At 38.4% G+C, this 57,671-nt stretch carries 50 protein-coding genes (1 of these 50 running past the window's edge); 24 read left to right on the top strand and 26 right to left on the bottom strand.

Annotated elements, in window-relative coordinates; all coding sequences use genetic code 11:
* Positions 1-1,842 carry the 5' portion of a methylmalonyl-CoA mutase family protein gene (locus AC3E9U_RS12290; protein WP_488747211.1) on the bottom strand. It extends 1,584 nt beyond the left edge of the window, so only the first 1,842 of its 3,426 coding nucleotides appear in the window; the start codon lies at positions 1,840-1,842; its stop codon lies off the left edge, out of view.
* A gap of 186 nt (positions 1,843-2,028) precedes the next feature.
* Between AC3E9U_RS12290 and AC3E9U_RS12285 the strand changes: the two genes are divergently transcribed.
* A complete protein-coding gene (locus AC3E9U_RS12285; RefSeq protein ID WP_488747210.1) occupies positions 2,029-3,507 on the top strand; it encodes a M61 family metallopeptidase in 1,479 nt (492 codons plus the stop codon).
* 139 nt (positions 3,508-3,646) lie between these two features.
* Here AC3E9U_RS12285 and AC3E9U_RS12280 read toward each other — a convergent pair whose 3' ends face one another.
* Positions 3,647-5,167: an anti-phage protein gene (locus AC3E9U_RS12280; protein ID WP_488747209.1), complete on the bottom strand. Its 1,521-nt coding sequence runs from the start codon at positions 5,165-5,167 to the stop codon at positions 3,647-3,649.
* A gap of 309 nt (positions 5,168-5,476) precedes the next feature.
* Here AC3E9U_RS12280 and AC3E9U_RS12275 point away from each other — a divergent pair, with 309 nt between their 5' ends.
* Positions 5,477-6,028: a hypothetical protein gene (locus AC3E9U_RS12275; protein ID WP_488747208.1), complete on the top strand. Its 552-nt coding sequence runs from the start codon at positions 5,477-5,479 to the stop codon at positions 6,026-6,028.
* On the opposite strand, the gene AC3E9U_RS12270 is transcribed toward AC3E9U_RS12275, so the two are convergent.
* Together AC3E9U_RS12270 and katG are read right to left on the bottom strand one after the other, a co-directional pair.
* Positions 6,025-6,681, bottom strand: a complete 657-nt coding sequence (locus AC3E9U_RS12270) for a VOC family protein (protein ID WP_488747207.1) — start codon at positions 6,679-6,681, stop codon at positions 6,025-6,027. The two genes, AC3E9U_RS12275 and AC3E9U_RS12270, sit on opposite strands and share 4 nt — an antisense overlap.
* A gap of 12 nt (positions 6,682-6,693) precedes the next feature.
* Positions 6,694-8,895 (bottom strand): catalase/peroxidase HPI, encoded by a 2,202-nt coding sequence (katG, locus tag AC3E9U_RS12265; RefSeq protein ID WP_488747206.1) that lies wholly within the window; start codon positions 8,893-8,895, stop codon positions 6,694-6,696.
* 230 nt (positions 8,896-9,125) lie between these two features.
* On the opposite strand from katG, the gene AC3E9U_RS12260 reads away from it, so the two are divergent.
* On the top strand, positions 9,126-9,857 hold the full coding sequence (locus AC3E9U_RS12260; RefSeq protein WP_488747205.1) for a DUF4197 domain-containing protein: 732 nt from the start codon (positions 9,126-9,128) through the stop codon (positions 9,855-9,857).
* Between the two features lie 152 nt (positions 9,858-10,009).
* Here AC3E9U_RS12260 and AC3E9U_RS12255 read toward each other — a convergent pair whose 3' ends face one another.
* From AC3E9U_RS12255 to prfA, 4 genes are all read right to left on the bottom strand, one after another.
* Positions 10,010-10,828: an ABC transporter substrate-binding protein gene (locus tag AC3E9U_RS12255; protein ID WP_488747204.1), complete on the bottom strand. Its 819-nt coding sequence runs from the start codon at positions 10,826-10,828 to the stop codon at positions 10,010-10,012.
* 23 nt (positions 10,829-10,851) lie between these two features.
* Positions 10,852-11,241, bottom strand: coding sequence for a DoxX family protein (locus AC3E9U_RS12250; protein ID WP_488747203.1), 390 nt, complete (start codon positions 11,239-11,241; stop codon positions 10,852-10,854).
* A 35-nt stretch (positions 11,242-11,276) separates the two neighbouring features.
* Positions 11,277-12,089 (bottom strand): orotidine-5'-phosphate decarboxylase, encoded by an 813-nt coding sequence (pyrF, locus tag AC3E9U_RS12245; RefSeq protein ID WP_488747202.1) that lies wholly within the window; start codon positions 12,087-12,089, stop codon positions 11,277-11,279.
* A 265-nt stretch (positions 12,090-12,354) separates the two neighbouring features.
* Positions 12,355-13,428 carry a peptide chain release factor 1 gene (prfA, locus tag AC3E9U_RS12240; protein ID WP_488747201.1) on the bottom strand — a complete coding sequence of 358 codons (1,074 nt, stop codon included), beginning with the start codon at positions 13,426-13,428 and terminating at the stop codon, positions 12,355-12,357.
* A gap of 134 nt (positions 13,429-13,562) precedes the next feature.
* On the opposite strand from prfA, the gene AC3E9U_RS12235 reads away from it, so the two are divergent.
* The 3 genes from AC3E9U_RS12235 (at position 13,563) to AC3E9U_RS12225 (ending at position 17,627) form a co-directional block, all read left to right on the top strand.
* Complete coding sequence (locus AC3E9U_RS12235) at positions 13,563-14,075, top strand: DUF6265 family protein (RefSeq protein WP_488747200.1); 513 nt, start codon at positions 13,563-13,565, stop codon at positions 14,073-14,075.
* 179 nt (positions 14,076-14,254) lie between these two features.
* Positions 14,255-16,420 carry a TonB-dependent siderophore receptor gene (locus AC3E9U_RS12230; RefSeq protein WP_488747199.1) on the top strand — a complete coding sequence of 722 codons (2,166 nt, stop codon included), beginning with the start codon at positions 14,255-14,257 and terminating at the stop codon, positions 16,418-16,420.
* Positions 16,421-16,493: 73 nt separating this feature from the next.
* Positions 16,494-17,627: a PepSY-associated TM helix domain-containing protein gene (locus AC3E9U_RS12225; RefSeq protein ID WP_488747198.1), complete on the top strand. Its 1,134-nt coding sequence runs from the start codon at positions 16,494-16,496 to the stop codon at positions 17,625-17,627.
* 21 nt (positions 17,628-17,648) lie between these two features.
* On the opposite strand, the gene AC3E9U_RS12220 is transcribed toward AC3E9U_RS12225, so the two are convergent.
* The 4 genes from AC3E9U_RS12220 to AC3E9U_RS12205 form a co-directional block, all read right to left on the bottom strand.
* A complete protein-coding gene (locus AC3E9U_RS12220; RefSeq protein WP_488747197.1) occupies positions 17,649-19,988 on the bottom strand; it encodes a hypothetical protein in 2,340 nt (779 codons plus the stop codon).
* A complete protein-coding gene (locus AC3E9U_RS12215) occupies positions 19,948-20,973 on the bottom strand; it encodes a hypothetical protein (RefSeq protein ID WP_488747196.1) in 1,026 nt (341 codons plus the stop codon). The genes AC3E9U_RS12220 and AC3E9U_RS12215 overlap by 41 nt, the downstream gene beginning before the upstream one ends.
* 122 nt (positions 20,974-21,095) lie before the next feature.
* On the bottom strand, positions 21,096-22,559 hold the full coding sequence (locus AC3E9U_RS12210; RefSeq protein ID WP_488747195.1) for an aminoacyl-histidine dipeptidase: 1,464 nt from the start codon (positions 22,557-22,559) through the stop codon (positions 21,096-21,098).
* An 82-nt stretch (positions 22,560-22,641) separates the two neighbouring features.
* Entirely contained in the window at positions 22,642-22,938 is a 297-nt protein-coding gene (locus AC3E9U_RS12205) for a (2Fe-2S) ferredoxin domain-containing protein (RefSeq protein WP_488747194.1), read from the bottom strand.
* A gap of 229 nt (positions 22,939-23,167) precedes the next feature.
* On the opposite strand from AC3E9U_RS12205, the gene AC3E9U_RS12200 reads away from it, so the two are divergent.
* Complete coding sequence (locus AC3E9U_RS12200; RefSeq protein WP_488747193.1) at positions 23,168-24,229, top strand: DUF3810 domain-containing protein; 1,062 nt, start codon at positions 23,168-23,170, stop codon at positions 24,227-24,229.
* A gap of 9 nt (positions 24,230-24,238) precedes the next feature.
* Here the strand turns inward: AC3E9U_RS12200 and AC3E9U_RS12195 are convergent, their stop codons facing one another.
* Both AC3E9U_RS12195 and AC3E9U_RS12190 read right to left on the bottom strand, forming a co-directional pair.
* The gene (locus AC3E9U_RS12195) at positions 24,239-25,000 is read right to left on the bottom strand and encodes an alpha/beta fold hydrolase (RefSeq protein WP_488747192.1); all 762 of its coding nucleotides are present in this window, start codon (positions 24,998-25,000) and stop codon (positions 24,239-24,241) included.
* A gap of 48 nt (positions 25,001-25,048) precedes the next feature.
* Positions 25,049-26,353 (bottom strand): NAD(P)/FAD-dependent oxidoreductase, encoded by a 1,305-nt coding sequence (locus tag AC3E9U_RS12190; RefSeq protein ID WP_488747191.1) that lies wholly within the window; start codon positions 26,351-26,353, stop codon positions 25,049-25,051.
* A gap of 58 nt (positions 26,354-26,411) precedes the next feature.
* Here AC3E9U_RS12190 and AC3E9U_RS12185 point away from each other — a divergent pair, with 58 nt between their 5' ends.
* Genes AC3E9U_RS12185 through AC3E9U_RS12175 form a run of 3 tightly spaced genes read left to right on the top strand, consistent with a single transcriptional unit; the run spans position 26,412 to position 27,781 of the window.
* Positions 26,412-26,612, top strand: a complete 201-nt coding sequence (locus tag AC3E9U_RS12185) for a hypothetical protein (protein WP_488747190.1) — start codon at positions 26,412-26,414, stop codon at positions 26,610-26,612.
* Between the two features lie 56 nt (positions 26,613-26,668).
* The gene (locus AC3E9U_RS12180) at positions 26,669-27,163 is read left to right on the top strand and encodes an RNA polymerase sigma factor (RefSeq protein WP_023573989.1); all 495 of its coding nucleotides are present in this window, start codon (positions 26,669-26,671) and stop codon (positions 27,161-27,163) included.
* 12 nt (positions 27,164-27,175) lie between these two features.
* On the top strand, positions 27,176-27,781 hold the full coding sequence (locus tag AC3E9U_RS12175) for a DUF8845 family protein (RefSeq protein ID WP_488747189.1): 606 nt from the start codon (positions 27,176-27,178) through the stop codon (positions 27,779-27,781).
* A gap of 46 nt (positions 27,782-27,827) precedes the next feature.
* Here the strand turns inward: AC3E9U_RS12175 and AC3E9U_RS12170 are convergent, their stop codons facing one another.
* From AC3E9U_RS12170 to AC3E9U_RS12145, 6 genes are all read right to left on the bottom strand, one after another.
* Positions 27,828-28,463, bottom strand: a complete 636-nt coding sequence (locus tag AC3E9U_RS12170) for a DEAD/DEAH box helicase (protein WP_488747188.1) — start codon at positions 28,461-28,463, stop codon at positions 27,828-27,830.
* A gap of 80 nt (positions 28,464-28,543) precedes the next feature.
* Complete coding sequence (locus AC3E9U_RS12165) at positions 28,544-29,707, bottom strand: sigma-54-dependent transcriptional regulator (RefSeq protein ID WP_488747187.1); 1,164 nt, start codon at positions 29,705-29,707, stop codon at positions 28,544-28,546.
* Between the two features lie 83 nt (positions 29,708-29,790).
* A complete protein-coding gene (locus AC3E9U_RS12160; RefSeq protein WP_488747186.1) occupies positions 29,791-31,095 on the bottom strand; it encodes an ABC transporter permease in 1,305 nt (434 codons plus the stop codon).
* Between the two features lie 45 nt (positions 31,096-31,140).
* On the bottom strand, positions 31,141-32,064 hold the full coding sequence (locus AC3E9U_RS12155; protein ID WP_488747185.1) for an ABC transporter ATP-binding protein: 924 nt from the start codon (positions 32,062-32,064) through the stop codon (positions 31,141-31,143).
* A gap of 163 nt (positions 32,065-32,227) precedes the next feature.
* Complete coding sequence (dnaJ, locus tag AC3E9U_RS12150; protein WP_488747184.1) at positions 32,228-33,355, bottom strand: molecular chaperone DnaJ; 1,128 nt, start codon at positions 33,353-33,355, stop codon at positions 32,228-32,230.
* A 28-nt stretch (positions 33,356-33,383) separates the two neighbouring features.
* On the bottom strand, positions 33,384-33,944 hold the full coding sequence (locus AC3E9U_RS12145; RefSeq protein WP_488747183.1) for a nucleotide exchange factor GrpE: 561 nt from the start codon (positions 33,942-33,944) through the stop codon (positions 33,384-33,386).
* Between the two features lie 185 nt (positions 33,945-34,129).
* On the opposite strand from AC3E9U_RS12145, the gene AC3E9U_RS12140 reads away from it, so the two are divergent.
* A complete protein-coding gene (locus AC3E9U_RS12140) occupies positions 34,130-34,789 on the top strand; it encodes a YceI family protein (protein ID WP_488747182.1) in 660 nt (219 codons plus the stop codon).
* Positions 34,790-34,844: 55 nt separating this feature from the next.
* Here AC3E9U_RS12140 and AC3E9U_RS12135 read toward each other — a convergent pair whose 3' ends face one another.
* Positions 34,845-35,750, bottom strand: coding sequence for a TIGR01777 family oxidoreductase (locus AC3E9U_RS12135; protein ID WP_488747181.1), 906 nt, complete (start codon positions 35,748-35,750; stop codon positions 34,845-34,847).
* A gap of 81 nt (positions 35,751-35,831) precedes the next feature.
* The gene (locus AC3E9U_RS12130; protein WP_488747180.1) at positions 35,832-36,284 is read right to left on the bottom strand and encodes a DUF4442 domain-containing protein; all 453 of its coding nucleotides are present in this window, start codon (positions 36,282-36,284) and stop codon (positions 35,832-35,834) included.
* A gap of 223 nt (positions 36,285-36,507) precedes the next feature.
* Here AC3E9U_RS12130 and AC3E9U_RS12125 point away from each other — a divergent pair, with 223 nt between their 5' ends.
* From AC3E9U_RS12125 to AC3E9U_RS12090, 8 genes are all read left to right on the top strand, one after another.
* The gene (locus AC3E9U_RS12125) at positions 36,508-36,951 is read left to right on the top strand and encodes a hypothetical protein (protein ID WP_488747179.1); all 444 of its coding nucleotides are present in this window, start codon (positions 36,508-36,510) and stop codon (positions 36,949-36,951) included.
* 267 nt (positions 36,952-37,218) lie between these two features.
* Positions 37,219-37,671 (top strand): DUF4870 domain-containing protein, encoded by a 453-nt coding sequence (locus AC3E9U_RS12120; protein WP_488747178.1) that lies wholly within the window; start codon positions 37,219-37,221, stop codon positions 37,669-37,671.
* Positions 37,672-37,775: 104 nt separating this feature from the next.
* On the top strand, positions 37,776-38,105 hold the full coding sequence (locus AC3E9U_RS12115) for a PadR family transcriptional regulator (RefSeq protein ID WP_465094564.1): 330 nt from the start codon (positions 37,776-37,778) through the stop codon (positions 38,103-38,105).
* Between the two features lie 5 nt (positions 38,106-38,110).
* Positions 38,111-39,838 carry a PspC domain-containing protein gene (locus tag AC3E9U_RS12110; RefSeq protein WP_488747177.1) on the top strand — a complete coding sequence of 576 codons (1,728 nt, stop codon included), beginning with the start codon at positions 38,111-38,113 and terminating at the stop codon, positions 39,836-39,838.
* Between the two features lie 7 nt (positions 39,839-39,845).
* A complete protein-coding gene (locus tag AC3E9U_RS12105) occupies positions 39,846-40,913 on the top strand; it encodes a M23 family metallopeptidase (RefSeq protein WP_488747176.1) in 1,068 nt (355 codons plus the stop codon).
* Positions 40,914-40,953: 40 nt separating this feature from the next.
* Positions 40,954-41,694: a head GIN domain-containing protein gene (locus AC3E9U_RS12100; protein ID WP_488747175.1), complete on the top strand. Its 741-nt coding sequence runs from the start codon at positions 40,954-40,956 to the stop codon at positions 41,692-41,694.
* 141 nt (positions 41,695-41,835) lie between these two features.
* Positions 41,836-44,079 (top strand): M1 family metallopeptidase, encoded by a 2,244-nt coding sequence (locus tag AC3E9U_RS12095; RefSeq protein WP_488747174.1) that lies wholly within the window; start codon positions 41,836-41,838, stop codon positions 44,077-44,079.
* An 87-nt stretch (positions 44,080-44,166) separates the two neighbouring features.
* Entirely contained in the window at positions 44,167-45,003 is an 837-nt protein-coding gene (locus tag AC3E9U_RS12090) for a GIN domain-containing protein (RefSeq protein ID WP_488747173.1), read from the top strand.
* 52 nt (positions 45,004-45,055) lie between these two features.
* Here the strand turns inward: AC3E9U_RS12090 and AC3E9U_RS12085 are convergent, their stop codons facing one another.
* Both AC3E9U_RS12085 and AC3E9U_RS12080 read right to left on the bottom strand, forming a co-directional pair.
* A complete protein-coding gene (locus AC3E9U_RS12085) occupies positions 45,056-45,871 on the bottom strand; it encodes a lysophospholipid acyltransferase family protein (RefSeq protein ID WP_488747172.1) in 816 nt (271 codons plus the stop codon).
* Positions 45,872-45,922: 51 nt separating this feature from the next.
* Positions 45,923-46,564: an NUDIX hydrolase gene (locus AC3E9U_RS12080; protein WP_488747171.1), complete on the bottom strand. Its 642-nt coding sequence runs from the start codon at positions 46,562-46,564 to the stop codon at positions 45,923-45,925.
* A 78-nt stretch (positions 46,565-46,642) separates the two neighbouring features.
* Between AC3E9U_RS12080 and AC3E9U_RS12075 the strand changes: the two genes are divergently transcribed.
* The 4 genes from AC3E9U_RS12075 to AC3E9U_RS12060 are packed head-to-tail and all read left to right on the top strand — an operon-like array spanning position 46,643 to position 54,257.
* Positions 46,643-47,086, top strand: a complete 444-nt coding sequence (locus AC3E9U_RS12075) for a DUF4268 domain-containing protein (protein WP_488747170.1) — start codon at positions 46,643-46,645, stop codon at positions 47,084-47,086.
* A gap of 25 nt (positions 47,087-47,111) precedes the next feature.
* Positions 47,112-50,381, top strand: coding sequence for a tetratricopeptide repeat protein (locus AC3E9U_RS12070; RefSeq protein ID WP_488747169.1), 3,270 nt, complete (start codon positions 47,112-47,114; stop codon positions 50,379-50,381).
* Complete coding sequence (locus tag AC3E9U_RS12065; RefSeq protein ID WP_488747168.1) at positions 50,356-52,287, top strand: DUF3858 domain-containing protein; 1,932 nt, start codon at positions 50,356-50,358, stop codon at positions 52,285-52,287. Before AC3E9U_RS12070 ends, AC3E9U_RS12065 begins: the two co-directional genes overlap by 26 nt.
* Complete coding sequence (locus AC3E9U_RS12060; protein WP_488747167.1) at positions 52,284-54,257, top strand: DUF3857 domain-containing protein; 1,974 nt, start codon at positions 52,284-52,286, stop codon at positions 54,255-54,257. Before AC3E9U_RS12065 ends, AC3E9U_RS12060 begins: the two co-directional genes overlap by 4 nt.
* 27 nt (positions 54,258-54,284) lie before the next feature.
* Here the strand turns inward: AC3E9U_RS12060 and AC3E9U_RS12055 are convergent, their stop codons facing one another.
* Positions 54,285-55,532: a glycosyltransferase gene (locus tag AC3E9U_RS12055; RefSeq protein WP_488747166.1), complete on the bottom strand. Its 1,248-nt coding sequence runs from the start codon at positions 55,530-55,532 to the stop codon at positions 54,285-54,287.
* Between the two features lie 69 nt (positions 55,533-55,601).
* Between AC3E9U_RS12055 and AC3E9U_RS12050 the strand changes: the two genes are divergently transcribed.
* A complete protein-coding gene (locus AC3E9U_RS12050) occupies positions 55,602-56,183 on the top strand; it encodes a MiaE family protein (RefSeq protein WP_488747165.1) in 582 nt (193 codons plus the stop codon).
* Positions 56,184-56,344: 161 nt separating this feature from the next.
* On the opposite strand, the gene AC3E9U_RS12045 is transcribed toward AC3E9U_RS12050, so the two are convergent.
* Positions 56,345-57,247: an SDR family NAD(P)-dependent oxidoreductase gene (locus AC3E9U_RS12045; protein ID WP_488747164.1), complete on the bottom strand. Its 903-nt coding sequence runs from the start codon at positions 57,245-57,247 to the stop codon at positions 56,345-56,347.
* Between the last annotated feature and the right edge of the window lie 424 nt (positions 57,248-57,671).

Raw genomic sequence — 57,671 nt, 5'->3', positions numbered from 1 at the left:
ACGACGGTTGGTTCTTTCCGGACCACCTTCTCCTGCGAACATACGCGTTGGATCTTCACCTTCACGTTTGAACGGATACAATCCTGATGCAAACGGGAATTCTCCCGGAACATTTTCCTGTAAGTTCCATTGTAAGATATCGCCCCAAGCCTGGTATTTTGGTAATGCCACTTTCGGGATTTGAGTATGAGATAATGATTCAGTATGCGTTTGGATTTTGATTTCCTTGTCACGCACCATGAAACTGTATACCGGATTTTTGTATTTGTTTACTTTTTCATCCCAAGTCAAAATGATTTCCCAGTTGTATGGGTCTAAATTCATTTTCACACGGTCAAACTCTTTTGTCAGTAATGACAGGAACTCTTGTTTCTCAGGTAAGTGATTTAAAGAGTCTTCAATAATACCTGATTTGTCAATTTTAGGCGCTCTTCCCGAAACCGTTTCCATGGTTTTGAAGATCCCGTATAATTTCTGAGCCACATCTACTTGCGATAATGCAGTCTCATCATATTTTCTGTTGTTTTCTGAAATTTCAGATAAGTAACGTGTTCTGTGTGGCGGAATCACGAAGATCTTCTCACTCATCTCACGGGTAATCTGGAAAGTAGAATGCAAATCAATTCCTGTCTTATCCACAATTTTATCCATGATGGATTTGTAAAGGGTATTCATCCCCGGATCGTTGAACTGCGAAGCAATTGTTCCAAACACAGGCATTTTTTCTGCATCAACGTCCCATAAATGGTGGTTACGCTGGTATTGTTTTTTCACATCGCGGATTGCATCCAAAGCACCACGCTTGTCGAATTTATTCAACGCCACTAAATCAGCGAAATCCAACATATCGATTTTTTCCAACTGAGTTGCAGCACCAAATTCCGGAGTCATTACATATAACGAAACATCGGAATGCTCTAAAATTTCCGTATCCGACTGTCCGATTCCTGAAGTTTCTAATATAATCAAATCGTATTTTGCCGCTTTCAACACCTCAATAGCTTCCTGAACGTATTTCGACAATGCTAAATTAGACTGACGTGTTGCCAACGAACGCATGTAAACTCTTGGGTTATTGATGGCGTTCATACGGATTCTGTCTCCTAATAAAGCACCACCCGTTTTACGTTTTGACGGGTCAACGGAAATCAATCCGATGGTTTTTTCCGGGAAGTCAATTAAGAAACGACGAACTAACTCATCTACTAATGACGATTTACCAGCTCCTCCTGTTCCTGTAATTCCCAAAACAGGTGTCTTGCTTTCTTTATTTTTTTCATAAATGGCATCCATTGCAGGTTTTGCCACTTCCGGGAAATTTTCAGCCGAAGAAATCACTCGCGCAATAGCAGTTGGATTTTTATCTTCAAGATGATTTACTTCTCCGTTTAATTTATCCCCTACAGGAAAATCAGCACGTTTTACCAAATCATTGATCATTCCCTGCAAACCTAACTCACGACCATCATCCGGAGAATAAATTCTTTCGATACCATATTCGTGCAATTCGGAAATTTCAGATGGAAGGATTACTCCTCCTCCACCTCCGAAGATTTTAATATGACCCGCTCCTTTTTCTTTAAGCAAGTCATACATGTATTTGAAATATTCGTTATGTCCTCCCTGATAAGAAGTCATAGCAATCGCATTAGCGTCCTCCTGAATAGCAGTATTCACTACTTCTTCCACACTTCTGTCATGTCCTAAGTGAATTACTTCAACACCAGTTGCCTGAATGATTCGACGCATGATGTTGATCGCTGCATCATGTCCGTCAAACAACGAAGCTGCAGTTACAATTCTGACTTTATTTACCGGTTGGTATGGTTGTACTTGTTCCATTTTGGTTAAAAAATTTTGCGGGTGCAATTTACGCATTTATTAAAAAAGTAACGGCTTAAAATTTAAATTCTTCGACACAAAAAATGCGCATTTCGTGTAACAAAACCACTGCTCCGTCGTCTTGTGATTTTGCTGCTTATTTTCGACAGCAGAATCATCATCATCATCATCAATCAAAAAACAATTATGAAAAAGTACCTCATCCTGCTTTGCGCACTTGCCTTTTCCTTGCAATCCGAAGCACAAAACAACGCCGCCAATTACCAGTTGGACTTCACAGACCAGCAACAAAACCTTCTTCACGTAAAAGCAAAACTGGACTTAACCCAAGCCAAAAACCGCTTCTTCATGATTACCCACGGATCTGAAAAAAATCCTGAAGGTGAAGCCAAGTTTTTAAAAAACCTAACCGCTAAAAACGAGAAAGGCCAAGTACTGACCATAAAATATTTAGGAGAAGAAACCTGGGAAATACAATCTTCCGTTTATGGAAAATGTACGCTGGAATATGATATTTTATTGCAACACGATTCTGAAAACTGGGATCACTGCGGCGGAATGGACGAAGTGGCTTACCGTGTTCCCGAGGGATTATTCTTTACCGGCTATTCTTTGTTTCTGGCTCCCGAGGTTCCTTCATTAGCGGATATAAAAAATGTGACGGTAGATTTTACACTGCCTAAAAACTGGAAAGCTTCAACACCCTGGAAAAAAAACACGAAAGCAAATAGTTTCACCGTAAATGAAGACATTCGGTTTTTACTGAACAACTGCATGTTCGTCGGGACACACTATGAAAAAGAAATCAAATTGGGCGATTTCGAACTTCTTTTTGCATTAGGGAATTCGATGAAAGAAAACGAAGATCAGTTTATCCAGTTGATGAAACCCATCATCGAGGCAACAACTAATGTCTTTAAAGGTTCTCCCAAGAAAAAATACCTGATTGTCGTTAACGAAAACAGTCGGTTGACTGACGGAAGTGCTTTCCGAACCAGTTTCAGCCAAATCATCAAAGGAAAAGTGAATAAAAACAGCCGCACCAATTGGGGGCATATCATGGCGCACGAAACAATTCATCTATGGAACGGGCATACTTTAATCCCGAAAGAACAGGAAGAATGGATAAAAGAAGGATTTACCGATTACCTAACCAATATTCTGTTAACCCGAACCAAGATTATTGACGAAGCCACTTTCTACAAACGTTTTGAAAATGTAATCACAAAATACAATTTCAGCAGGGATTATCTGCAGAACAAATTAAGTATTCGTGAAGCCGGAAACAACAAAGACCAAAACCGGTATTTAGTTTATGGAGGCGGAGAATTGGTTGGACTGGGATTAGATATTGAAATCCGAAAAGCCACCGGAAACCAAAAAAGCCTTGATGATTTTTTTGCTGTTTTATATGATGAATTTGCAAAAAACAACAAGACCTATGAACTAAGTGACGTAATTGCCGTTACCAACAAACTCACCAATAAAGATCTTCAGTGGTTTTTTGATGACTATGTGACCGGGGTAAAGCGAATCCCAGTTACCGATTATTTAGCCGCGATGGGATTACAAGTTGACGGTTATCTTGAAGAAGTATATATTTCCCCGATTGAAAATCCTAGTGCCGAACAATTGCAGTTTAAAAAAGGCATTCTTGGTTTATAAATTTAAAAGTCCTCTTCGGAGGATTTTTTTATGGATTGAAGTTTATTTATAAAACAAAAAACTACAACTTTTACGGTTGTAGTTTTTTTATTCTTTTGGGCATGGATTGCAAATCCGCGCTATCGGAGTATACTTGCAATTAAAATGGACGCTTACAACTCCAACATTCTAATTCAGTATCTTGACTTATATAAGATTTATCTAACAAAATATCTGAATCACAATGACCGCAAACTGACCAATTATCCTTTAGCCATCCTGAAAGTATTTTCTTTGAATTTATTAGTCGATTTGCTCTAGGATCAGCAACATAGTAAACATTTGTTGGTCTGGTTGAAGAACTTTTATCACCTCCGATCATAAAAATGAAACCTTTATCTATCCAGGATGTAACTCTCGGTCTAACGGCATTGTTAGAAACTTTGTAAATATTGTTAGCTAAATGACTTATCGAAAATATTTCTCGATCAAGTTTTTTCACTTCACTTACAGCGTCTTGACCATAAATTTCCTCACATATTTTTTCCGAAATTTTCAAAGACGCTCTATCTAACACTCGGTTATCTAATTTTGAAACATTTGAATTTATTAAAGTTTGTTCCGCAACCAATTCTTGACAGATTCGGATAACATTTCTTGGCGATCTCCATGCCAATATTGTAACAGCATCATCTGCTGATGTTTCGTTTGGATTTTGAAAAATTGATTCTAGATTTGAAATTTTATTTCCCGAGAAAGCAATCAATCTTTTAGATAACATTTCAACAAGTCTTTCCCTAGACCACACCAAAGAATTAATTGATATTCTATCGGGTCTTCCGGATTCTAAGAGATATTCATAAACTTTATCCCAAAGGAAATATTTAAATGCATAGCCCTTAATCCCATGTGTTTCTAAATCTTTTATAAGAGGCTCAATCAATTTGAAAGCTGCTTGTGAACTATTTGTAGTTAAATGAGTTTCATCAACCTTATCAATTAAAATATAAATGGATTTGAATGAAAGTTTTTGTGCCAATTCGTAAATCAATTCCATTTGATATTTATAGGATTGACTTAGCTTTTTTTCCTCTTGTTTTAATTCAGGTAAATCTAACTCAGGTAAGTCATATTTTTTTAAAACAAAACTCAAAAGCGAATCTAAAACTCCCACATTTTCATTCCAAAATTTTTTGATTTTCTCCGTAACGGATTTGATATCATTTAATACTTCACTAACTTTTGCACCTGAAACTTCTCCCAAGTAATTGTGACAAAGTATACTTAAATTTTTCTTTTCGTCAGTTGAGAAATTATTTATGGTATCCGGATATTCCGCAATCCAAAGAACTAAGTTCAAAAGCGTTTTTTGAATAATATTTTTTAAATGGTAATTTAAAGTTATATCATCTAAATTTTGTGAATTACCTAGTTCAAATCTATCATATGTTATGCACAAAACGGGCTTGTCCCTACTCCAAATTTCTATCATTCGTCTTTGTGCAGTCTTACCACTTCCGCGAGGCGCTAAAACGATATGCGATTTTGGAGAATTGTAGTCTCCTTGTATTGCGTCATAGTAAGGGGGCGGAACAAAATAACTCTCTAAATTTTCTTCTTCATCTGCGTTAGTATAAGCAAATGGATCTTTTGTAAAACCTAAATTTTGATAAATACTCATTTAATCTTAGTGTTTAATAGTTTACGAATATAATCAATTGCAGACAATTTGAAAATAGATGCTATACATTAATTAGTATCTCTAACTACTCATTTTTAAAAAGCATTTGATACGCCACATCTATTTTCCGCTAATCTACAAAAAGTAAGAAAATAAACCAATTTAGAGAGCTTATAATTTGGCGCTATCAATGTGTGACAAAAAAATCAATCCGAAAATTTTGTCACGGATTTCGTGACAAAATTTTTATTTTAAAAAAATTGTCACCATATTTGTGACAAATAAATCTTACAAACAAACTTGTCACAAATGAAACGCTCATCCACAATAAAAAGCTTATTTGGTTTAACGCAGGAGGAAATGGGAATGCTGTTAGGTATCACCAGGGTGCAATGGGCTATGTTTGAAATAGGACAACGTAGTCTCCCACTTGCTGCAATACAACGATTAAATCCTTTGTTATCCAATGTAAAGAAAGGCGAATCGGTTTCCAAGGAAAGCGCAACAATTGTTGAAACAGAGAAAAAGAAAGTACAGGAATGGTTAAAGCAGGAATATAAAACGCTACAATACAAGCAACACCTCTTGGAGCGCAAAATCAGCGCAATGGAAAAAACCCGAACGGAATGTTTTGCAGCATTAGAAACAGTACACTATTTAGAATCCAACCCAGAAACGGAACTCATTCCCGATTTGGCAAGAATGATAAAAACAAGAGCTGTAAACATGCTGAACAAAAACACTTTACATCGTTTACAGGAAATGCAACTGAAAAAGAAAAGTCTGGAAATCTTAAAAAACAGTCTGGAACAAAAAATGAAAGCAAACGAAAACGTCAATGCAAGCAATTCTTCCCTTTAAGGATTAAACACCATTTCATATTGTTTCCCGTTACTCTCAAAAAGAACTTTTGACCAAAACGGATGTGCTCTGTGCATCGTAGGAAACCAATTCCTGTTTTCTCCGGAGACAATGAACAAACCGAAATTATCTCCCAAAACGGAGAAGTTTTCCTTTCGCGGCTGCATTATAAAATAATCGGTTTCGTATTTCTGATTGACAGCGTCGCAGAATTTAAAAACATCCTCCACCACAAAACCAATTTCACTCATTTTAAGAAACGAATTACTGTTGAAATTCTCATCCGAGATATTTTTCAAATCATACCGAACAATGCATTCCAGAATATTTCCGTTGCTATCAAAGAAGTAAAAGGATTTTGCATGCCAATTGGAAAAGTCGATAATTTCATTGGTTTCAAACGGAATCACCTCTGCTCTTTCCCGAATCCATTCCAAGGCCTCAAGCAATCTGTTCTCCGGAATATCGAAGGCGAAATGATAAACGGGTTTTTGAATTTCATCCGACAAATGAAAGCACAACTTTGAGCTTCCTATTTGAAAAAAAAGAAGCTCATCCGTTTTCACAATGACTTCGAAACCTAGCTTTTTCTTATAAAAGAATTCGGTTTCCGAAAGCGAGTTGGTCAACAGATGAACTTCCGATATTTTCATGATTCAATAGTGCTATTTAGCCAAATCAAAACGGTCAAGGTTCATGACTTTATTCCATGCCGAAACAAAATCTTTTACAAATTTCTCTTGAGCGTCTGAACTAGCATATACTTCAGCCAATGATCTCAATTCGGAATTAGAACCAAAGATAAGATCGGCACGGGTTCCTGTCCATTTTACACCGGAACCATTTGCTCCCCCAAACAATTCCTCCTGTTCATCAACGGCTTTCCATGTTGTACCCATGTCGAGCAAATTCACGAAGAAATCGTTGGTAAGTATTTCCGGGCGATTGGTAAACACCCCATTTTTGGAATTATCAAAGTTGGTATTCAACACACGTAAACCACCTACAAGAACCGTCATTTCTGGAGCGGTAAGGGTAAGCAATTGTGCTCTATCTATCAACATTGCTTCCGTTGGAATTGAAAACTTGGATTTGGCATAATTACGGAATCCATCAGCTTTCGGTTCCAATACGGCGAAGGAGGCCACATCGGTTTTATCCTGTGACGCATCCATACGACCGGGAGCAAAAGGAACAGTTATGTTATGACCTGCATTTTTCGCCGCTTTCTCAACTCCGGCACAGCCTGCCAACACAATAAGATCTGCAAGTGATACTTTTTTACCACCTGATTGTGCAGCATTAAAATCTTTTTGGATGCCTTCAAGTGCATTCAGAACTTTTGATAATTGTGTCGGATTGTTTACGGCCCAGGATTTCTGAGGCTCTAAACGGATACGGGCGCCATTAGCACCACCTCGTTTGTCGGAACCACGGAAAGTAGATGCCGAAGCCCAGGCTGTACTCACCAATTGGGAAACCGAAAGACCGGAATCCAATATTTTAGCTTTCAATGACGCAATATCATTTTCATTGATTAACTCATGATCCACCGCCGGAATCGGATCCTGCCAAAGCAATTCTTCTTTTGGAACTTCGGGCCCAAGATAACGGGCAATCGGTCCCATATCACGGTGTGTTAACTTATACCATGCACGGGCAAAGGCATCAGCCAACTGGTCTGGATTTTCATAAAAACGTCTTGAAATTTTTTCATAAATGGGATCAAAACGTAATGTAAGGTCTGTGGTAAGCATAGTTGGCATATGCATTTTGGAAGGATCATGCGCATCCGGGATTGTCTTCGCTCCGCCTTTTGCCACCCATTGAAATGCTCCTGCCGGGCTTTTGGTCAGTTCCCACTCATTATTAAAGAGATTATCGAAGAAGTGATTGCTCCATTTGGTTGGCGTTTGTGTCCAGGTCACTTCTGGTCCTCCCGTGATGGCATCTCCTGCTTTACCGGTTCCGTGTTTACTGGCCCAACCCATTCCCTGCAGTTCGATACCTGCTCCTTCGGGTTCTGCTCCTACCAAAGCCGCATCTCCTGCACCATGCGCTTTACCGAATGTATGTCCGCCAGCAATAAGTGCAACGGTTTCTTCATCATTCATGGCCATGCGGGCAAATGTTTCGCGAATATCGGTAGCTGCAGCAAGCGGGTCCGGATTCCCGTTTGGCCCTTGCGGATTTACATAGATTAACCCCATTTGCACAGCCGCAAGCGGATTTTCAAGATCGCGTACTCCCGAATAGCGTTTATCATCCAGCCATTCCGTTTCAGAACCCCAGTAAACATTTTCTTCGGGTTCCCAGACATCTTCACGTCCGCCCGCAAAACCAAAGGTTTTAAATCCCATGGATTCCAAAGCGACATTTCCGGCAAGAATCATAAGATCCGCCCAGGATATTTTACGACCGTATTTTTGTTTGATTGGCCAAAGCAGTCTGCGCGCCTTGTCAAGATTGGCATTGTCCGGCCAGCTGTTTAAAGGTGCGAAACGCTGTTGCCCGGCTCCCGCTCCTCCTCGGCCATCCCCAATTCTATAAGTACCGGCACTATGCCATGCCATGCGGATAAATAAAGGTCCGTAATGCCCGAAATCGGCGGGCCACCATTCCTGTGAATCGGTCATAAGGTCGTTAAGGTCTTTCTTGACCGCTGCCAGATCCAGGCTATTGAATTCTGCTGCATAATTAAATGCCTCACCCATCGGATTTGAAAGCGATGAATTTTGGCGCAGCATGTTTACTTTTAACTGATTGGGCCACCAATCCTTGTTTTTTGTCCCGATTCCACCCATGTTCTCATTTTGGGTTGTGGCAGAAAACGGACATTTACCTTGGCTATTCGAATTGTTTTCCATTTTTTTATAATGTTATTAGTGATTGATTACTATTTTCATTAACAGAAGTATTATCAAATCAAATTTCTGGGGCCCAGCATTTTATAACTGTTAAATTTAATTAAAATTACCGAATTAACTTATTGTTATTTTATAAATCAAATTGATAATTATTATTTTCTCATAAGAAAATACAATACAATAAAAATGGTACGATGTTTGTTTACCTTTGAACACTAATTCAAATGAGCATGAAAAAAACAGTACTTCTTTTGGCCTTTATTCCATTTTTTGGATGTGCCGAAATGCAACAGGTTATTGAGCAGTTACCGCAAACGCAAGGAACCCTGGGACAAATGGGTATCGGACAAGCTGAAATTTCTTCAGGATTGAAAGAAGCCCTGAATAAAGGGATCGAAAAACAGGTTGTAAAACTTACCGCTGCCGATGGTTTCTACAAAAATGAAATGGTAAAGATCCTTTTACCGGAAGAACTTAAAAAAGTAGACAAAACCCTTCGTGACATCGGTATGAGCAAATTAGCAGATGAAGGATTGAAAGTTATGAACCGCGCTGCCGAAGATGCCGTAAAACAAGCCACTCCGATTTTCGTTGATGCTGTCAAAGGAATGAGTTTTAACGATGCTAAAAATATTTTGATGGGTAATGAACGTTCTGCGACTACTTATTTGCAATCATCAACTTCTACAGCTTTATATGCAAAATTCAATCCTGTGATCAAGCAGTCCTTTGCAAAAGTGGGTGCCGACAAAGTTTGGTCTTCCATTATTACAAAATACAACAGTGTTCCGTTAGTTAAGAAAGTAAACCCTGATTTAACGGATTACACCACCAATAAAGCTATGGAAGGTGTATTTAAAATGATTGCTGTCGAAGAAAAAGACATCCGTACTAACCTGACTGCAAGAAGTACCGATTTACTAAAAAAAGTATTTGCCTTACAAGACAAGAAACAGATCTAAAATTTTAGAAATCAATAAGATACAAATAACAATTTGTTAACACTAACTAAAAAAAAATAGTCGGAACTTTGTAATCAAATAGAGAGTTTCTCATTTGGTTAGGGTTAGTTTAAAAAGAATTCCACGCTTTCGGGCGTGGTTTTTTTATGCTGTTAATTCAGGCGAAGATGTAATTGTTTGAAATACTCAAAAGCTTTAACCAATCTACTCCCATACCAGGAAAACATTTCACCATCTACAAAAACGGTTTTCGCATGATGAGTATGACGCCCTAATTCAAAAGCATGTTCGTCTTTAAAAGGAAACGGTTCCGAAGACAGTAAAACCAGATCCGGATCGCCTTGGATACGCATTTTCTGAATCACGATTTCAGGATATCTTCCTTCATATTTGGGATGATTGTCGTAAATATTTTCGAATTTATTCAGTTTTAGCAATTCATTGATAAAATTATCGCCGCCTGCCACCATATAAGGATTCGCCCAAATAAAGTAAGCCACTTTCTGAACTTCTCTATCTTTCATGAAGTTTTGGAAATCAGCTAAAGCAAAATTAGTTTTGTCAATCCATTTTTGAGCATCGGTACGTTTGTTGAACAACTGTCCGAAATCAGATATCATTTGCAGGTTGTCCTCAATCGTAATGATATTGGTGACCCAAACCGGACAAATGCCTTTTAACGATTCGACAATCTCCAGCGTATTTTCTTCTTTGTTGGCAATGATAATATCAGGCTGCAATTCTTTGATCTTATCGATTTTCACCTGTTTGGTACCGCCTACTATCTTTTTAGTTGATTTAAAATGGAACGGATGGACGCAGAATTTGGTAATCCCAACAATACTATCTTCCAATCCCATATCATATAATAATTCGGTTTGGGACGGAACTAAAGAAACAATTCTTTTGGGTGCAGAATTGAAAATATGTTGGGTTCCGAGTTGATCGATAAGAATTTTGGGATTCGGCATTGCCAGATAAAAATTAATTAAGTTTAAGAATTCGGCACATTTTTAACTATACCGTTCGGATACAATATTGCGAGCAAAACAAAGATCAGCAAAAAATTAAATTCAACTCCATTGCGTCCTCCACCAACGACATACCAACCATCCGGTAAGTGGACCATAAAAATACCCACAATCAAAATGAATATGGTTACGATTGCGGCCGGTTTTATGTATTTATTAAGCAGCAGTAAAATTGCAGCGGCCAAGTGGGATAGTTTAATTGCCCATGCCAATATCAATCCCATCGGAGCGAATCCGACCTCATTCAGATACAGATTGCCAAAATCATTGATACCATTATTGAACATGCCTGGTATACTGTGCATTATCAAAATCACGGCTACCGCAAAACGAAGGAGAAAGGTACTTTTCATTTTTACAATTTAGAAATGAACAGTAACAAATATAACTATTTAAGAATTGCTTCCATTTCCTGTTGCAGTTTCAACGCTTCTTCCCTTGCTTTGTCTGCAAAATCAGTTCCATTCGACGCATAAATAATTCCGCGTGAGGAGTTTATCAACAAACCTACATTGGTGTTCATTCCGTATTTGCAAACCTCAGCCAAACTTCCACCTTGCGCTCCTACGCCCGGAACTAACAGGAAACTGTCGGGAACAATTTTTCTGATTTCGGTAAAATATTCTGCTTTGGTCGCTCCTACCACATACATCAGATTTTTGGAATTTTTCCAGGATTTTGACGTTTCAAGAACTACTTTATACAATTCCTTTCCATCTACATTTTGCGTCTGAAAATCGAAAGCACCTTCATTCGACGTCAAGGCCAACATGATGGTGTGTTTGTCTTCAAAAGCTAAAAACGGCTCGACCGAATCTTTCCCCATATAAGGTGCCACGGTAACCGAATCAAAATTCAGATCTTTGAAAAACGCCCTTGCATACATGGAAGAAGTATTTCCGATATCGCCGCGTTTTGCATCGGCAATCGTGAAGATTTCAGGATATTTTTCGTTGATGTAGTTGATGGTTTTTTCCAATGACTGCCAGCCTGTAATTCCGTAAGCTTCATAAAAAGCAGTGTTCGGTTTGTACGAAACACACAAATCGTGTGTCGCATCGATAATCGCTTTATTGAACTCGAAAATCGGATCTTCTGTCGCCAGTAAATGTTCCGGAATTTTGTTTAAATCGACGTCCAAACCAATACACAGGAATGATTTTTTCGATTGGATTTGTTCTTGTAGTTGTTGTGTAGTCATTTTTTAGTTGCTGAATTGCAAAGTTATAAAGTTGCAAAGTTACAAAGTTACAAAGTTGCGGAGTATTTTTCGGCATGTTTTTATCCCATCCGATTCCAAAAGTTCAAAAAGCTCCCTCCTTAGCCCCGATTGAAGCGGCGCCTTGCAGAGCGTAAAGCGGGAACAAGGATTCCAAAAGAACCCAAGCCATTCGCTCCAAAAAAAAACCATACATCAACAAGTTCAGTATGGCATCTTTTTTCTATTCTCTTTACTCTATTTTCAATTAGAAAACATCGCTTTCTTTCAGTTTTTCCATATTGTTGACCAACTGGAGTTCGTCAATAAATTTTTGGATTTTACCATTCATAACCCCATCCATATCAAAAACATCTAAACCAATTCGGTGATCGGTTACACGTCCTTGCGAATAATTGTAGGTTCTAATTTTTGCGGAACGGTCTCCTGAACTAACTTGCGAAGTACGCTTTACGGCATCTTCCGCCTGCTTTTTCGCCAATTCCTGCTCGTACAAACGGGAACGCAAAACCTCTAACGCCCTGTCTTTATTTTTGTGCTGTGATTTCTGATCCTGACATTGTGCCACCAATCCGGTTGGAATGTGTGTTAAACGTACAGCTGATTTCGTCGTGTTTACCGACTGACCTCCAGGACCTGACGAACAGAAGTAATCGATTCGCACATCATTCATATCAATCTGAACGTCGAATTCTTCCGCTTCAGGAAGCACCATAACAGTCGCCGCAGAAGTGTGAACACGTCCTTGTGTTTCCGTTTGAGGGACACGTTGTACACGGTGAACACCCGCTTCGAATTTCAGGGTACCGTAAACATCTTCACCGGAAACTTCAAAAATAACCTCTTTAAATCCGCCGGACGTTCCTTCGTTCATATCCACTACTGACGTTCTCCATCCTTTAGCTTCGCAGTATTTGGTGTACATACGGAACAGATCACCAGCAAAAATTGATGCCTCATCCCCACCTGTACCCGCACGGATTTCCACCATCACGTTCTTCGCATCTTCCGGATCTTTAGGGATCAACATGAATTTGATTTCCTCTTCCAGTTGCGGTAGACGTTCTTTCGCTTCCTCCAATTGCATTTTGGCCATTTCCACCATTTCGGCATCGGAACCGTCAGCAAGGATTTCCTGCGCTTCTTTTATATTTCCGTCGACATTGATGTATTCCTCACGTTTTTCAACCAAGGCTTTCAAGTCTTTGTATTCTTTGTTTAACTGAACATAACGTTTTTGATCGGCGATAACATCAGGCTGGATGATCAAGTCTGAAATTTCGTCGAAACGCTGCTTCACATATTGCAATCTGTCTAACATAATTCTCTACGCTGTTTTCGGCTGCAAAGTTACAAAAAAAACATGTTTAAAAAACAGCGAAAATCGGCATATATTTTTTTGTATGATATTGGTCAATTTACCTACCTTTAACCCGTTAAAAATCCCGAATGAAAATGAAAAAATTAACTGTTACTTTAGCTGTAATTACACTTGCAGCCTGTAACCAAAGAAAGGAGAGTTCACTGCAAATAGGTGAACCGGAAGAGATTGTAACCAAAACATATGAGGAGCTTGAAAAAGCAGATTGGATTTTGGGCGAATGGGAAAATGCTTCTGCAGAAGGTAATTTAACCGAGACCTGGAAACAGGAAAACGACAGTACTTTTACAGGAGAAAGTTTCTTTATTATGAAGACAGATACTCTTTTTCATGAAAATGTGGTTCTGGAACAAAAGAACGACAGTTTGTTCTACAATGTGACCGTGAAAGGACAGAACAATGACAAACCGGTTGCTTTTTACCTGACGGATGCAAACGCTGCAAAATTGGTTTTCGAAAATCCGAAGCACGATTTCCCGAACAAGATCACTTATAACCTGATCACTGCCGATAGTCTGGTTGCCGAAATTTCCGGAATGAAAGACGGAAAAGAAAGCAAGGAAAGTTATCCGATGAAGAAAAAATAACGCATTTAAACAGAAACCCTCGAACAAATCGAGGGTTTTTTATTTGCAATAATTTGAAAATCAATACGTAATAAAAATATCACAAATTTTATTTAAAATAAGTCTAAATAAATTTTGCGTTTGCATTTCTGACAGATAGTTTTGCGTCAAAATATTATTTTAATTTATTCTAAATAAAAATGAAGAGACTAGCCCTTCCTATTTCCTTGTTGCTCATTGGCTTACAATTGAGTGCTCAGGAAAAAGACCAACAAACCAAAAATGACTCTATTAAGAAACTGGATGAAGTGATCGTAAACGGCAAAATCAACAAATTCAGAAAAGACAAAAGTACCACCGTTTCCAAAATGCCTTTAGCGGATATAGAGAATCCGCAGGTGTACAATGCCATTCCGGCCGAACTTTTGAAGGAACAGGTCGTTACGAATTTCAACGATGCTTTAAAAAATGCTACAGGAGTTACCCGTCTTTGGGAATCAACCGGTCGTGGCGGCGACGGAGCGGAATACTACACCATGCGAGGTTTTGCCGTGCAGCCCACCATGGTTAACGGTTTGCCGGGAATCAATAACGGAAGCATCGATCCGGTTAATGTGGATAATATCGAAGTAATCAAAGGTCCTTCCGGAACTTTATTCGGAAGCAGTTTGATTTCCTATGGTGGTCTGATCAACATTGTCACTAAAAAACCCTACTCGAATTTTGGAGGCGAACTGTCCTATAATGCCGGAAGCTATGGATCGGACCGCATCACTGCGGACGTCAATGCTCCTCTTACTAAGGAAAAAGATGTTTTACTGCGAGTTACGACAGCCTATCAGAAGGAAAACAGTTTTCAGGATGCCGGTTTTGGAAAGTCGTTTTTCATTGCCCCGTCTTTAAATTACATTGTGAATGATCGACTTTCCTTCCTGATCAACACCGAGTTCACAAACCGTGAATCTGCAAATGCGCCGATGCTGTTCCTGAGCCGCTATTCGCCCTTATCGTTCAACTCAATTGATTTATTTGAACAGAATTACAAAAATTCCTTTACTTCAAACGAACTGACCATCAGCAATCCTACTTACAGTCTACAAGGACAAATGCTTTACAAGCTTTCGGACAAATGGACTTCGCAGACGGTTCTATCAAGAAGTTCCAGCACAACAGACGGCTATTACTCTTATTTATGGGATTTGGCCGACGGAAATACTTTTACACGGTACATCTCAAAAAGAAACGGAGAAACCTACACGACCGACATTCAGCAAAATTTCATTGGTGATTTCAAAATTGCAGGCATGAGAAACCGAATGGTGGCCGGATTGGATTATTACAAATCGAATATCATGAACAGCAGTTCCGGATGGGTTGCCAACGGAAACGTAACGCTGGTTGACGGAAACGACACCGGTGATTTAACCCAGGCCGGAGTTGACAATTTACTGATAGGCTCTTTTGAAGGGAACTCTACTGCGGAAAACGAAGTTTACGGCGCTTATGTATCTGATGTATTCAACATTTTACCACAACTTTCCGCGATGGCGAGTTTACGTGTGGATCACTTTAAAGGAAAAACACAATATTGGTCGACTGAGGAAGTTAGCGGACAAACGGCTTTTTCACCAAAATTCGGCTTGGTTTATCAACCCATCAAAGATCAGCTTTCCGTATTTGCGAATTATATGAACGGATTTGTAAATGTCGCTCCGCAGCAGGTCGCAGAAATTGATGGTTCAAATCCTCAGATGAAATCATTCGATCCGGAACACGCGAACCAATATGAATTCGGCGTAAAAACAAATCTGTACAAAAACAAATTGTCCGCCACAGCGAGTTACTACAACATCACAGTTCAAAATCGTTTGATGACGGATCCGAATAACATAAACAATTCAATTCAAGGTGGTGAAGTGGAAAGCCAGGGAATTGAGTTAAGTGTAATCGCCAATCCTTTCGACGGAATGAATATCGTTGCCGGTTTCAGTAACAATAAAAGTGAAGTTACCAAAGACAATCCCGGTGACGGATATTTAGGAATGCGTCCTGAAGAAGCAGGTCCGGAAACATTGGTAAACCTTTGGGCAAGTTATACGCTTCCGACAGGCAAATTAAAAGGTTTAGGATTCGGCTTGGGCGGAAATTACGCCAGCGAGCACAAAACACTTAACCGTTCTAACATTGGAACTTTCGAATTACCGGCTTACACGATTCTGAATTCTTCTTTGTCGTACAATCACAGCAGATTCAACATTATCTTAAAACTGAATAATATGTTCAATGAGAAATATTATTCGGGTTGGTCAACCGTTACGCCGCAGAAAGCACGAAATCTGACAGCAGGATTGACTTATAGATTTTAGTAATCAATAAATTGTTTTATAGTTAGTTAAGCCAGGCTCCTCATCCCAGTGGGGAGTTTTTAACCTTTATTCTATGAAAAATGCCACTTTTAAAAAAGCCATCCGAAAAATTCATCTTTGGCTCGGGTTATCCTCGGGAATCATTGTATTCATTTTGGCCATCACCGGCTGTTTGTATGCTTTCCAGGAAGAAATACAGAATCTTACGCAGGAATACCGCTTTGTCGAAAAACAATCCACATCCTTTTTGCCCCCATCAAAATTGCAACAGATTGCTGTAAAAGAACTTCCTTCCAAACATCTGCATGCCATAAAATACAATGAAGCGCATAAAGCTGCGGAAGTTATTTTCTATAATTACGAACCGTTTTATCACTACACAGTCTACCTCAACCCTTACAATGGAAAGGTTTTAAAAACGGTTGATATGGAAACAGGATTCTTCCGTTTTATATTAGATGGTCATTTTTATCTTTGGCTTCCTCATGAAATTGGGCAAACCGTCGTGGCCACAGCTACCCTGATTTTTCTTTTCATACTGATTAGCGGTCTGATTCTCTGGTATCCGAAAAACAAAAAAGCGGCCAAACAACGTTTTTGGTTCCAATGGAAAGAAGGCCTGAAATGGAAGCGAAAAAATTATGATCTGCACAATATCACCGGATTTTATGTGATGAGTATTGCACTGATTTTCGCCTTAACCGGTTTGGTTTGGGGATTCCCGTGGTTTGCTTATGGTTACTATACGATAATTGGAGGGGAAAAATCATTACTTTATGAAGATCCGGTTTCTATTCAGCCAAATTTGGACTACGCAAAAATTGCCAATCCATTGGATAAAGCCTGGCTGACGATGCAATCGGAATATCCGACGGCCAAATCCATTGAAGTACATCCGCCGGAAACGGCCACATCTTCTATAGCAGTCAATGCCAATCCGGAAGTGGGAACGTATTGGAAAATCGATTACCGTTATTTTGATCAGTATACTTTAAAAGAAAAACAGGTCAGTCATGTTTGGGGACGTTTTCCGAAAACAACCTCATCAGATAAACTTATGCGAATGAATTACGACATACACACCGGAGCTATACTTGGCCTTCCGGGAAAAATTTTTGCATTCCTGATTAGTTTGCTTATTTCCAGTTTACCCGTTACCGGATTTTTGATCTGGTGGGGACGAAAAAAGAAAAAAGCCTCTTCATAGAGGCTTTTTTCTTTTTCAGACTTATCTTCTTGCTTTAAAGTAATCTTCAAAAAAAGAACAATCGCTTGTAAGTCTTTTAAAATCAGTACCGTAATTCATTTTTAAATCAGAATAGTAATTGTTCTTACTATAAATAAAAGATTCATAGTCTTTAATTTTACTGTCATAACTATCCGGATAAACATATTCTAAGCGGTTTCGTTCGCAACGTCCGATCATTCGCAAACATAAGGCTTTAAATTTCTCCGTTTTTGCATTTGCTTTAGCCAATAAATAATATTTTTTAGCGAGATCACATTGATAATACTCGGCTTCATCTTCCAGTATCGAATGATTCCCGGAGCTTGTCCACGTATATCTCCGCATCATCCAGGAGTTTCCATATTGCGTCATATTGTAATAACAGTTAGCAACCAAAAAATAGTAGTAATCCTTGTTTTTTTCATTGACATTATTAGCTCTATTCAAATAGGTTATCAACTGTCTGGTTATCGTCGTTTTTGTTAAATGAATGGTATCTTTAACCGGTATGAAATCAGGTGTATATTTCAACTGGTAAAATGGGTTTTTATCAAACACATTGCTGCCATCCCAGCTATATTCATTTCGCTCCCAGGCAGAATACTGTTCATTCCAAAAAGAACCATTTACTTTTTTAAAACTGGCCAATGCTTTGGAAAGTTTGTTCTGGCGTATATATTTGGTTCCAACCAAATCATACAAAGCAGGGAGCTTTTTCTTAAGCAGATCGTATTTCCATTTTGAGAACTCATCATTTCTTGCCGCATTGGCTTTTATATCATTAATGAGCTGTTCCACTTGTTCCGGAGTGTACATTACATTGATATAATCAAAATAATCCGAATAAAAATCCGAATAAGTATCACCTTTATTTTTCATGGTTTTCCAATACGCAACATCATAGTAATTACCATCGTTGTAGTTATCGTACATTTTGGAATACAGAAGTGCCGCATCATTGGTATTGCCTTTATATTCCAATTCTCTTCCGATTGCAAAAACAAACTTGTTAAAACCTCTGTTTTTCAAAATAATGGTTTGGACTTCCGGCAAAATTACCGCTTTACCATCTTCCTGATTGGCTACAGTCGCCAAAGCATAAATAATTTCCAACTGATTGTAAACCGAATCGGATTTAGTCGTTTTATTTTCCAATTCCTTTACTACGGACAAACATGAGGCATAATCCTTCGTGATAAATAACAAATGGGCTTTACAGATTTTCCAAAACTGAGGATCCGCCACTTTATTCAAATCGACCCCATTGATGAATTGCAGTATCTCTGCCGCATATCTTCGGTCTGTTTCCACTCGTTTAAGGATATTCTTCATTGACGTTTCATCATCATCATCCCAAAAATCATTTGTTTCAATAGATGGGCTGAACAAAGAATAATACGGTGTAAAAACCCAGTCTTCAATTTTGTTGATTTCGCGCAGCAGCAAAAAATTCAAACCGTCAAAATCAGGATTATATTTGTATACATTTCGGAGACATTCAATCGATTTATCATGCTTTTTTACACCCGCTAACAGATAGACATTCGCTTTTTCCTCAGCCGTTTTTGCGTATTGTAAAACAGAACTTAACGGCACCTTTGAATCAAAATTCTGCGCGATCATGAACCTTTTATCACGGGCATTGACAAAAACCTGTGCGGCATAGAAATTAGCCAAAGCAGGATCTTCTTCCGCCAAAGAACGAAAATACAAACTCCAGTAATCCAGGATATTTTGTTGTTTACCAATCTTAAAAACAGTATCGTAAATAGTTCTTATCGATTTCAGATCCTGATTATAATACGCCAATCGGATTCCTAAAAAAGCATAACGGAACTTTATCTCTTCCTTTTTTGCCTGCTGCGAAAACTGAATCGCCTGATGCAAAAGTTTTGCACGTTTAGGTACAATCATCACAGTATTACGCTCCCAGGGATCTTCCATCCATGTATTAAAAAATTCGCAGTTCTTGGCAAATTTCAAATAATTCAGTGCTTCAAAATCTTTGGAATGATAGAGATACTGAAGCATTTTATTCTTGTTATGCGGATTGATATCGTCTGCTTTCAATTGCCCCAAAACGATTCGAATATCAGAAAGCGGGACCTGATTGCGGCAATAATTCAACCATAAATTTTCATTTGGCCGTAACTCAAATTCCTTATAAACCGCTTTGGGCTCAAATGAATTTGCAGAATAGTCAAACTCCGCATACGTGTAATATTGAAACCAATTAGGATTAAAGAACGAAAAACGCAATTCTTCTCCATACGGATAAAATCCGCAGGCACACAAGGGCTTACTTGCTAAAATCAGAATAAAAACCAGAAAGTTCTTCATTGCTATAATTGCTTAGTTGTTGTTCGTCTAAATGAAATAATGTAACGGTAATTTCTTTGTCTAAACTGACATTCTTCTTAATAAGTGTGATGGCCTGTTTAATCTTATCGGCGGTCATTTCCTCAAACTTTATTTTATCACCTATACGCAGATAAGTATCCTCAACGACGGTATCTTTTGTAATTTCAAACCAGAGCGGTTTTACAGGTTTAAGAACCTTACGCATTGCTTTGTTATTTGTGTAAATCACTTTGGAAAACTGATTGTTCTGATAAACCTGCATCCAGGAGTAAACGGGTAATGCTATGTCTAACGGAAGCGGATATTTTTTATCGGTATTCAGATAACTTTTTAATTCGGTCAGATCGAGGATGGAGTTTTTATCATGATTCTCCAGTGGATTAATCAGATTATAACACATCAGCGTGGTTCTATCCACGGGCGGAATTCCCATCTTATCAGGGTACTTATACGGATACAGGCGCAACGTGCAGCTGATTTTTTTCTTTGAAATGGTCTTTAACTTTTTCAGAAAATAAAAATAATTGTCTTTCGATTTCAGTGTCCAGTCGCAATCCATCTGGAATTCCGTCACCGGTGACAACCTGTCAAATCTTTCTTTGCAATATTTATCAATGAGAAAATTCACATTGTCAGCCAGTGTATCCAGACTGCCTTTCGTAGACTTGATAAATATTGAATTCCGAAGATACACGGTCGGGACTATCGCCAGGCTGTCTCTTGTGTAAAGGTGAAGTTGTGTTTTAGCAACCGGGTAATTCCCCATGGCATCGCTGTGCTCCACTTCAAAAAATTTCACATATAGTTTATGTATGTTACGTTTATCTATTATGGAATCTTCTTTAGCAGACAAACTCCAGTTGTCACTTTTCCAGTAATAAATGGCTTTTTCGATCTTTTCAACTTTGTTGGAACAGGATAAAAAGACCAAAGAAATCAGTGCTAAAAGAAACAAATTTTTCATCGTGACAGCAGTTTTCGTTATAACGTAAAATCGTATAAAATTATATAAATCCGAACGATATTTTTCACAAAAAAACCTGCTTATTTCTAAACAGGTTTTTAAATTTTATAATGCTATTTTTCTTACTTCTTCATCGGAATATTCTCCAGAATCTCTAAAACAAATTTCCAGTATTTCTGAGCTGACGAAATCGATGCTCTTTCATCAGGACTATGTGCCCCTTTGATGGTCGGTCCGAAGGAAATCATATCCATATCCGGATAATTCGTCCCTAAGATACCGCATTCCAATCCGGCGTGACAAGCAGCTACATTTGGTTTGGAACTGTTTTGTTTTTCATAGATCGATACCAGAACATCTAAAATCGGAGACGTTACATTAGGTGTCCAACCCGGGTAAGAACCGGCAATCGTCACTTCACAGCCAAACAATTCGTAAGCCGAACGCAATGCATTTGCTAAATCGAATTTAGAAGATTCAACAGAAGAACGCGTTAAATTCTGAATCGAAATCTCTCCGTCTTTCACAATCACACGAGCGATGTTGTTTGAAGTCTCAACAAGGCCTATCATATCGGCACTCATTCGGTAAACCCCATTATGAGCTGTATATATCGAACGAATCAATCCTTCCTGAACTCCTAAATCCATTACTTTTGAAGGCAAATCCGATTTTACGATTTCAATGGTTAGGTTTTTCTCCGTCGTTTTGTATTCGAATTTGATATCTTCGATTACTTCCTGCATATCGAACACGAAAGCCTCATCATACATTCCGGCAATGATTACTTTTGCAACGCTTTCACGCGGAATCGCATTACGCAAACTTCCTCCGTTGATTTCCGCAATCTGTAAACCGAAGTTTTCAAATCCGTCAAACAACAAACGGTTCATTATTTTATTGGCATTTCCTAAACCTTTGTCGATATCCATACCGGAGTGACCTCCGTTCAGACCTTTTACGGTGATAGTATAACCTACCGACCCTTCCGGAACTTCCTCTTCATTATATTGACGGGTTGCTGTAACATCCACCCCACCGGCACAACCGATTCCGATTTCATCGTCTTCTTCCGTATCCAGGTTCAAAAGAATTTCACCATCAAGCAGACCTCCTTTTAAGCCCATAGCTCCGGTCATTCCCGTTTCTTCATCAATAGTGAATAATGCTTCGATAGCCGGGTGCTTGATATCCGTACTCTCCAAAATCGCCATTATTGTTGCAACTCCAAGACCATTGTCAGCTCCTAAAGTGGTTCCTTTGGCGCGAACCCAGTCACCATCTACATACATTTCAATACCTTGGGTATCAAAATCGAAAATGGTATCGTTATTTTTTTGGTGAACCATATCCAAATGCGACTGCATTACTATGGTTTTACGGTTTTCCATTCCAGCGGTTGCCGGTTTTTTAATGATTACGTTTCCTACCTCATCCTTAATGGTTTCAAGACCTAGTTTCTTTCCGAAGTCCATCATAAATGCAATTACGCGCTCTTCTTTTTTAGACGGACGCGGTACAGCATTCAGGTCGGCAAATTTATTCCAAAGCTGTTTAGGCTCAAGGTTTCTTACTTCCTGGCTCATATTTTTTATTTTGTGTTGATTTTATTCAAAGTCCCAAAGGTACAAAGTTTTACCTCTTTGAATACGAGAAAACATCCAAATTTTAATGGGAATTATTGTTGTTGTTAAGAAGCTTCGAATGGGCCACGTGATCCTCAAAAAGTTGCGGAATTTTTTTCTCTGAGACTTCGCCATACCAGACATTGTCGGGTTGAAATCCGACTACGGGAGCACACTTGCAGTTGTCTGTACAGTGTGTTTTAATGATCTCCACTTCGCCTTTCATTTCGGTTTGCTTGATCAGTCCGCGAAACACTTTTCGGTTGTGTTTGTTGTCTTTACCGCATTTACTGCCGTCGCAAAACAAAATGACTTTTTTCCGCATCTCTAACTTCCTCATGGCGCCTTCTTTTAGAGTTTTTTCTATATAACAAATTTACGACAAGAGTTTGGATTGGGGAATAGAAAAAAGAAGAAAGAGCAAAGAAGAAAGAATATACAACATAGCGTATAGAGTTATAGACTAAAGAATAACGATAATCCATTTTCTTCTAAATTTTTACTTCCTGACTCTTGTCTCTTGCTTCTTTTTTCTAACATCTATTCTTTATCTTTATCAAAATTTTCCAATGAACCGAAAACTGATTTTACCGCTTTTTCTGATTTTCCAATTTATCGCATTAAAGGTACTTTCCTTTTTTCCGGAAACCGTCGAGCGTTATTACAGCAACGGGTTCTATCCGCCTTTATCAAAAATTTCAAGAATTACATTGGGGAAAATTCCTTTTTCCGTGGGCGATGTTATTTACTGTATCGCTGTTTTCTTTTTGCTGCGATGGTTGTGGAAACAGCGAAAAACATGGAAAACCCAATGGAAGTCAAACTTGTTGACTTTGCTGGGATTTGTTTCGGTGTTTTATTTTTTCTTCAATTTGCTTTGGGCCGTAAATTATTTGCGAGTTCCGATGTATCAAAAACTGAATATGGAACGCGAATATACACAGGAAGAACTATTGGCTTTTACAAAACTGATGATCGTTAAAACAAATGCCATCCATTCACAGCTAGTTAAAAATGATACTGTAAAGGTTGTAATACCATTTAACCGGGAACAAATTTTTGAAAAAACCCAAAATGGTTACGACAATCTTGCGAAAACCTTTCCTTACTTGAAATATGAAGATCATTCGGTTAAACCTTCTTTGTTGAGCACGCCACTGACCTATATGGGATTTGGCGGTTATCTGAATCCGTTCACCAATGAAGCTCAGGTAAATAACCTCATCCCCTTACATAATTTCACAACGACAACCGGACATGAAATGGCACATCAAATTGGCATTGGTCCGGAAAGCGAGGCAAATTTCGTTGGTTATATGGCTACGATTTACAACGACGATATCTATTTCAGATATTCCGGTTATGCTTATGCGCTGCGTTATTGTCTTGGTAATCTGGAAAACTTTGAAGAAGGTTCCTCTGAAGAATTGCTTCCGTTAATCCATCCGGGCATTTTGAAAAACTTTCAGGAAACAGAAGAATTCTGGGACAGCCACCAAACCTTTATCGACGTTATCTTTCACACCTTTTACGATAATTTCCTGAAAATAAACCAGCAAAAAGACGGTTTGGAAGGGTACAGTAAATTTGTCGGCTTAATGGTGAACTATTATAAGAACCACAAACTATAGGCTATTCTACTAAAATTGGCTTATAAATTCTGCTGCTTTTTCCAAAACAATTTCCGGCGCTTCTTTATGCGGCGTATGCTGGACGTTGGGAATGACAAATTTTAAAGAAGGACCACTCACCTGAATAACGATTCTTTCCACCTGATCCAAAGTACCGAACTCATCATCTTCACCCTGTATGATTAGCGACGGACATTTGACCGACGGCAGAAAACTTTCCATGTTCCAGGATCTGAAAGCGTCTGAGGTCCATGTTCCACCCCAGGCCCAAAACATGGCTTCGGTTTTAGCGCCATGGTATTTCTCTAATTTGGTTTTTAGATCGGTGGTCTTATATTGTTCGATTGCTTCTTTGATTCCGTTTAAGGTCACCTCTTCCACAAAGACGTGAGCGCCTTCGGTAATAACTCCTGCAATTTTCTCCGGATATTTTGCCGCGGTCAGCAAAGCTATAGACCCACCATCACTATGCCCGAACAGAATGACTTGGTCAATCTTCCAGAAATCCAGCAGCTCGCTTAGCATTTCGGCTTCAAGTTCCAAATAATTATTATCACGTTTGTCGTATGAAAACGGGCCTGACTTTCCATAACCCTGACGATCATAAATCAGGACATTGCATTTTGCCAATTCCCCTAATTTTTCCGGAAAATCACGCCACAATTTGATACAGCCTAATGAGTCATGTAAAAACACTATTGTTGGTCTGCCGGGATAATTATCAGTTCTCTTTATTGCTATTTCTGCCAGGGAATGGTTGTTTGTATGCATGTTTTGTTTGTGATCTATGGTAGATAATCAATTTTGGATCTGTTTTTTCTAGATTTCGTCGCTGGTAAAACTCTGAATATTTTTCTTTTTATATGGGCGGATGATCAGTCGGCCTTCACGATCGAATCGGATGTAATTGTAGATCCAGTTTGTAAGAACGACAGCTTTGTTTTTAAAGCCGATGAGTGAAAACAGATGGACAAACATCCAGACGAACCAGGCAAAAACGCCATGAAAATGCCATTTCGGTAAATCCACCACCGCTTTATTTCTGCCGATAGTTGCCATGGAGCCTTTGTCGTTATAAACAAAAGGCTTCATTGGTTTATTCTGTAATTTCCTGATCAGGTTTTCAGCCAGAAGATTCCCTTGCTGAATAGCCGGTTGTGCCATCATGGGATGTCCGAAAGGATTCTTTTCTGAAGCCATGACAGCCACATCCCCTATAGCAAAAATAGTATCGTATCCCAAAGCCTGATTGAATTCGTTTACTTTCACACGATCGGCGCGTTCGGTTAAGGCTTCGTGTTTCAGACCGTTTACAGCAGCTCCCTTTACTCCGGCAGCCCAGATTACAGTGGCGCTTTCGAACGTTAAGTCGGAATTAGTGGTTACCGTTCTTCCATCGTAATTCGTTACCCGAACATTTTTCCAAATGCTCACCCCTAAACCCTGCAGAAAATCTTCGGCCTTTTGAGATGATTTTACTGACATTGCGTCCAGCAAACGATCACTTCCCTGAATTACATGGATTCCCATGTTCCGGATGTCTAAATCCGGGTAATCTTTAGGAAGAATCGCTTTTTTCATTTCGGCCAAAGCACCGGCAAGTTCCACTCCGGTTGGTCCGCCACCTACGATAACAAAATTCATAAGGGCATTTCTTTCGTTGATGTCATTGGTAAGAAGTGCCTGCTCGAAATTTTCCAGGATCAGACTTCGGATATTGAGCGACTGCGGAATGGTTTTCATGGCCATACTGTAACTCTCAATCTCCTTATTCCCGAAATAATTGGTTTTGGAACCGCTGGCAATCACGAGATAATCATAATACAAGTCACCAATGTCGGCAATGATTTTTTTATTTTCGGCATCGATCTCCTTTACATTGGCCAAGCGGAAATAGAAATTTCCGTAGTTCTGCACCACCTTTCGGATCGGATAGGCTATTGATCCGGCTTCCAATCCGCCGGTAGCTACCTGATACAATAAAGGCTGAAATGTGTGGTAATTGTGCTTGTCTACCAGAACTACCTGTGCGTTTATGTTTTTAAGTTTTTTTGCCAGCGAAATTCCGGCAAAACCACCACCGATAATTACGATGCGGGGAAAACTTGAACGGGGAATATTCATTTTGTTAAGTTGCAAAGTTGCTTAGTAACAAAGTTATGAAAAAAGGGAGAGATTAGTGGTGAAAAAAGGGAAAAGAGAGAAAGCAGAAGGCAGAAGGCAGAATGGAAAAGGAGAAGAGAGAAGGGAAATAGAAAAAGTAAGAGACCCAAAAAGCAAGAAACAAGAGAAGAAGAAATCCGTAATAATCCGCGATGCCTGCATCTGTGTGATCCGAGTTGCAAAAAATCCAACAAAAATACCCGAGAGAGATGCTCCTTAAAAAATAAAAAAAATGCTAATTTGTAACAAATGGTTATAATGTAACACTAATCGGTTATGAATTCGAGTTTAGAGCAATCCTTTGTTTCGCAATTAAAAGAACATCAGAATATTATACACAAGATTTGTAGGCTGTATACTTCTGATGAAGATTCTCACAAGGATTTGTTTCAGGAAATTACCATTCAGCTTTGGAAAGCGTTCCCGCAGTTTCGGGGTGATTCTAAATTTACTACCTGGGCTTATCGTGTGGCTTTGAATACTGCCATCACCTTGTACAGAAAGAAAACGAAATCGATCAATACCATCGAATTTGACAGTACGATCCACCGCTTTGCTCATGACGACTATAACTACGAAGAGGAAGAGCAGATCAAGTTGTTGTATAAGGCTGTACATCAGTTAAACGACATTGAAAAAGCTTTGGTGTTCATGTACCTCGAAGACAAAGATTACACAGAAATTGCCGAAACACTTGGGATTAGTGAAGTCAATGCAAGGGTAAAAATGAACAGGATTAAAGGAAAATTAAAACGAATAGTAAATCCCTAAGGAAAGGAAAAAATGGACGAGTTAGATTTATTAAAAAAGGACTGGAAGAAAAACGAACCGCAGTTTCCGAAAATTTCGGAGCAGGAAATTTATGGTATGTTGCATAAAAAATCCTCCTCGATCGTAAAATGGATTTTTATAATCAGTATTATTGAATTTATCGTTTTGAATTCAATAAGCTTTTTACTTCCAAATAATTTTGATTCAAAATTAGGTTGGGTAGAAACCTTTGTTCGTTATTCGGATTATGTGAGTTATGTTGTTGCGGCGTTCTTCATCTACCTATTTTACAAGAATTTCCAATCAATATCCTCTACATCCACCACAAAAAAACTGATGGAAAGTATTTTGAAAACGAGAAAAACTGTGACATACTATATTTTCTTCAATATTGGGTATGTATTTTTGGCCGGACTGCTGATTATTGGTTCTCAGGTAAAAATGTTACTTATTGACACGCATCAGGAGATGAAAGTTGTAGTCGGCGCCAGTGTATTGTTACTGGTACTTTTATTAGTAATTATATTAATCGTATGGCTATTCTACCGATTGATTTATGGTTTCCTGCTACGAAGACTTCATAAGAATTATGAGGAATTAAAGAAAATAGATTTATAAAAAAAGCGTCAACAATGTTGACGCTTTTTTTATGCTGTATTCATTTTTAGTCTTCTTCCTCCTCAAGATAATCTTCAACCCCGAACAGAAATGGTTCGAGCATTATTTTATCAGCCATTACCTCTACTCTTTCGGTAAGGTTTTCGGAAAAGAAAAGTCGTTGTGTTTTTTCTACGCTGTTTGACAAACGTAATACGATGGCATCCATTCTTAGTTTAAAAAGTTCGTCCGCATCATCCACCACAAACATCTTTATGGTATTCATGTTAAACCCAGCCGAAGAAAACATGGCATTGATTCTGTTTGATGTTCCGATCAAAACATCAACCCCTAACGAAATCTGGTTTTTATCGTAATCGATGTCGCCTTTGTCGTGGGAACCGAAAACACGCAAATCGGTATAACGTGCAAAATTTTTGAACATTTCCACCATTTCCAGAACGGCTTCTTTGTCTTTTACAATGATCAATGCACGGGTTGATTCCCCCATGGCTTTCTCCATTTTTTGAATAACCGTATACACGATTGTTGTCGATTTTCCACCGCCTTGAGGCATAATTACAACTGCATCCGCACCGCTTTTCAGTGTTCCGAAACAATCTTTCTGAACTTCATTTGGGGTTTCAATTCCGTTTTCAGCTAGCGCCCGGGCCAGGTTTTCGTTTATTTTTTTTAGTTTCATTTATAACTAAGTTAAAAGGGATAAGGGAAAAGAAAAAGAAACTCATAGCGGCAACTTTTGTCTTGTCTCTCATAACTAATTTATTTACTTGCAAACAATTTCACGTCGTTTTCCGAAATTTCGGTTCCGCCTAAAATAATAAGGCGCTCCACCACATTTCTGAGTTCACGGATGTTTCCTGTCCAATCGTATTCCTGTAATAATTTAACCGCATCCGCGGAGAATTTCTTCACAGTTGTTCCCTGTTCGGATGCGATCTTTTCCGCAAAATGATTGATCAGTAACGGAATATCATCACGTCTGTCATTCAACGCAGGAACTTTGATCAAAATCACCGCCAGACGATGATATAAATCCTCACGGAATCGCCCTTCTGCGATTTCTTTCTTCAGATCCTTATTTGTTGCTGCTACAACACGAACGTTGACTCTAATATCCTTATCTGCACCTACTCGCTGAATTAGGTTCTCCTGTAAAGCGCGTAACACTTTTGCCTGTGCCGATAAGCTCATATCACCCACCTCATCAAGGAAAATAGTTCCTTTATCCGCGGCTTCGAATTTTCCGGCTCTGTCTTTTACTGCTGAAGTAAAGGCTCCTTTTACGTGCCCGAACAGTTCACTTTCGATAAGTTCACTTGGAATGGCTGCACAGTTTACTTCGATCAAAGGTGCACCGGAGCGCTCACTTTTCTCATGTAGCTGGTGCGCCACCAATTCCTTCCCCGTTCCGTTTGGTCCCGTGATTAAAACGCGGGCTTCGGTTGGCGCTACCTTGTCAATCATTTCTTTAATCTGATTGATGGCATCGCTCTCGCCTATCATTTCATAATTTTTGGAAACCTTCTTTTTCAGGATTTTGTTTTCGGCCACCAGCTGCTTTCTGTCTAAAGCGATTCGGACCGTATTCAACAATCTATTCAGATCTGGTGGTTTTGAAATATAATCGAAAGCGCCAAGACGCATTGTATTGACAGCAGTTTCCAGATCACCGTGGCCCGAAATCATCACCATCGGAATTTCCGGTTTTATTTTTTTTACGGCTTCCAACACTTCTTCACCGTCCATTTTCGGCATTTTGATGTCACACAAAACCAGATCGTAATCTTCATTCTTGATTTTCTCTAAGCCCTGAAGTCCGTCTTCAGCTTCGTCCACCTTATAGGTATCGCTTTCTTCCGAGAGGATTTTTACTAAAACTCTGCGGATGGAAGCTTCATCTTCTATGATTAATATTTTACTCATTTTTAGAGGTTCTAAGGTACTGAGATGCAAAGGTACAAAGGTTTTAAACTTTGCAACTTTCTCGCTTTGCAACTTGTTACTTATTAATATTTAAGCCACTTATATAATTCTTTCCAAGTCGGTTTTTTACCATACATTAAAATACCAACACGGTAAATTTTAGAGGCAAACCACACTACGCCAAAAAACGTTCCAAAAAGTAATGCGACGGATAATGTTAACTGCCACCATGGCACTCCAAACGGAATTCTCATTAACATTACGATTGGCGAAGTAAAAGGGATCATTGAAAATACAGTGGCCACTGTTCCATGCGGATCATTCATAACTGTAAAGAATCCTACATAAACCCCTAACATTAAAGGCATGATGATTGGCAATAAAAATTGCTGTGAATCGGTTTCTGAATCCACTGCCGCACCAATGGCCGCATATAATGAGCTATACAGAAAATAGCCTCCGATAAAATAAACAATGAAGAACGTAACTAATGTTCCTATAGGCAAGTTCCATATTTCATGAAGATACATTTGAATTGTTCCTCCCAGCTCGTGTTTTGCAGCATCTACAACTGCCGGATCAACTGATGACATAGCGCCAGCCTGCACTCCGAAGAAAGAAGACACACCCACTAACAGTATGACGCCAACAATAGCCCAAATCGCAAACTGCAGAATTCCTGCCAACGAGTTACCGATGATTTTACCCATCATCAACTTATAAGGTTTAACGGAAGAAATGATAATTTCGATGATACGGTTTGTCTTTTCTTCAATAACGCTGCGCATTACAAAATTTCCGTAAATGATAATGAACATCATAATCAGGTATCCGAAGGCAGAACCAATACCGATCTTGATTTCGTTCAAACCTTTCAAACTGTCTTCTCCTGAAAATTTAGCCAAATGTATGTCGGATTCTACCTGAGCACTGTCAATTTTTGCAGAATCAAAACCTAGTTCTTTTAAGTTGTTTTGAGTCAGCTGATGATTGATTACATCTTCCATCTCCAGGGTGAATTCCATGCTCGGACTGTCATCTGAAATGTACTCTACTTTTTTTGCCAACTCCTTAGGATTAGATACTTTAGGAATATAAATAAGCCCTTCATAACTTTTGCTGGCCGTATCCTTTGCCGTTTGAAAAGGCATGGCTGACAAATCAGTATAAGTTGTTTCTTTAGTGTTTTTAAAATCTTTTTTGAACAATCCCGCTTCATCGTGAATGGCGATTTTTTTCACTTCGCCTTCATTCATATTAGCCAGATACGCAATTAAAAGTGACATTCCGACAATTAAAAGCGGACTCAAAAAAGTCATTACGATGAACGACTTATTACGCACTTTGGCAATAAATTCCCTTTTGATTATTAATGCTAATACTCCCATTTGAGTTATACGTTACTGATTATGAGTTATAAACTGAATTCACAATTATCTTTGGCTAACGGTTTGAATAAAGATATCGTTAACCGTTGGGATTTTCTCCACAAAATGAGTCACCTGTCCGTTTTGCGTCAGGATGTGCAATAGTTCATTAGGAGTCGCTCTTTCTAACTGTATGTTCAATTTGATTTCGTCATTTAACGATTTGAAATTGGTCTGCTCCAACTTGAATTTCTGCGTAAGATCATACATCAGACGTTCGACGTTATCTGATAAAATGCCAACTTCAAACGAGTTGGTTCTGTGTGATCTTTTGACATCGACCAATTTCCCTTCAATCAGTTTGTTTGATTTATGAATCAGGGCGATATAATCACACATTTCTTCCACACTTTCCATTCTGTGGGTTGAGAAAATCACGGAAGTTCCTTTTTTATTCAGTTCGATGATTTCGTCTTTTATCAGATTTGCATTTACCGGGTCGAAACCTGAAAAAGGTTCATCCAAAATCAAAAGTTTCGGTTCATGCAGAACGGTAACGATGAATTGCACCTTTTGCGCCATTCCTTTAGATAATTCCTGAATTTTTTTATCCCACCAGTTTCCGATTTCAAATTTATCGAACCAGTACTTTAATTGCTTTTTGGCTTCGGCATGCGGTAATCCTTTCAGTTGTGCCAGATACAGACACTGTTCCCCCACTTTCATGGTTTTGTACAGTCCTCGCTCTTCCGGCATATAACCAATGTGCTTTACGTGATGTGGTGCCAGTTTTTCACCGTCCAGAAACACTTCGCCTCCATCGGGCATCGTTATTTGATTGATGATACGGATCAGGGATGTTTTTCCGGCGCCATTCGGACCAAGAAGCCCGTAAATACTGCCTTGGGGAACTTGTAATGAAACACTGTTTAAAGCAGTATAATCACCATATTGCTTAACAACATTTTTAACTTCAAGAATTGAACTCATTGTAAAATTTTGATTTATTTCATCACTTCGGCCATTTTTAGCCTAGCGTGTGTAAAAGTACGCATTAGTTGTTGATTGTGTTAGATTGTTACACAAAAAACCCACCCTCACTTACGTCAGGATGGGAAAAAAATTGCTATGCTAAAACATAACAACAAAAAAATTATGAAAACATATCTTTCACTTTTTCAAAGAAAGACTTGTCTGTTTTTTCAGGTTTTGGAACGAAATTTTCGTCGGTTAACGCTTTCTCGAAGAACTGTTTTTGTTCCTTATTTAAATTTTTCGGTGTCCATACATTTACGTGAACCAGTAAATCTCCGCTTCCGTAACTGTTGATGCTTGGAATTCCTTTTCCTTTCAGACGAAGGATTTTTCCCGATTGGATACCTTCTTCCAATTTAATTCGGACTTTCCCACCTACTGCTTCAATATCTTTTGACGTTCCTAAAGCTGCTTCGGCAAAACTGATATACAAATCGTAATGCAGGTTCTCACCTTCACGCTTTAAAAACTCGTGTTCAACTTCCTCGATCACAACAATCAAATCACCAGGTATGCTGTTTGCGCCCGGAGCATCATTTCCTTTTCCGGAAACTTTCAACTGCATTCCGTCTACAACGCCTGCAGGAATTTTGATTGAAACGGTTTCATCTTCCATTACCATTCCGTGAGCATCAGCCTGAGATGGTTTTGTATCGATCATTTGTCCGGTTCCACCGCAAGTATGACATGGAGAAGAAGTTTGCATTCTTCCCAATATCGTATTGGTTACTTTCATTACCTGACCGGAACCATGACAGGTCGGACACGTTCTGTAAGTAACACCCTGAGCCTGAACTTTGCGTTTTACTTTGACTTTTTTCTCGACACCGTTGGCGATTTCTTCTAAAGTTAGTTTCACTTTGATACGAAGGTTTCCCCCTTTCATTCTGCGCTGACCGCCGCTGTTTCCGCCAAATCCGCCGAAACCGCCACCAAACGCACCTCCGAAAATATCTCCGAACTGGCTAAAGATATCGTCCATGTTCATATGGTGATGACCGCCGCCAAATCCGCCGGCTCCTTCGAATGCCGCATGACCATACTGATCATAACGTGCTTTTTTGTCAGCATCGCCTAAAATTTCATACGCCTCGGCAGCTTCTTTGAACTTATCTTCCGCCACTTTGTCGCCCGGATTTTTATCAGGATGGAATTCAAGTGCTTTTTTACGGTAAGCCTTTTTGATCTGTTCCGGAGTCGCTCCTCGTTGAACTCCTAATACTTCGTATAAATCTTGTTTCTTCATCAGCTTGAATTATCTCGGTTTTTTTGGCTTACTGCCCAATCACTACTTTTGGAAAACGAATGATCTTATCTCCTAGTTTATATCCTTTTTCCACTACATCCACCACTTTTCCTTTCAAGTCATCACCGGCCGGAATCTGCGTAATTGCTTCTGCAAAATCGGCGTTAAAACCATCACCTGCTTTTACTTCTACCTCTTCCAATCCTTTGGAAACCAATGTTGATTTTAATTTTTCATAAATCAATTCAACTCCTTTCAAAAGATTCTCGTCTTCGGTTTTTGAGATCTGAACCATTGCTCTGTCAAAATCATCCAAAACCGGTAACATTGACTGTAAAACTTCCTGTCCGGCAGTTTTAAACAACTCTACGCGTTCTTTTGAAGTACGTTTCTTGTAGTTTTCAAATTCGGCGAATAAACGTAAAAACTTATCTTTTTCTTTTGCTAAATCTTCCTCAAACTGCTCTTCCGGAGTCAATTCAGGATTTGCAATCTCCTGGTTTTCTGAAACATTTTCATTGTTCAACTGTTCATTTTCCATGTTTTCAGTACTTTCCTGGCCCATATTCTTAAATATTTTTTTTAACATTATTTTCGTGTATCGCTAATTGGACTGCAAATGTATTGCCAAAGCAGTTAAAAATGTCAATTTGTCATTCGTTTTTTTCATTTAAAAATTGCAAACACCGATTATCTTATCTAACTTTAATATAATTTTAAGAAGTTTTTGATTACGTATAAATAGATTTGTATAACCCATAAAAATTCATAGTTATGAGAAAAATTGTTTTAAGCCTTTTGATAGCAGCCTCCCTGATTTCTGTTTCCTGTAAAAAGTCGGAAGCCGAAACAAACCAGGAAACTGTTGAAACGGGAGCGCCCGCCCAAGGCACCATATACAAGGCCAATACCAGTGCGTCTGTCGTAAATTGGTCGGGATCTAAACCCGGAGGGAAACATATGGGAACAGTGAACCTTCAGGACGGTGAATTTATTGTAAAAGACAATAAAGTAGTTGGCGGAAAATTTACGATCAACATGAACACGATTACCGTAACCGACTTAAAAGCGGATGACGGTAAAGAAGATCTGGAAGCGCATTTAAAAGGAACCGGAGATAAGAACGAAGAAGATCATTTTTTTAATGTAAATAAATATCCTACAGGCTTTTTTCAAATCCGAAGAATTGAAGAGGAAAAGGGCAAAACTGTGGTTTATGGAACATTGTCTATAAAAAACGTAACTAAAGCTGTGAATTTTCCAGCGAATATAGCAGTAACAGACAAGGAAATAGATTTTAAAAGCGATACCCTTCAATTAAACCGAACCTATTGGAACATCACCTATGGATCAAAAACCGTCGCCGGCACGCTGAAAGACAATCTTATTCACGACGAAATTATTTTACAGATAAATGTAAAAGCAACAAAATAATTATTAATTCATCTTACGTTATAATCGCGAAAAGCATCCTAAATGGGTGCTTTTTTTATGCTAATAAATTATCCAGCGCTTTTTCGAGTATCTTATATTTGAATACGAATCCTCCGTCCAAAGCTTTCTGACAACTTACATTTTGACTTTCATAAAGCACTATATGCATTTCTCCAAAAACTAACTTCATTAAAAACTGCGGTACGTTCGGCATAAAGATGTCTTTATCCAAAGTATCAGCAATTGTTTTAATCAGTTCCGAATTGGTTACCGGATGGGGCGCCACCGCATTGTAAACGCCGCTCCAGTTATTTTGGATCGCATGCAGGAACATGCCGACCAGATCATGTATATGAATCCAGGACTGCATTTGTTTCCCCGTTCCGAAAGCCGCACCCATGCCCGATTTAACAGGTTTAACCATTTGAGGTAAAGCACCACCTTCATTTGCCAGAACCAAACCGATTCGCAGCTTGCAAACCGTAATATTTAAACGGTGAAACTTTTCCATTACTTCTTCCCATTTTTCTACGACACCTCCTAAAAAGGTCGGACTGATATTTGGATTATCCTCAGTATACAAGGTCGTCAGACTACTTGGATATATACCGATTGCCGAAGCCGTCACAATCTGTTTTACCTGGTTGGGATTATTCTTCAATACATTATATAGGAGATTGGTAGTCAGAATCCGACTTTCGATTATCTCCTGTTTATAAGAATCGGTCCAGCGTTTAGCGATGGTGGCTCCTGCAAGATGAATAATTGCATCGACCCCTAAAAGACAATTCTCATCGATTATTCCTTTTTGAGGATCCCAAAAAAAACCATGGTAATTTGGTTCGCTTTCTATCTTCCTGGCTGACGTGGTTAAATAATGTATGACAATTCCGTTTTGCAAGAGCAACGAAACCAACTCCTTCCCGATCAAACCAGTTGCTCCTGTAACTAAAACTTTCATTCTCAGCTTTTTATTACAAATTTAAACGGCTTGCAGCAAAAATAAATGTTAATTAAGGTAGGTTTAACTTTTATTCAGAATTTACTTGAGTTTGATGCTCCATTCAAAATCCATTTCCGAGACCTGATCCCCTTTTTCGTCTCTGCCGATTGATTTCATCCAGAAAGTCTGCCCCTCTCCGGAGGCGATAGTCCTTTGGATGGCCTCAGCAATCAAATGACCTTCATCGCAGGTAAAGGTGATGCGCCCTTTGGCTTTTTTGGTGAAGTTGCCTTTATTATTGGCCACCAACATGGAAATATTCTTTTCGCTCCTTTTTATCTGATACATCACTAAAGCGCCCGTTGTTAGTTCGGCGGCCATAGCCTGTACTGCAAAATACATCGAATTAAATGGGTTCTGATTGAACCAGCGATGTTTCACAGAAGATACACATTTATCAGGGGAAATATGTTTTACACGCACACCGCACCAAAATGCAGACGGTAGATTAAAAAACAAAAAAGCATTCAATTTAAAGGGCGAAATCTCCATAACACTTGATTTTACGCTAATATACGAAAAAATACAGGTTACTATTATAAAATCATAATTGTTAAAATTATGTTAATTATTAGTACTTTGTATTGCAAGGTATCTTCTTTTAGCCTTATCTTTGTATAAGAAATTAATAGCTAATCTATAGTATTATTTGAAAAGCCGGTTAATTTAAGTTTCAATCATCAATCAAATCAATCAAATAAAAAAATCAATCATCATGAAAAAGTCAATCATTTTTTTAGGAATCGCTTTAGTAACTTTTACCAATGTTATTTCAGCATTAGCACAACAATCTTCTTTTAACGACGATTGTCTGGCACAAACAACATTAGCCTCTGCCGCAAACGGCAATTCTTTAACAGCAGGCAGAAAGAGCAACACACCAGGAAATCCCGAAACAATCTCTGTACCGACTTACCAAAAAACAATGGAAGAAATTATCGCTGATAACAATCAGATCATCGAAAGCGATATGACAGCCGGACAAGATACTGACCAGAGTTTAGCGGAAGACAATCAAATTCAATTGGCCATAGAAACAGTTCCTGCCAGCATGGAAAAAACTGATAAAGAAAGAATACAAGAAGACATCCAGATAATTGAAGCTTCCGATTTAAATGCCATTTTACCTGTCGCTTCAAAAAAATACAAAAGATCATAAAGACCAATTTCAGCACTAAAAGAATCAAAATTTAATTGTTAAAAATTTGTTAAATATATGTACTATGTATTGCAAGGTATCTTCTTTTAGACTTATCTTTGTATAAGAAATTAATAGCCTATCAATAGTATTGTTCAAAAAGCCAATCAAAGAGTTTCAATCATCAATCATCACCCGAGGCGCAGCCGAATTGCATGGAGCGTAGCGGAAAAAAATCAATCAAAATCAATCACCGTTCGATATTATCGGACAAAAACAAAAAAAATTATGACAACCGTAACTGAAAAAAACACAGCAACCCTGGTAAACTTAAGTACGCTAACACAGTATTTTATTCCGCTGGGCAACTATTTTTTCCCAATCCTGATTTGGGCATTTCGTAAAGAGAAATCGGAATTTGTGGATTACAACGGGAAACAAACGCTGAACTTTCAATTAAGCATGTTATTGTACTCCTTATTATTAGCAGTAATCGCCATACCTTGTTTTCTGCTAGCCCTGTTCAATAACATCACACTTGACCAATTGGACAGAGGAAATTTTGAAGTCGAGCAATTATTCTCAGGAAACAACACCGGATTACTTGCCATTGCAATCACATCATTAGTTGTTTTCTGTACCTTAAAAGTAGTAGAGTTCTTCTTAGTTATATACGCCGCAGTAAAAAACAGCAACGGAGAAAATTATCGCTATCCGATGAGCATCTCGTTCTTAAAATAAATCATCGATCATCATCAATCATCACCCGAGGCGCAGCCGAACTGTTTGGAGCGTAGCGGAAAAAATCAGAAAATGAACAGTTTAATCACAAAAAAAGAAATTCTATGAACATTGAAAACACCAAAGCTCAGATGCGCAAAGGGGTTTTAGAGTTCTGCATCTTATCCGTATTAAAAGAGAAAGACGCCTATACTTCCGAAATCTTAGACACACTGAAAAACGCAAAGCTGTTAGTAGTTGAAGGAACCGTATATCCACTGCTGACACGATTAAAAAACGATGGTTTGTTAAACTATCGCTGGGAAGAATCCACTTCCGGACCACCCAGAAAATATTACGGGTTAACCGATGAAGGAAAAGAATTTTTAAAAGAATTAAATGGAACCTGGAATGAATTAGCAGGTGCCGTTAACACAATAACCAGCCAAAACTAAGAGTCATGAACAAAACAGTAAGTATAAATTTAGGAGGTTTTTCTTTTCATATTGATGAAGACGCCTATCAAAAATTAAGTCGCTATTTTGATGCTATAAAACGTTCCCTTTCTCCAGATGGAAGAGACGAGATCATGAACGACATCGAAAGCAGGGTTTCAGAACTGTTATCCGAAAAGCTTTCAAGCGAAAAACAGGTTATCTCCCTGACAGAAATTGACCAGATTATAGCCGTAATGGGACAACCGGAAGATTACCGTATCGAAGACGAAACAACGCAAACGACATACTCTTACGCTTCGCCAACACGTTCTAAAAAATTATACCGTGACAAAGAAAAAGGAATGTTGGGTGGTGTTTTGGCAGGTTTCGGACACTATTTCGGAGTTGATCCGCTTTGGTTACGTATCATAATGGTAATTCTTCTTTTCTCTTGGGGAATCGGAATCATCCCTTATATTATCTTCTGGATTTTAGTACCGGAAGCTAAAACAACAGCTGAAAAACTGGAAATGACCGGACAACCGATTACTATTTCTAACATAGAGAAAAAAGTAAAGGAAGGGTTTGGCGAAATCTCTGAAACTATTAATAATTTAGATCACAAAAAAATTGCAGACGGAGCAAGAGACGGAGCCACAAGAGTAGCCACATCAATCGAAGATGTTTTCATGACAATCTTTAAAGTGATTGCCAAACTGATCGGAGCTTTCGTATTATTTTCAGCAGGTGCTGCCTTAATCGGAATTGTGATTGCTTCTGTTGTAATGATTTTCTCTTCTTCATTACCGGATAATGCAGTCGTTGATTTCATGGAAACGCCACTGGGAATTGAAACACCATTCTGGGTTCAGGGAATATTATTACTGCTTGTAGTTGGTATTCCGCTTTTCTTCCTACTTCTTTTAGGATTAAAATTGCTGATCAACAACTTAAAATCAATCGGAAGCGGGGCTAAATACAGTTTACTGGCAATATGGCTAATCGCTACAGGATTCGCAATAACATTGGGTATCAAAGAAGCCGGAAAAGTGGCTTTGAGCGGAAAAGTTGTTGAGAAAGCCGAGATTCAAATTGCTAACACAGATACACTGAAAGTCCGATTCGTTAACAACGATTTCTTATCTAAAGACGTTAATGACAGAGACGATTGGACAATCAAGCAGGATTCTGCCGGAAATGAAATGATATATTCCAACGAAATTAGTCTGCACCTGAAAAAAACTGATAAAGCTTATCCTTATATTCAGGTTGAAAAAATCGCCAGTGGAAGTTCGTTTGATGAAGCTAATAAAAGAGCAGAAAAAATCAAATATAATTTCAAAATCGTTGGAAATCAGTTAATTTTAGACAACTATTTACTGACTGAAGTAAAAAACAAACTGAGAAAACAAAAAGTTGAAGTATATTTATACTTGCCGAACGGTATCGTTTATGCTCCTGATGAAAACGTTAGTCACTATTTAGATGGAAGTAATGCTGATTTCGATTACTACTACGGACCGGAAGGCTACAATTACAAAGTTCAGGACGGTGAGTTAAAATGTCTGAACTGCCCTGAAGACAATGACGAAGATTCAGACGACGAAATTTTAAGAATCTCTGAAAAAGATCAGGATACCGTTAAAACAGTTACTGTTAAAGTTGGAGGAAGAGAAATCATCCATACAGAAACTACAAAATCCGGTAACCTGACAGTAGACGAAAACGGAGTGGTAGTAAAGAAAAAATAACTAAAAAATGAAATCATCATCAATCAAACATTTTTTAGCTATCACCTTAGGATTTGCAGGTTGTTTTTCGAATGCACAGCATATCAAAATTGAACATAAGCCGGAACGTCCGATAATTGAAAAGACAGGCGAGAAAAACGCTCTTAATTTCGATTTCATCATCAGCAACAGTTCAAAAGACACAATGCAATTAACCAAACTGGAAGTGCGTCTCTTAGACAAAAACAACCAGTTGATCCAACAAAAGTTCTTAGACAATAACGGTACGGCTCCAAGCATAAACACCATTCCCAACAGAATATGGAATGGTGTTTCTCAGAGCCTGATATTCAATCCTTTTCACGAAGTAAATCCGCTGACTCAAAAACTGGAATACACTTTCACGTTCAACAACGAAATTGAGGTTAAAGAAACAGTGGTACCAATGGATTACAATCAAGCTGTTGATTTCAGTCTGCCATTAAAATCAAAATTACTGGTGTATGACGGACACGATTTCAATTCGCATCACAGAAGATTTGATTACGAATTCGCACCGATAAAGGAATTAGGTTTCAAAGCCAATTTCATGCGCTTTGCTTACGACTTTGTGGTTTTGAATTCCGATGGAAAACAATTCAGTGGAAAAGGAGACAATAATTCGGACTGGTTCGGATTCGGAACCGATGTCCTTGCAGTAGCCGATGGGGAAATAGTCACTTTGGAAAACAATCAGAAAGACGATAAGACTTTCGATGTTCCAAGTTTAAAAACCAATCCGCTGGCGCTTTACGGGAACTATGTCGTAATCAAACATAGTGACCACAGCTACAGCATGTATGGGCATCTGAAAAATCTGAGCAGTGGCGGACTGAAAGTCGGAAGTAAAATTAAGAAAGGACAAAAGATCGGACAGATCGGAACTTCCGGAAGTTCATTTTTTCCGCATCTGCATTTTGAAATGAGAAACAACATCAATCATGATTCAGAAGGGCTCCCTTCCTATTTCAATGATTATTCTCTTTTTCTTGGTTCAGTCAAAAAAGAAATTAAAAAAGGAACGGTGAATACCGGAGATATAATTCAAAGCAAATAATTCATCACCCGATAGCTATTGGGACAAAAAACGAACAGTTATGACAAAATTAGTTTTTCACATTACAAAAATAGTTATAGCGACGGTTGTTGCTGCGCTAGTTACTTCCTGCACCTCAAGTATCAGCTTGGGCAAGAGTATAAAAGGGAGCGGGAACGTAACCAAAGAAGTACGAAACCTGACTGGTTTTAACAAAGTCATAGTAAGCCGCGGTTTGGACTGCGAAGTACAACAATCCGACAAATTCGCAGTAATTGTGGAAGCCGACGATAATTTACAGGAAGGCATTAAAACAACCATTGACAGTGGTGTATTGAAAATCGATTCCGAATACAGTACGTACAAAGATGTAACTTCCAAAAAAATTATTGTTCAAATGCCGGTTATTGCAGGCTTGGAAAGTAACAGCGGTTCCAGTTTAAAATCACTGAATGTTTTAAAAGCAACCAAAATCACTCTTAAAACCAGCAGCGGCAGCGACATGGATGTTGATATAGAATCGGACACCATTTCTTGTGAATCAACAAGCGGTAGTGAACTAAACTTAAGAGGAAAAGCTTTAAAAACCTATGCACATTCGTCAAGCGGAAGCGACATTGTGGCAAACAACCTTATGGTTAACGAAATGGATGCTCAATCCACAAGTGGAAGTTCTATAAAAGTGGCGCCTACAGTTCTATTGGAAGCAAAAGCGTCTAGCGGCAGTTCTATCACTTATACCAAAACACCGCAAAACCTGAGAAAAGAAATCAGTTCAGGAGGCAGTGTAGATGCAGATTAAGTTATTATAAAATAAGGAATACTAAAGAGGTTTACATAAGAACCTCTTTTTTTCTGAAAAATTTGTACGAGTACAGAAATTACTTATTTTTATATATTCTTAACTTAAAAAACCAACCAATAACAATATCGCTATTTAAATATGAAAAAAAATATTTTAAAAGCATTTTCATTAAGCTTCTTTTTTTGGGGTTGCTTTTTTGTGAATGCACAGGACACCAAGACTTCAAAGTACAATTACAATGATGCTTTCGGGAATAACTTTTATACAAAAGACGGAACTGAAACGCGTTCTGCAAGTGGTCAGCCCGGAGCAAAATACTGGCAAAACAGAGCCGACTACAGTTTAACAGCAACGTTGAACGAACAAACAAATGAAATTACCGGTTCGGAAATTTTGACTTACACCAACAACAGTCCTGACAAAATGGGTTTTTTATGGATGCACTTGGATCAGAACCTGTTTAAAAAAGATTCACGCGGAAATGCCGTGATCCCGGTTAAGGGAAGCCGAAATGGTGCCCGAGGTCAGGTTTTTGACGGTGGACACAAAATCAAATCCGTTTCAATAGTAAGTGTTCAAAAAGGAAAAACAGTTGAGACAGAAGTTAAATACACGATTTCCGATACACGAATGCAGATCATCCTTCCCCAGGAATTGAAAGCAAACGGGGGAACTGTAAAGATAAAAATCAACTTCTCTTTCATCTCGCCTATCGAAGGTTCAGACCGTATGGGGGTTTTAGATACCAAAAACGGAAAAATATTCGCAATGGCACAGTGGTACCCAAGAATGTGCGTTTATGATGATATTCGTGGTTGGGACACACATCCGTACCTAGGTGCCGGAGAGTTTTACTTAGAGTATGGTGATTTCGAAATGGCCATTACGGCTCCTTCCAATCATATTATTGTTGCTTCAGGTGAACTGCAAAATCCTTCAGAAGTTTATACTGCTGAACAACTAAAACGTTGGGAACAGGCCAAACAAAGCGAGAAAACGGTAATCATCCGTTCTGAAGAAGAAATTTCAAACCCTTCCTCCCGCCCTACCGGAAAACCAACATTAACCTGGAAATTCAAAATGAAAAATTCGCGTGACGTATCTTTTGCTTCGTCTGCGGCTTTCATTATTGATGCGGCAAGAATTAATTTACCAAGCGGCAAAAAATCATTGGCGATTGGTGCTTACCCGGCAGAAAGTAACGGAAACGCCGCTTGGGGTCGTGCAACAGAATACACAAAAACATCTATAGAAAATTACTCAAAAAGATGGTTTGAATATCCTTACCCTGCCGCTGTGAACGTAGCAGCGAATGTTGGCGGAATGGAATATCCGGGAATTGTATTTTGTCATTACAAATCAAAAGGCGAAGGTTTATGGGGTGTGACCGATCATGAGTTTGGACACAACTGGTTCCCGATGGTGGTGGGTTCCAACGAGCGATTATTTGCGTGGATGGACGAAGGTTTCAATACATTCATTAACGGAATCAGTTCACAAGATTTCAACAACGGCGAATACAAACAGCCGAAAACCAATATGCATCAGGAATCTCAAACACTTACTGATCCAAACATCGAACCGATATTAAGTGCTCCGGATAATTTAAAAGAAGCGCATTTAGGACTTCTTGCGTATCAGAAACCAGGAGCGGGATTAGACATGTTACGCGAACTTTTAGGAGCGGAACGATTTGATTATGCATTCAGAACCTATGTTGAACGTTGGGCTTTCAAACACCCGATGCCGGACGACTTTTTCAGATCAATTGAAAATGTGGCCGGTGAAGACCTGAGCTGGTTCTGGAGAGGCTGGTTCATCAATAACTGGCAACTGGATCAGGCAATTACTAAAGTGAAATATGTTAAAAACGATCCTAAACAAGGTGCTTTAATCACCATTGCAAATCTGGAAAAAATGCCAATGCCTGTAGTGATGGATATCAAGACAAAAAGCGGAGCAGTTACAAGAGTAAAATTACCGGTTGATATCTGGCAACGCAATGTTGACTGGACATTCAGACACGATTCAACTGAAGAGCTGGAAAGCATCATCCTTGATCCGGAAAACAGCATGCCGGATATCAATGATGCGAACAATAGCTGGACATTAGCCAAAAACGGAGTTGAAAAATCGGCGGATCTAACTCCATACACAGGAAATTTCTCCAGCAAGCAAATCCCGATCAAAATCAAATTCACACAAGAAGATGGGGATCTGATCATTAATTCGGAAGGACAGCCTTCTCTTCCATTGGAAAACAAAGGAAAAGACAAATTCATATTCGAACAAGCTGGATTAGTAGTTCAATTTAACGAAACTAAATCCGGTTTCAATTTAAAAGTCGGAGAACAGAACTTTGATTTCACGCGTGATAAATAAGCTCAAATTCTTTTAATTTCTAATAAAAAACATCAGTTATAGCTGATGTTTTTTTTTATATTTGTTAAAACTAAAGATTCTAACCCAATGAGAAAACTGTACTTCCTACTTATTACATTAGCCCTGACCACGGTTTGTTTCGCCCAGAAAAAAGAAAAAATAAAAGGTTCTAAAATAGTGACGGTAACACAAAAAGAGGTGGAGCCATTTGAAAGTCTTGAAATTGAAGATAACCTTGAAATTTTCATTATCAAAGGTGAAAAACAAAGCATTGAAATCGAAGCCGACGACAACCTGCATGATGTTTTAAAATACGAAATGGTTGGAAATGCGCTTCGTTTGAGTTCGACCAAAGAAGTTACAGGGGCAAAGAAATTTAGTGTCCGAGTAACTTATACGGATAATCTGAAGCTGATCACCCTGAAACAGGAAGCGCAATTAAATTCATTGGCCGATTTACAGTTAAAAGAAATAACGGTGAAAAACTACGATTATTCAAAGTCGTACCTGAATGTAAAATCGACTCATTTCACTTTATTGATGAATGATAAATCGAAAGCAGAATTAAATGTAAAATCGGAATCTGCAACTTTGGAATTAAGCAAGAATGCCGAATTAAAAGCCTTGGTAACTACGCAGAATTTAAAATTGGATCTTTATCAAAAAACCACTGCCAATGTGGAAGGAGAAGCCGGAACGGCTAAAATCAGACTGGATAACAATTCCAATCTGACCGCAAAAAAGCTGGTAGCTTCGGACATGGAACTAGTGGCAGAATCCTACTCTAATGCAAATGTAAATGCTACTAAAAACATCAGCATTACGGCAACCGGAAAATCAGAAATCCAATTATATGGAGCTCCAAAAGTGAACATGATCAATTTTGCGGACAATGCAACACTGTATAAGAAACAGGTTCAGTAATTCAGTTCACGCAACATAAAAAAAAACACCTGTTAAAGCAGGTGTTTTTTTATTAATAATTCCATTGTCGCTGTCTGTCCAGTTCTTTCATTTCCTCCAATGTTTCGTTTGGAATCACTTTCAGAAAGGAAGGATGCTGTTCTATTGCGAATTCGATTTTTTCCACAATTTCATCAATCGTTTCGTTTTCATAATCGATTTGCAACGGCTCTTTAACGATAAATGATTGCAGAATTCCTTTTTTCTTTAACCGCAGACCTTTTCGGTCAAATGAGCGGCGGAAACCATCGATCACAATCGGAACCACAAGTGGTTTATGTTGTTTTATGATATGTGCGGTACCTTTTCGGACCGGTTTAAACGATTTTGTTGTACCCTGCGGAAAAGTGATGACCCAGCCATCTTCCAATGCAATTTTGATATTTTCGGTATCATTGGGATTTACTTCTTTTTTCTCGTTTTCAGCTACATCTTTACCTCCCGATCGCCAAGTTCTTTCAACCGTAATGGCGCCTACATAAGACAAAATCCTTGGCAACAAGCCGGCCTCCATGGTCTCTTTGGCAGCCACATAATAAATGTTAAGCTTGGGGTTCCACAAATAGCCAATGTTCTTAATGTTGTCATGTCGGCCCTTTAAACTGGCATTAAAAACATGAAACATGGCAACAACATCAGCAAAATAAGTCTGATGATTTGAAATAAAAAGAACATTGGTCTCCGGTAAGTTTTTGATAATCTCAGAACCTTCTATGTGCAACTCGTTGAAACCGCGATAACGCCTATGGGTCATCGCACCAAAAACGCGAATCAGCCATTTCTTGATAAAAAGTATATGCCCAAAAGGATTTCTTTTAAACAATCCCATAATTCCTTACATTAATTTCTAAAAAAGTCAGCAAATTTAAGAAAAACTGTACTAATGCAATACTTTCTTGATGGTTTCTTTAAGTTCACTCATCATCATGGCCGTGGCGCCCCAAACCACGTACTTGTCTACATTGAAAACAGGCACTTTGATATTTTCCGCGTAGGACGTAGACATGACCACTTTTGTGATAATACTGTCGTCTAACAGATCACTCAACGGCAACTCCAATATCCTTTTCACCTCGTACGGGCTTGGCATAAATGTAATTTCATCATAAACCACACCCAGAAAAGGCGAAACTAAAAAATTGCTGGGCGGTATATACAGTTCACTAAAAGGTTTGATTATCTTTATCCGGTCGGGCTGCACGCCTATTTCTTCATAGGTTTCGCGAAGTGCTGTAAACTGAAGATCGGTATCTGTGGGCTCCACTTTTCCGCCTGGAAAAGCGATTTGGGAGGCATGGATTCCGGGGTAAGAATTTCGCACGATCAGAACTAAATGCGCTTTGTTATTTCTCGGGTATAAGAGCATCATGACAGCAGCCTTTTTAGGGTCTTTGTCAAGATATTCTTTCGAAGTAAGCGAAGCGACTCTCTCTAGAGGCGCCATTATCATGTGCGCTTCTATGGATAGTAACTTTTCTTTTTCAATTTTTGGAATGTATTTCAAAAAATCGGAAAAATCCATTACATTTAGTTTTTTTTAGACAACCAACTATAAAGTTACCTCAAAATTTAGTTTTAACAAACACTTATTGCAAGAAAGATGTTTAGCAAAGAAGAAGCACAACAAATAAAGAAGGAATTCTGGACAGCTTTCGCCGACGCCTATCCCAGGAAATGGATTTTATATGATACTAAGATAAAAGATTTTACTTTTAAATTTCATGTAGATAACAAAAAAGCTCAGGTTCTGATCGATATTGAACCGAAAGATGATGAAAAGAGAAAGATCTATTATGAAAAAATAGAATCACTCAAAACTATTTTATTGGAAGAATACCTTGAAGATGCCATTTTTGAAAGAAATCATTTCCTCGAAAACGGAAAATGCATCAGTAAAATATGGGTAGAAAAAACCGGTATCAGTTTATTCAATAAAAATTCCTGGAACGAAATTTTCGATTTTTTCTATGAAAAAATGGATGCCTTTGAACGTTTCTTTTACGAATACGAAGACTACATACGCGATTTAGAAATCAACACATAAAAAAATAACACATTACGTCAGTTAAATGAAAAAACTAGCCATTATAATGCTCCTTGGGTCATTCTCAGGTGTATACGCACAAAGCGCTTACTCAGAAAAAGATTATTCCTTTGTCTATCAGAATGATTCCATCATCAAAAAAGGAATAACCTTGTATGAAAATCAAAAATATGATGAATCCATAAAAGAATTTGACAAGATTGCAAAAACCGATCCCAGATTCCTTGATTCCCAATATGAAAAAGCGCTTTCCCTGTATGCACTGAAAAGAAATGAGGATTTTGAGAAACTTCTTGACGATTTAAAGAAAAAAGATTTGTTTCCCCAATCGCCAAACCTATACACACTCTATGGCAATTATTTAAGTGATGCCAAGCGTTATGATGAAGCAGAAAAGATGTTCCTTGAAGGTGAAAAATATCTGGGCAGATCTGCCAACTATCTGTACAATTTTGCGATCCTTTATATTCGAAAAGAAGAATCCCAGAAGAGTATCGACCTGCTCAAAAAAGTTATCGTTTTAAATCCGAACCTTGCTTCCGCGCATTATTTCTTGGGTTTTTTAGCCCTTGAAAACGGAAATATTACCGAAGGAACTCTGGCACTATTGAGTTACGTAACCCTGGCACCGGACGGAAAATATGCAAAAGAAGCCGTTCTTAAACTGAATGAAAAATTCGGTGAAAACTATTTGACTAAAGGAAAACTTGTATTTTCAAAAACAGGTGACAATTTCGAAGAAATCGACGTTATTTTAAGAAACCAACTGCCATTAAAAAAAGCTTACAAAGTAAAATCCGATTTTGATGATCCTGTCATCCGTCAGGTTCAGGCGGTTGTCGAATATACAAAAGAGCATAAATCGGGTGACGGTTTCTTTGAAACAACATACATTCCGTGGATTAGAGAGGTAGCGGAAAAGAACTATTTTGAAGGACTATCCTATTATATCTTAATGAGTCTGGAAGATGATTTGGGTAAAAAAATAACTTCCCATAAAAAAGACATTGTAAGTTTCCAGGAAAACTACATTGAAAAAGATTTCTGGAGAATGTTTGCCACAAGAAAAACGGAACATTTCGGCGAAACGAAAGAAGTTCTTATGTATTTAAAAAACAATGTCCCTTATCTTGTAGGTTCTTATGTTAACGGTAAAAAAGAAGGGAAGTTCAAACTTTTGGATGAATACGGCAATATTACCGGCGAGCTAAATTTCAAAAACGATCTTTCGGAAGGTATTCAGAAGTATTTCAACAGTAAAGGTCAGCTAACCGAAGAACGATACTATGTTAACGACAATCTTGAAGGAAAAAAAACCGAGTACTACGAAAACGGGAATATCAGTTCTGTCGAAAATTACAAGAATGACAAACTTGACGGGATTTCGTCTACTTATCACATTGACGGTGGAAAGCAATGCGAATTAAATTTTGCTGACGGAAAGGAAAACGGAAAATTAAGCTGTTACTATGCGAACGGTTCTCCAAAATCGCAACTGACTTATGTTGACGGAAAACTTAACGGTCCTTATACCAAATACAATGAGATCGGAGACATCACTGAGGAAGGCAATTACACAAACGGAGAATTAAACGGAAAATATACTACTTACTTCGGAAAGAAAAGTATCCAGTCGGAGATGACCTATGTGAACGGAAAACTTAACGGTATTTCAAAAAAATTCTACCATAACGGAACTATTGAAGAGGAAGAGACCTATCAAAACGGAGAACCTCTTAAATCAATCGAATACTATCCGACTGGTAAAAAATCCAAAGAAACGGTATACAGCGATAAAGGGGAATCAGAATCCTATGTATCTTATGACGAAAACGAAAACAAATATTTCGAAGCAAAATATAAGAAAAATGAGTTGAAAAGCGCAGTTCAATTCACTAAAGACACGCCGAAAGCCACACCGATCAACATCAACAAAAAACCGGTACAGCTGAAAAACTTTAACGGCGACGTTTTTATTACCGGTGAATTTGAAAAAGGAGTTAAAAACAATGTGTGGGAACAAAAATATTCCAATGGTGTTGTTAAATTCAAAGAAACGTACAAAAAAGGTGTTCAGGAAGGGATAACTTATGAATATTACAGAGAGGGTTCTTTAAATTCCATCGCCAATTATTCCGACAACAAAATGCACGGCTTGTATGAAAGTTATGAGTACGGTATTCAGGACGAGTACATTTATTTTGAAAACGGAGAAAAAAACGGCCCTTTTGCTACTTTATTTCCCGACGGAACCATAGAAACTGAAGGTTTTTACAAAAATGACGAGTTAGTTGGCGAAAAAACAGAGTACTGGCTGAACGGCAAACTGAAATCAAAAACTGCATATGTAGAAGATGAAGTTACTTCCTTTAAAAGATTCGATACGAATGGTCAGCCTATCTCGTCCATTGACTACAAAAACCGTAGTGGTAATTTTGCAATAAATCTGTACAATGGAACGGTAACCGAAAATTACGATATGGTTAACGGATACTTTAACGGAAAGTATATTGAGAAAGACAAGGACAACAACCTTATTGTAGACGGTGAGTTTGTAAACGGAACTCAAAACAACTATATTAATTTCTACGGTCCGGCCGGTAAACTGTCTTTTGAAAGACCGATGTATTGCGGAAAGCTTCACGGACTTCAGAAACAGTATGATCTTGCCGGAAATCTGAGAATTACGGATGAATTCATTTTTGGAGCAGAGTTCGGTAAAACGATCCGATATTTCCATAATAAAGCTAAACTATTTGAATATACGCAACTAGACAACCTGCTTGAAGGAGATTATACTTATTACAATCAAAAAGGAGAAGCGGTTTTAATCGTTGGTTATAAAAATAATGCTGCGAAATATTACATCCGTAAAGGGAAAGATGGTCAACTGAATGATAAAGTGGAGATCATCAACGAAACAGCAGAAATCTCTTCGTTCTATCCTAATGGAAAATTAGCCGCTGCACTGAACCTTGACAAAGGAAGTTGGGAAGGTAAATTCGTGATTAACAATGTGGAAGGGAAGCCGGAAATTGTAACAAATTACAAGAAAAACTTTGCTGATGGAGAACGAATTGAATACTATCCGAACGGAAAAGTATACAAAATGGAAAGATTAAAAGGCGGCGATTTTGACGGGCTACAGGAGTACTTTTCTGAAAACGGCAACCGAACAATTACTGCCAACTACAAAAACAATAATTTACACGGCGACGTTATACTGTACAAGGACAACAAACCTGCAATAACAAAAAAATACGACACGAATGAATTGGTACAGATCCTTAAATAATCTGGCAGTGGTAGGCTCGGTACTATTTTGTATTGATGCCTACAGTCAGAATACGATAAAAGAGTACAAGACTAAATATCCCGATTACAATGAACTTATTTTAAATGACGTCCAGTCGTATAAAATGTCCATTGAGGATAATAAATTAAAGATATTGCAGGATAACCTTTCCGAAACGATGATTTTATCCGATATCGGCATCCATAACAATAAAGAATCTTTTACACATTCCGACCTGGTTAAATTAGTTGATTATGAAGCTTATTCCGTTATTAACACAAATGGAAAAGAAAAGAAAATCAAGGTAACCCAAACGAATGAGAAATTTCATGATGACGGAAGTGTGTTTCATAGCGCTATAAAGGAAAAACAGGTTATTTTCCCCAATCTTGAAACCGGCGCTAAAAAAGTACTTAATTACACGACGGAATTTGTTGATCCGCACCTGTTGCACAAATTTGTTTTTGGAAGCGGTCTGCCGATCGAGAATTCCTCTTTGGAAATTACCACGGACAAAAACATCAACATCGGTTATAAAATCTTTAATGATCCCGAAAACAAGATCGAATTCACAAAGACCGAGAAAAAAGGTAAAATATATTATAAATGGACACTCCGAAACATAAAACCTTTGAAATCGGAAGAGTTCGCCCCCGGCTTTTTATATTTTGTTCCTCATATCGACGTATACATTAAAGATTATACCGTTGACGGAAAAAAAACAGAAGTATTGGACGATGTGGCACAATTGTATTCCTATTATCGCGGTTTTGTAAACAACCTGAACAAAACGGAAGATCCAGCCTTAAAAGCACTTGTTGAAAAAATAACTGCAGACAAAACAACCGAAAGTGAAAAAGTAAAAAGTATCTATTACTGGGTAAAAGACAACATCAAATATGTAGCCTTTGAGCAAGGGTACGAAGGTTTTATCCCGAGAGAAGCCAAACTTGTTTACGAGCGAAAATTCGGGGACTGTAAAGACATGGCCAGCATTATTACGGCTATGTCACATTTGGCGAACATCAACAACGTTTATATTACCTGGATCGGGACCAGAGAAATACCTTACTCCTATTCTGAATTGGCCACACCGGCGGTGGATGATCACATGATCGCAACTTATAAGAGAGGAAACGAATATATTTTTCTGGACGGAACCGATAAAGAAACCGAATTTGGAACACCTTCTTCCTTCATTCAGGGAAAAGAAGCCTTGGTTGACGAAAACGGAACATTTAAAATCATCAATGTCCCAGTAGTGTCGTCTGCCAAAAATGAAGTGAGGGAAACTTTGAGACTGAATATCAACAACGATGTTCTTTCAGGAAAAGGAACGTTGTCTTTCTTCGGTTATAACAAAGGACATTATCTGATGCAGATTGGGGATGCAACCGGAAAAACACGATTTGACATGATCAAAAGCCTAGTACTTAAAGGAAATAACAAATTCAATTTAAAAGAGTACACCGAAGCAAACATCACTGATAAAGACAAGCCTTATGAAGTTGCTTATAATTTCGACTTGGAAAACTATGTCCTTAAAGTGGATGACGAGATTTATGTTAATCTGAATCTGGATAAAGCTTTTGAAACCCTTACGCTGGAAGAAGACCGAAAATATAAGATCGAACTGGATTTCCTAACATACAACAATGCGAACTATGAATTGGAAATTCCAAAAGGTTATACCGTTTCGTATCTTCCTAAAAACACGGCATTCAACAATGATCTGATGGATGTGGAAATTGCTTATGAGCAAAAGGATAACAAAATTATACTGAACACAAAAATCAAAATCAAAAAAATCCTTTTTGATAAAAATGAAAAAGATCTTTGGAACCAATCCATTAAGAATCTTAAAAAAGCCTATAACGAGTCGATAATCCTTAAAATTAAAAAATGAAAAGAACCTTATTGAAAAAAACGCTTTCCATCGCATTTTTCCTGTATGCCTTCTCTGGTACTGCCCAGGACTATACCTTTAAAGACTACAATTGGGATGAAAAGCTAACCGCAGTGGAAGTTCCCGAGAAATACAAAAATTTAAATGAGGTAATTCTTGAACGCGATATTAAAATCGAGTTGTTAAACGACAAAGGATCGGCCAAACAGTTTTATCTTTTCCACGAGAAAATTGCAGTAAACACGGATGATGCCATCGAACGAAACAACAGAGTTTACATCCCGCATACCGGTAATGAAAACCTTTTGGTTAAGAAAGTTCGCGTTTTTCTGAAAAACGGAAAAGTCATAACATTTGATAATGCCGATATCAAAGAAGAAGTTGATGAGGAAAGAAACATAAAGTACAATTATTTTGCCATCACAGGATTGGAAAAAGGTGCCATCATTGAAAAGTTTTTCATTTTAGAAGAAGTTCCCGATTTAGACGGAAATTCTGTGAAACTTCAGGATGAATACGTTATTGGAAAAATGTCATTTGAATTAATCTATCCGGAACATCTTATATTCAAGACAAAAACCTATAACGGTTTGAAGGAAGTTACTTTGGATGAGAAAAAATTCGAATCAAAAAAAGTCGTAATGCTGACTGAAAATGACATTCCCGCTCTTGAAAAAAACGAGGAATATGCAAACCGAAATGCGGCCTTAAAAATGATTCGTTACAAGTTGGATGAAAATCTTTTTAACGGATCAAAAAACCTGTACAACTATAAAACTTTCGCATCGAACATCTTCGACAAATTGCACCAGCCATTAGAGAAAAAAGATGCTAAAATTATCGCCGATTTCTGCAAAACGATCCCAGGTTCAAAAGACACCAAAGAACTGATTTGGAATATTGAAGATAAGGTTAAAAAAACCGTTGTTTATGATCAGTATGTTGATAATAAAAGTTCTCTGGGAGAAATTATCAAAACCAAGCAGGCGAATCAATTTGACATCTTAAAATTATACACCGCTATTTTTGATCACTTTAAAATCGAAAACAGTATTGTATTAACTTCGGAGCGTTCTGCTGTTCCGTTTGACAAAGAATTCGAAAGTTATGAAAATCTGGACGAACTATTGATTTATTTCCCGTCCATAAACAAATTCATGACGCCTACTGAAATTGAATATAGAGTTCCATTATTCCCGGCTCAGTTAGGAAACAACAATGGTTTATTCATTAAGTCAAAAGAATTTGCAGGTACGATTATGGGTGTTAGTGAAATTAAATTCATTACCCTTCCGGGAACCGAATTGACAACCGATACAATGGAAATCACTATCGACTTATCAAAAGATATCGAGAATCCTACGGTAAGTTCTAAATTTTCGTACGGGGGGTATTCGGCCATGAATTTACAACCGATAAAAGATTTTGTTTCCAATGACGATTACAAAACGATTTTTAATTCGGTAATCGAAAATTACACCAATAAAAAGGAGAACGAAAATTTCAAAACGGCTAATGAAGGTACAGCTAATGTGGGTAAAAATCCATTCCTTTTGGAATTCAAATATTCGGGTAACGAATTGGTTCAAAAAGCAGGCAACAACTATCTTTTATCATTAGGATTGGTTATCGGGAAGCAAATGGAGCTTTACCAGCAAAACAAAAGGTTATTACCAATCGAAATCGATTATCCTCATGCATACACCAGAAAGATAAAAGTGATTCTTCCGGCTAATGTAGACACTAAAAATCTGGACAAAATAAACATGAACAAAACTTTGGTCTTAGACAATAAAACAGAAGCCCAGTTTAAAAGTACCTATACCAAAGCAGGTAATGAAGTTACAATCGAGAATGTCGAATATTACAATGTTGTGAACTATCCTTTAGACAAATTTGAAGATTATAAAACGGTAATTAATGCCGCAGCAGACTTCAACAAAATTGTTTTAGTACTGGCTCAGAAATAAAGTAAAAGCTGCCTTAGGGCAGCTTTTTTATTTAACGGCATTTGCATTCTTGAATTCAATCCATTTTGTCATATAATGTGTACTCTGCATGGTATGATGATGTAACATCGCACCGATGAAATTTTGCTTCCGGTGACTTTGCAGATCGAAAAGAAGTTCGTCCAGCTTAGCTTCCAAATTCTTCAAAAAATCGCCTGCTACGAACCTGTTTTTGATGATCTCAAAACCATTTGTTTGCGCTTGGCTCCAGTTGATTTCATTGGCATACAGTTCAAAAGCTTTGTCAACAAAATTGACATTTTCATCTTCCACAAAACCATTCCACGAAAAATAACCGGACATGGCCTCGGCCCCAACTGATGTGGTAACAGACGGCGTGCCGTAAAGCATTGCTTCGAGCAACTTCCCTTTTATCCCGGCTCCGAAACGAATAGGCGCTAACAATACCCTTGCATTCTCAATAACTACAACCGCATCTTCAGCGCGTCCCTTGATAAAAAAACGCTCTTTGGGATTGTTTAACTGAAAAACCTTCTGGGAAGGATATGCTCCATAAATAAACAAGTTAGCATTTGGGACTTTTTTACTAAGAATGGGCCAAATTTCCTTTTTCAAAACCTGTACGCAATTCCAGTTGGGTTCATGCAAAAAGTTCCCTATAAAAACGAAATCGGTTCGGTTTTCGAATGATAATCTCTTCGAAAATTTCTGCACTTCTGATTCTTCAACCAGTATCGGCAAATAGAACAATAAGCTCTCATCTACTTTAAAAAAATTCTGCAGTAATTCCATTTCAAATTCGGAAATCATCAATGTTAGGTCACAACGAAAGATGCTGGCAATTTCTCTTTTGGCTACATCGGAAAACAAAAGATCCGTCGAGAATTCTATGCCTTTCTTATAAGCTTCTCTTCGGGCATCGCGAAGGCAATGTAGGTCTTCGGTATCTAAAAGTCGCAAAGCATCCGGACAACATTTGGAAACACGCCAACCGAACTGCTCTTCAACCATGAAACGATCAAAAAGAACAACGTCAGGTTTTAATTCACTTATAAAATTGTCAAAACTGGAACAATTCATTCTAATAACCTGACTCGCTACCCCTATTGCGGTAAGATCAAATGCAAAATCCGACCCTATCGAAGTACTCGTATAAGTAATATCATAACAGCATTCCTGAAAATGATGAATCAGTTGTAACATCCGGCTTCCGGCAGCGGAAGATTTCGGTTCGACCCAAACCGAACTTACAATTAAGAGTTTTTTATTCTGCATGCTCAAAAATACTTCGCATTGACTTACAAATCCAAAAAACAGCTTAATTTTGCATAAAAATAATTTGAAATGTTAGGCTTAAAATTAGCGACCGATCCACGTTGGGTAAATATCGTCGAATCAAATATTGAAGAAATATTAACCGATCACGCTTGGTGCGAGCAAAAAGCGGCATCCAATGCAATATATATTATCGTAAATAACTCGGAAAACGAGGAATTGGTTTCTGAAATGACACGCATTGCTCGTGAAGAGTTGGAACATTTTCAAATGGTACACGACATTATTAAGGAACGCGGATTGACATTAGGCAGGGAACGTAAAGACAATTATGTCAGCGAACTTTTCAAATTTTCCAGAAGAGACGGCAGCCGAAACGATGCCTTAATAGAGCGATTGTTATTTGCTGCTATGATTGAAGCAAGAAGTTGCGAACGTTTCCGCGTGCTTTCACAAAATATCAAAGACGAATATTTGGGCAAGTTCTATCACGACCTGATGGTTAGTGAGGCCGGACATTATACAACTTTTCTAAAATTGGCCAAAAAATATTCCGAAAAAGTCGACGTGGACCAAAGATGGAAAGAATGGTTGGATTATGAAGCCAGCATTATAACAAACTATGGAAAACAGGAAACTGTACATGGATAAAAAGAATATAAAAACAATTCATTTCGGATTGTTTTTTTTTGGCGTGTCCAGTCGGCCGGGCTATCCGCTCTATCTTTTATTCCGCAAGCTCCATAAAAGGATGCCGCTCCTATCCCTCACGCATATTTTTGTAATCCGTCGGTTTTTATCAAATTTCATTTCTATTTTTCAGCAGTACCATACAAAGCTACCACCCACCTTCGCGGCAGTACCCTAATAATAAATGAGCTGATGCTGGAAAGCGTTCCGGGGACAATCATCATTTTTTGGTTTAGCGTCTTCCGCACCGCAATTTCGCCTACCCGCTCTGGAGGAACAGCCATCTGCATCCCAAACCAACCAAGGTTTTCCCGGGTATATTTTTCGACTTCGGGTTTAGTAAACACCGGCCCGGGACAAAGCACGCTGACGCTAACACCCTTGCTGCGCAACTGATGCCGCAACGAATAACTAAAGAAAACCACCGCCGATTTCGTCGCTGAGTACATGTTCTTATTGGGAATTGGCGCAAGTCCAGCCATACTGGCTACGTTCATAATGTAAGAGGGCGCATTCTTTTCCAAGATAGGCAGCAACGTTAAGGAAAGCGCCATGCAGGATTCCACGTTAAGACGCACCATGTAGCGCAGGGAATCCAGCGGTAGGCTTAAGTAATCTCGCGGCCCACCGAGTCCGGCTACATTGCATAACATTTTTAATCGAATAGTTTTTTTTGTACACCAGCTCGCAATGGAATCGGCAGTCGTTTCGTGTTCCAAATCCAGACGTAATAACTCGACATGGATTTTATAATTTTTTTCAAGGTTTTCCTTTGCCTTATCAAGTGGTCCCTGATGGCGGGCAACCAATATTAAGTTATAGTTTCGCTTCGCAAGTGCTTCAGCAATGGCATAACCAATTCCTTTGCTGCCACCAGCGACTACCGCATAATCTAAATTATTATTTTTCGCATCAGCCGGATAGTTTAAGGAATCAACCTCGCGAAGAAGACTCAAAGCGTCATTCTGTGCACTCACGCGCAACGCAATTAGGAAAAGCAGTATGAAGCAAATAGGAGCTCTCATTCATTTATAATATATTTTCTATACAACAATTTAAGAATTAGTTGTAAGAGAAGCTTCAGAAATTAGTCCAACAGACCAATACAATCGTTAAACAGTTTTAAAAAACGCAATTAAGAGGATTACTTTTGATAGATGGCTGGTGATGTTTAATTGGCCAATTGAACAAAAACAAAAACCTATGTAAGTAAATGAATGAGATTTTGGTTCGTCTGATCGGTTTAAAGTCTCGGGTCAAAAAAAGGTTTTGAAATTAAAAGGAGGAAGTCTGGTGGTTTTCAGGTACTTTTAACTCTTCCTAAAACCAAAACCGGTATAAAACAAAAAACCCTATCCGTTTGGATAGGGTTTTCAAAAGAAAGGCGGCGGATCGAGCCCAAAGGGCGACACGCTGCACCTATAAAAAAATAACCCCGGCTTTTCAGCC

The sequence above is a fragment of the Flavobacterium sp. 21.1 genome (assembly GCF_057801535.1).
This window is presented reverse-complemented; position numbering and strand designations above follow the sequence as displayed.

Coding starts and splice junctions, on each gene's coding strand:
- AC3E9U_RS12200 (WP_488747193.1), top strand. CDS start 23,168: ATGAACCGAAAACTGATTTTACCGCTTTTTCTGATTTTCCAATTTATC.
- AC3E9U_RS12210 (WP_488747195.1), bottom strand. CDS start 22,559: ATGAGCCAGGAAGTAAGAAACCTTGAGCCTAAACAGCTTTGGAATAAA.
- AC3E9U_RS12205 (WP_488747194.1), bottom strand. CDS start 22,938: ATGAGGAAGTTAGAGATGCGGAAAAAAGTCATTTTGTTTTGCGACGGC.
- AC3E9U_RS12140 (WP_488747182.1), top strand. CDS start 34,130: ATGAGAAAAATTGTTTTAAGCCTTTTGATAGCAGCCTCCCTGATTTCT.
- katG (WP_488747206.1), bottom strand. CDS start 8,895: ATGGAAAACAATTCGAATAGCCAAGGTAAATGTCCGTTTTCTGCCACA.
- AC3E9U_RS12060 (WP_488747167.1), top strand. CDS start 52,284: ATGAAAAGAACCTTATTGAAAAAAACGCTTTCCATCGCATTTTTCCTG.
- AC3E9U_RS12100 (WP_488747175.1), top strand. CDS start 40,954: ATGACAAAATTAGTTTTTCACATTACAAAAATAGTTATAGCGACGGTT.
- AC3E9U_RS12285 (WP_488747210.1), top strand. CDS start 2,029: ATGAAAAAGTACCTCATCCTGCTTTGCGCACTTGCCTTTTCCTTGCAA.
- AC3E9U_RS12070 (WP_488747169.1), top strand. CDS start 47,112: ATGAAAAAACTAGCCATTATAATGCTCCTTGGGTCATTCTCAGGTGTA.
- AC3E9U_RS12135 (WP_488747181.1), bottom strand. CDS start 35,750: ATGAAAGTTTTAGTTACAGGAGCAACTGGTTTGATCGGGAAGGAGTTG.
- AC3E9U_RS12050 (WP_488747165.1), top strand. CDS start 55,602: ATGTTAGGCTTAAAATTAGCGACCGATCCACGTTGGGTAAATATCGTC.
- AC3E9U_RS12190 (WP_488747191.1), bottom strand. CDS start 26,353: ATGAATATTCCCCGTTCAAGTTTTCCCCGCATCGTAATTATCGGTGGT.
- AC3E9U_RS12155 (WP_488747185.1), bottom strand. CDS start 32,064: ATGAGTTCAATTCTTGAAGTTAAAAATGTTGTTAAGCAATATGGTGAT.
- AC3E9U_RS12175 (WP_488747189.1), top strand. CDS start 27,176: ATGGACGAGTTAGATTTATTAAAAAAGGACTGGAAGAAAAACGAACCG.
- AC3E9U_RS12270 (WP_488747207.1), bottom strand. CDS start 6,681: ATGAAAATATCGGAAGTTCATCTGTTGACCAACTCGCTTTCGGAAACC.
- AC3E9U_RS12110 (WP_488747177.1), top strand. CDS start 38,111: ATGAACAAAACAGTAAGTATAAATTTAGGAGGTTTTTCTTTTCATATT.
- AC3E9U_RS12195 (WP_488747192.1), bottom strand. CDS start 25,000: ATGCATACAAACAACCATTCCCTGGCAGAAATAGCAATAAAGAGAACT.
- AC3E9U_RS12230 (WP_488747199.1), top strand. CDS start 14,255: ATGAAGAGACTAGCCCTTCCTATTTCCTTGTTGCTCATTGGCTTACAA.
- AC3E9U_RS12235 (WP_488747200.1), top strand. CDS start 13,563: ATGAAAAAATTAACTGTTACTTTAGCTGTAATTACACTTGCAGCCTGT.
- AC3E9U_RS12120 (WP_488747178.1), top strand. CDS start 37,219: ATGACAACCGTAACTGAAAAAAACACAGCAACCCTGGTAAACTTAAGT.
- AC3E9U_RS12250 (WP_488747203.1), bottom strand. CDS start 11,241: ATGAAAAGTACCTTTCTCCTTCGTTTTGCGGTAGCCGTGATTTTGATA.
- AC3E9U_RS12115 (WP_465094564.1), top strand. CDS start 37,776: ATGAACATTGAAAACACCAAAGCTCAGATGCGCAAAGGGGTTTTAGAG.
- AC3E9U_RS12260 (WP_488747205.1), top strand. CDS start 9,126: ATGAAAAAAACAGTACTTCTTTTGGCCTTTATTCCATTTTTTGGATGT.
- AC3E9U_RS12225 (WP_488747198.1), top strand. CDS start 16,494: ATGAAAAATGCCACTTTTAAAAAAGCCATCCGAAAAATTCATCTTTGG.
- AC3E9U_RS12220 (WP_488747197.1), bottom strand. CDS start 19,988: ATGAAGAACTTTCTGGTTTTTATTCTGATTTTAGCAAGTAAGCCCTTG.
- AC3E9U_RS12275 (WP_488747208.1), top strand. CDS start 5,477: ATGAAACGCTCATCCACAATAAAAAGCTTATTTGGTTTAACGCAGGAG.
- AC3E9U_RS12145 (WP_488747183.1), bottom strand. CDS start 33,944: ATGTTAAAAAAAATATTTAAGAATATGGGCCAGGAAAGTACTGAAAAC.
- prfA (WP_488747201.1), bottom strand. CDS start 13,428: ATGTTAGACAGATTGCAATATGTGAAGCAGCGTTTCGACGAAATTTCA.
- AC3E9U_RS12045 (WP_488747164.1), bottom strand. CDS start 57,247: ATGAGAGCTCCTATTTGCTTCATACTGCTTTTCCTAATTGCGTTGCGC.
- AC3E9U_RS12055 (WP_488747166.1), bottom strand. CDS start 55,532: ATGCAGAATAAAAAACTCTTAATTGTAAGTTCGGTTTGGGTCGAACCG.
- AC3E9U_RS12065 (WP_488747168.1), top strand. CDS start 50,356: ATGAATTGGTACAGATCCTTAAATAATCTGGCAGTGGTAGGCTCGGTA.
- AC3E9U_RS12280 (WP_488747209.1), bottom strand. CDS start 5,167: ATGAGTATTTATCAAAATTTAGGTTTTACAAAAGATCCATTTGCTTAT.
- AC3E9U_RS12080 (WP_488747171.1), bottom strand. CDS start 46,564: ATGGATTTTTCCGATTTTTTGAAATACATTCCAAAAATTGAAAAAGAA.
- AC3E9U_RS12170 (WP_488747188.1), bottom strand. CDS start 28,463: ATGAAACTAAAAAAAATAAACGAAAACCTGGCCCGGGCGCTAGCTGAA.
- AC3E9U_RS12090 (WP_488747173.1), top strand. CDS start 44,167: ATGAGAAAACTGTACTTCCTACTTATTACATTAGCCCTGACCACGGTT.
- dnaJ (WP_488747184.1), bottom strand. CDS start 33,355: ATGAAGAAACAAGATTTATACGAAGTATTAGGAGTTCAACGAGGAGCG.
- AC3E9U_RS12215 (WP_488747196.1), bottom strand. CDS start 20,973: ATGAAAAATTTGTTTCTTTTAGCACTGATTTCTTTGGTCTTTTTATCC.
- AC3E9U_RS12095 (WP_488747174.1), top strand. CDS start 41,836: ATGAAAAAAAATATTTTAAAAGCATTTTCATTAAGCTTCTTTTTTTGG.
- AC3E9U_RS12180 (WP_023573989.1), top strand. CDS start 26,669: ATGAATTCGAGTTTAGAGCAATCCTTTGTTTCGCAATTAAAAGAACAT.
- pyrF (WP_488747202.1), bottom strand. CDS start 12,089: ATGACTACACAACAACTACAAGAACAAATCCAATCGAAAAAATCATTC.
- AC3E9U_RS12105 (WP_488747176.1), top strand. CDS start 39,846: ATGAAATCATCATCAATCAAACATTTTTTAGCTATCACCTTAGGATTT.
- AC3E9U_RS12075 (WP_488747170.1), top strand. CDS start 46,643: ATGTTTAGCAAAGAAGAAGCACAACAAATAAAGAAGGAATTCTGGACA.
- AC3E9U_RS12255 (WP_488747204.1), bottom strand. CDS start 10,828: ATGCCGAATCCCAAAATTCTTATCGATCAACTCGGAACCCAACATATT.
- AC3E9U_RS12085 (WP_488747172.1), bottom strand. CDS start 45,871: ATGGGATTGTTTAAAAGAAATCCTTTTGGGCATATACTTTTTATCAAG.
- AC3E9U_RS12165 (WP_488747187.1), bottom strand. CDS start 29,707: ATGAGTAAAATATTAATCATAGAAGATGAAGCTTCCATCCGCAGAGTT.
- AC3E9U_RS12160 (WP_488747186.1), bottom strand. CDS start 31,095: ATGGGAGTATTAGCATTAATAATCAAAAGGGAATTTATTGCCAAAGTG.
- AC3E9U_RS12130 (WP_488747180.1), bottom strand. CDS start 36,284: ATGGAGATTTCGCCCTTTAAATTGAATGCTTTTTTGTTTTTTAATCTA.
- AC3E9U_RS12125 (WP_488747179.1), top strand. CDS start 36,508: ATGAAAAAGTCAATCATTTTTTTAGGAATCGCTTTAGTAACTTTTACC.